The 57671-nt window shown below is 54.9% G+C and carries 45 protein-coding genes and 1 pseudogene (1 of these 46 running past the window's edge); 17 read left to right on the top strand and 29 right to left on the bottom strand.

Annotated elements, in window-relative coordinates; all coding sequences use genetic code 11:
- Window positions 1-102 carry the 5' portion of a bifunctional 23S rRNA (guanine(2069)-N(7))-methyltransferase RlmK/23S rRNA (guanine(2445)-N(2))-methyltransferase RlmL gene (gene rlmKL, locus PGR79_RS20545; RefSeq protein ID WP_047056208.1) on the bottom strand. Its footprint begins 2004 nt before the window's first position, so 102 of the gene's 2106 nt are visible here — the first part of the coding sequence; the start codon lies at window positions 100-102; its stop codon lies off the left edge, out of view.
- Between the two features lie 98 nt (window positions 103-200).
- Between rlmKL and PGR79_RS20540 the strand changes: the two genes are divergently transcribed.
- Window positions 201-1310 carry a YcbX family protein gene (locus PGR79_RS20540; RefSeq protein ID WP_113374277.1) on the top strand — a complete coding sequence of 370 codons (1110 nt, stop codon included), beginning with the start codon at window positions 201-203 and terminating at the stop codon, window positions 1308-1310.
- Here the strand turns inward: PGR79_RS20540 and zapC are convergent.
- Both zapC and pyrD read right to left on the bottom strand, forming a co-directional pair.
- Window positions 1307-1849, bottom strand: a complete 543-nt coding sequence (gene zapC / locus PGR79_RS20535; protein WP_087858134.1) for a cell division protein ZapC — start codon at window positions 1847-1849, stop codon at window positions 1307-1309. The genes PGR79_RS20540 and zapC overlap by 4 nt on opposite strands.
- Before the next feature lie 169 nt (window positions 1850-2018).
- Complete coding sequence (pyrD, locus tag PGR79_RS20530) at window positions 2019-3029, bottom strand: quinone-dependent dihydroorotate dehydrogenase (protein WP_042892893.1); 1011 nt, start codon at window positions 3027-3029, stop codon at window positions 2019-2021.
- 248 nt (window positions 3030-3277) lie between these two features.
- On the opposite strand from pyrD, the gene ssuE reads away from it, so the two are divergent.
- Genes ssuE through ssuB form a run of 5 tightly spaced genes read left to right on the top strand, consistent with a single transcriptional unit; the run spans window position 3278 to window position 7522 of the window.
- Window positions 3278-3853: an NADPH-dependent FMN reductase gene (gene ssuE, locus PGR79_RS20525; RefSeq protein ID WP_087858135.1), complete on the top strand. Its 576-nt coding sequence runs from the start codon at window positions 3278-3280 to the stop codon at window positions 3851-3853.
- On the top strand, window positions 3846-4808 hold the full coding sequence (locus PGR79_RS20520) for a sulfonate ABC transporter substrate-binding protein (RefSeq protein WP_411325380.1): 963 nt from the start codon (window positions 3846-3848) through the stop codon (window positions 4806-4808). Before ssuE ends, PGR79_RS20520 begins: the two co-directional genes overlap by 8 nt.
- A complete protein-coding gene (gene ssuD / locus PGR79_RS20515) occupies window positions 4805-5950 on the top strand; it encodes an FMNH2-dependent alkanesulfonate monooxygenase (RefSeq protein WP_015367446.1) in 1146 nt (381 codons plus the stop codon). The genes PGR79_RS20520 and ssuD overlap by 4 nt, the downstream gene beginning before the upstream one ends.
- A gap of 10 nt (window positions 5951-5960) precedes the next feature.
- Window positions 5961-6752, top strand: a complete 792-nt coding sequence (gene ssuC / locus PGR79_RS20510) for an aliphatic sulfonate ABC transporter permease SsuC (RefSeq protein WP_015367447.1) — start codon at window positions 5961-5963, stop codon at window positions 6750-6752.
- A complete protein-coding gene (gene ssuB, locus PGR79_RS20505) occupies window positions 6749-7522 on the top strand; it encodes an aliphatic sulfonates ABC transporter ATP-binding protein (protein ID WP_113374280.1) in 774 nt (257 codons plus the stop codon). Before ssuC ends, ssuB begins: the two co-directional genes overlap by 4 nt.
- 97 nt (window positions 7523-7619) lie before the next feature.
- Here the strand turns inward: ssuB and pepN are convergent, their stop codons facing one another.
- Window positions 7620-10235, bottom strand: a complete 2616-nt coding sequence (gene pepN, locus PGR79_RS20500) for an aminopeptidase N (RefSeq protein ID WP_087858139.1) — start codon at window positions 10233-10235, stop codon at window positions 7620-7622.
- A gap of 328 nt (window positions 10236-10563) precedes the next feature.
- On the opposite strand from pepN, the gene pncB reads away from it, so the two are divergent.
- On the top strand, window positions 10564-11766 hold the full coding sequence (gene pncB / locus PGR79_RS20495) for a nicotinate phosphoribosyltransferase (RefSeq protein WP_087858165.1): 1203 nt from the start codon (window positions 10564-10566) through the stop codon (window positions 11764-11766).
- 44 nt (window positions 11767-11810) lie between these two features.
- On the opposite strand, the gene PGR79_RS20490 is transcribed toward pncB, so the two are convergent.
- The 4 genes from PGR79_RS20490 to dpaL form a co-directional block, all read right to left on the bottom strand.
- Window positions 11811-12974: a M20 aminoacylase family protein gene (locus PGR79_RS20490; RefSeq protein ID WP_430922420.1), complete on the bottom strand. Its 1164-nt coding sequence runs from the start codon at window positions 12972-12974 to the stop codon at window positions 11811-11813.
- An 18-nt stretch (window positions 12975-12992) separates the two neighbouring features.
- Window positions 12993-14231, bottom strand: coding sequence for a Zn-dependent hydrolase (locus PGR79_RS20485; protein WP_430922418.1), 1239 nt, complete (start codon window positions 14229-14231; stop codon window positions 12993-12995).
- Window positions 14232-14255: 24 nt separating this feature from the next.
- Window positions 14256-15545: an aromatic amino acid transport family protein gene (locus PGR79_RS20480; RefSeq protein WP_049059585.1), complete on the bottom strand. Its 1290-nt coding sequence runs from the start codon at window positions 15543-15545 to the stop codon at window positions 14256-14258.
- Window positions 15546-15667: 122 nt separating this feature from the next.
- Window positions 15668-16882 (bottom strand): diaminopropionate ammonia-lyase, encoded by a 1215-nt coding sequence (gene dpaL / locus PGR79_RS20475; RefSeq protein ID WP_228302372.1) that lies wholly within the window; start codon window positions 16880-16882, stop codon window positions 15668-15670.
- 369 nt (window positions 16883-17251) lie between these two features.
- Between dpaL and PGR79_RS20470 the strand changes: the two genes are divergently transcribed.
- From PGR79_RS20470 to PGR79_RS20455, 4 genes are all read left to right on the top strand, one after another.
- Window positions 17252-17713, top strand: coding sequence for an Lrp/AsnC family transcriptional regulator (locus PGR79_RS20470; protein WP_045395698.1), 462 nt, complete (start codon window positions 17252-17254; stop codon window positions 17711-17713).
- Window positions 17714-17889: 176 nt separating this feature from the next.
- Window positions 17890-19290 carry an asparagine--tRNA ligase gene (asnS, locus tag PGR79_RS20465; RefSeq protein WP_047045619.1) on the top strand — a complete coding sequence of 467 codons (1401 nt, stop codon included), beginning with the start codon at window positions 17890-17892 and terminating at the stop codon, window positions 19288-19290.
- 592 nt (window positions 19291-19882) lie between these two features.
- Window positions 19883-20962, top strand: a complete 1080-nt coding sequence (gene ompK35 / locus PGR79_RS20460) for a porin OmpK35 (RefSeq protein ID WP_063447558.1) — start codon at window positions 19883-19885, stop codon at window positions 20960-20962.
- Between the two features lie 186 nt (window positions 20963-21148).
- Window positions 21149-22339 carry an amino acid aminotransferase gene (locus PGR79_RS20455; RefSeq protein WP_045395708.1) on the top strand — a complete coding sequence of 397 codons (1191 nt, stop codon included), beginning with the start codon at window positions 21149-21151 and terminating at the stop codon, window positions 22337-22339.
- Between the two features lie 67 nt (window positions 22340-22406).
- Here PGR79_RS20455 and PGR79_RS20450 read toward each other — a convergent pair whose 3' ends face one another.
- From PGR79_RS20450 to cmoM, 7 genes and pseudogenes are all read right to left on the bottom strand, one after another.
- On the bottom strand, window positions 22407-23054 hold the full coding sequence (locus tag PGR79_RS20450; protein ID WP_015367455.1) for an MBL fold metallo-hydrolase: 648 nt from the start codon (window positions 23052-23054) through the stop codon (window positions 22407-22409).
- Window positions 23055-23067: 13 nt separating this feature from the next.
- Window positions 23068-23619: a YcbK family protein gene (locus tag PGR79_RS20445; protein ID WP_015367456.1), complete on the bottom strand. Its 552-nt coding sequence runs from the start codon at window positions 23617-23619 to the stop codon at window positions 23068-23070.
- 252 nt (window positions 23620-23871) lie between these two features.
- Window positions 23872-25668 carry a L,D-transpeptidase gene (gene ldtD, locus PGR79_RS20440; protein WP_430922415.1) on the bottom strand — a complete coding sequence of 599 codons (1797 nt, stop codon included), beginning with the start codon at window positions 25666-25668 and terminating at the stop codon, window positions 23872-23874.
- A gap of 184 nt (window positions 25669-25852) precedes the next feature.
- Window positions 25853-30301, bottom strand: coding sequence for a chromosome partition protein MukB (gene mukB, locus PGR79_RS20435; RefSeq protein ID WP_430919438.1), 4449 nt, complete (start codon window positions 30299-30301; stop codon window positions 25853-25855).
- Window positions 30301-31005 (bottom strand): chromosome partition protein MukE, encoded by a 705-nt coding sequence (mukE, locus tag PGR79_RS20430; protein WP_015367459.1) that lies wholly within the window; start codon window positions 31003-31005, stop codon window positions 30301-30303. The genes mukB and mukE overlap by 1 nt, the downstream gene beginning before the upstream one ends.
- The gene (mukF, locus tag PGR79_RS20425) at window positions 30986-32308 is read right to left on the bottom strand and encodes a chromosome partition protein MukF (RefSeq protein WP_087858143.1); all 1323 of its coding nucleotides are present in this window, start codon (window positions 32306-32308) and stop codon (window positions 30986-30988) included. Before mukF ends, mukE begins: the two co-directional genes overlap by 20 nt.
- Window positions 32305-33109, bottom strand: a pseudogene (cmoM, locus tag PGR79_RS20420) (tRNA uridine 5-oxyacetic acid(34) methyltransferase CmoM). The gene mukF and the pseudogene cmoM overlap by 4 nt, the downstream one beginning before the upstream one ends.
- 121 nt (window positions 33110-33230) lie before the next feature.
- Between cmoM and elyC the strand changes: the two are divergent.
- Complete coding sequence (gene elyC, locus PGR79_RS20415; protein WP_113374285.1) at window positions 33231-34010, top strand: envelope biogenesis factor ElyC; 780 nt, start codon at window positions 33231-33233, stop codon at window positions 34008-34010.
- Here the strand turns inward: elyC and PGR79_RS20410 are convergent.
- The 12 genes from PGR79_RS20410 to serC all read right to left on the bottom strand — a co-directional run bounded on the left by PGR79_RS20410 (window position 33987) and on the right by serC (window position 48086).
- Window positions 33987-34880, bottom strand: a complete 894-nt coding sequence (locus PGR79_RS20410; RefSeq protein WP_087858167.1) for a YcbJ family phosphotransferase — start codon at window positions 34878-34880, stop codon at window positions 33987-33989. The genes elyC and PGR79_RS20410 overlap by 24 nt on opposite strands.
- Window positions 34881-35010: 130 nt before the next feature.
- Window positions 35011-35757: a 3-deoxy-manno-octulosonate cytidylyltransferase gene (gene kdsB, locus PGR79_RS20405; RefSeq protein WP_045375627.1), complete on the bottom strand. Its 747-nt coding sequence runs from the start codon at window positions 35755-35757 to the stop codon at window positions 35011-35013.
- Window positions 35754-35936 (bottom strand): protein YcaR, encoded by a 183-nt coding sequence (gene ycaR / locus PGR79_RS20400; protein WP_042892909.1) that lies wholly within the window; start codon window positions 35934-35936, stop codon window positions 35754-35756. The genes kdsB and ycaR overlap by 4 nt, the downstream gene beginning before the upstream one ends.
- A gap of 62 nt (window positions 35937-35998) precedes the next feature.
- Complete coding sequence (locus tag PGR79_RS20395) at window positions 35999-37228, bottom strand: winged helix-turn-helix domain-containing protein (RefSeq protein WP_308959148.1); 1230 nt, start codon at window positions 37226-37228, stop codon at window positions 35999-36001.
- A 54-nt stretch (window positions 37229-37282) separates the two neighbouring features.
- On the bottom strand, window positions 37283-38263 hold the full coding sequence (gene lpxK, locus PGR79_RS20390) for a tetraacyldisaccharide 4'-kinase (RefSeq protein WP_430914975.1): 981 nt from the start codon (window positions 38261-38263) through the stop codon (window positions 37283-37285).
- Window positions 38260-40008, bottom strand: a complete 1749-nt coding sequence (msbA, locus tag PGR79_RS20385; protein WP_032707692.1) for a lipid A ABC transporter ATP-binding protein/permease MsbA — start codon at window positions 40006-40008, stop codon at window positions 38260-38262. The genes lpxK and msbA overlap by 4 nt, the downstream gene beginning before the upstream one ends.
- A gap of 36 nt (window positions 40009-40044) precedes the next feature.
- On the bottom strand, window positions 40045-42309 hold the full coding sequence (locus PGR79_RS20380; RefSeq protein WP_430922413.1) for a ComEC family protein: 2265 nt from the start codon (window positions 42307-42309) through the stop codon (window positions 40045-40047).
- A gap of 205 nt (window positions 42310-42514) precedes the next feature.
- Window positions 42515-42802, bottom strand: a complete 288-nt coding sequence (ihfB, locus tag PGR79_RS20375; RefSeq protein WP_004100704.1) for an integration host factor subunit beta — start codon at window positions 42800-42802, stop codon at window positions 42515-42517.
- A gap of 150 nt (window positions 42803-42952) precedes the next feature.
- The gene (gene rpsA / locus PGR79_RS20370) at window positions 42953-44626 is read right to left on the bottom strand and encodes a 30S ribosomal protein S1 (RefSeq protein ID WP_015367470.1); all 1674 of its coding nucleotides are present in this window, start codon (window positions 44624-44626) and stop codon (window positions 42953-42955) included.
- Between the two features lie 137 nt (window positions 44627-44763).
- The gene (gene cmk / locus PGR79_RS20365; RefSeq protein ID WP_045375636.1) at window positions 44764-45447 is read right to left on the bottom strand and encodes a (d)CMP kinase; all 684 of its coding nucleotides are present in this window, start codon (window positions 45445-45447) and stop codon (window positions 44764-44766) included.
- Window positions 45448-45640: 193 nt separating this feature from the next.
- Window positions 45641-46924 carry a 3-phosphoshikimate 1-carboxyvinyltransferase gene (aroA, locus tag PGR79_RS20360; RefSeq protein ID WP_213317001.1) on the bottom strand — a complete coding sequence of 428 codons (1284 nt, stop codon included), beginning with the start codon at window positions 46922-46924 and terminating at the stop codon, window positions 45641-45643.
- A gap of 73 nt (window positions 46925-46997) precedes the next feature.
- Window positions 46998-48086 (bottom strand): 3-phosphoserine/phosphohydroxythreonine transaminase, encoded by a 1089-nt coding sequence (serC, locus tag PGR79_RS20355; protein ID WP_087858151.1) that lies wholly within the window; start codon window positions 48084-48086, stop codon window positions 46998-47000.
- A gap of 446 nt (window positions 48087-48532) precedes the next feature.
- On the opposite strand from serC, the gene PGR79_RS20350 reads away from it, so the two are divergent.
- From PGR79_RS20350 to pflA, 5 genes are all read left to right on the top strand, one after another.
- Window positions 48533-48760, top strand: a complete 228-nt coding sequence (locus PGR79_RS20350; protein WP_015367475.1) for a hypothetical protein — start codon at window positions 48533-48535, stop codon at window positions 48758-48760.
- A gap of 137 nt (window positions 48761-48897) precedes the next feature.
- Entirely contained in the window at window positions 48898-50658 is a 1761-nt protein-coding gene (gene ycaO, locus PGR79_RS20345) for a 30S ribosomal protein S12 methylthiotransferase accessory factor YcaO (protein WP_087858152.1), read from the top strand.
- A 380-nt stretch (window positions 50659-51038) separates the two neighbouring features.
- Entirely contained in the window at window positions 51039-51896 is an 858-nt protein-coding gene (gene focA / locus PGR79_RS20340) for a formate transporter FocA (RefSeq protein ID WP_015367477.1), read from the top strand.
- Window positions 51897-51947: 51 nt separating this feature from the next.
- Window positions 51948-54230 (top strand): formate C-acetyltransferase, encoded by a 2283-nt coding sequence (gene pflB, locus PGR79_RS20335; RefSeq protein WP_047045583.1) that lies wholly within the window; start codon window positions 51948-51950, stop codon window positions 54228-54230.
- A gap of 191 nt (window positions 54231-54421) precedes the next feature.
- Complete coding sequence (gene pflA / locus PGR79_RS20330; RefSeq protein WP_015367479.1) at window positions 54422-55162, top strand: pyruvate formate lyase 1-activating protein; 741 nt, start codon at window positions 54422-54424, stop codon at window positions 55160-55162.
- Window positions 55163-55319: 157 nt separating this feature from the next.
- Here pflA and PGR79_RS20325 read toward each other — a convergent pair whose 3' ends face one another.
- Window positions 55320-56468 (bottom strand): MFS transporter, encoded by a 1149-nt coding sequence (locus PGR79_RS20325; RefSeq protein WP_045389472.1) that lies wholly within the window; start codon window positions 56466-56468, stop codon window positions 55320-55322.
- Window positions 56469-56741: 273 nt separating this feature from the next.
- On the bottom strand, window positions 56742-57605 hold the full coding sequence (locus PGR79_RS20320) for a dimethyl sulfoxide reductase anchor subunit family protein (protein ID WP_430922411.1): 864 nt from the start codon (window positions 57603-57605) through the stop codon (window positions 56742-56744).
- Between the last annotated feature and the right edge of the window lie 66 nt (window positions 57606-57671).

Here is a 57671-nt window from a genome sequence, read left to right as displayed (position 1 = left end):
CCCGCCCTGGACGACCTGGCACTCCGTGGCGCCAAGTCCTTCCAGTTCAGTTTTTAACAGCTCTTCGAGACCACGAGCCGTGCTGGCAAACAGAGATTTCATATCGTCACTTTTACTTAAAGAAAATTGGTGCGCATTATAGCCAATATGTGCCCTATGTCATAAAGTTAAAGGCTTATTTTTGAACCCAGGGGCAGCGTATGGTAACGCTATCGAAACTTTTTATTCATCCCGTCAAATCCATGCGCGGAATTGGCGTCACCCATGCCTTTGCCGATATTAGCGGCATGGCCTTCGACCGCATCTTTATGCTGACTGAAACCGACGGTACGTTTATTACCGCGCGCCAGTTTCCGCAGATGGTGAAATTCCTGCCTTCGCCGCTTCATGACGGCCTGCACTTGACCGCGCCGGATGGCAGCAGCGCGCTGGTGCGCTTTGATGATTTCGCTCCCCAGGGCGAGCCGACGGAGGTGTGGGGCAACCATTTCACCGCCTTAATCGCGCCAGCCGCCATCAACCAGTGGCTCAGCGGCTTCTTCAACCGCGACGTCCAACTGCGCTGGCTCGGGCCGCAGCTAACCCGGCGAGTAAAACGCCACGACGCGGTACCCCTCTCCTTCGCCGATGGTTACCCCTACCTGCTCGCCAATGAAGCCTCGCTTCGCGACCTGCAGCAACGGTGCCCTGCCAGCGTAAGCATAGAACAGTTTCGCCCTAATCTGGTGGTCACCGGTGCCGCGGCGTGGGATGAAGATAGCTGGAAAGTCATACGTATCGGCGAGGTGGTATTTGATGTTGCCAAACCCTGCAGCCGCTGCATTTTCACCACCGTCAGCCCGGAGCGTGGGCAAAAGCATCCGTCCGGCGAGCCGCTGGAAACGTTAAAGCGTTTTCGTACCGCGCAGGATAACGGCGATGTCGATTTTGGCCAGAACCTGATCGCCCGCAACAGCGGCGTAATCCGCGTGGGTGATGAGGTGGAAGTGCTGACGCGCGGCCCGGCTAAAGCCTATGGCGCTGGCGATAGCGACGACACGCTGGCGGCCGATGCGCAGCCAAAAGCGACGGTTGAGATTGAGTGGCAAGGGCAACAGTTTACCGGCAACAACCAGCAGGTGCTGCTGGAGCAGCTGGAACAACAGGGCATTCGTATCCCTTATTCCTGCCGCGCCGGGATCTGCGGCAGTTGTCGGATCCGCCTGGAAGAGGGTGAAGTGAGTCCGTTAAAGAAAAATGCGGTCGCCGCGGATGGCACCATTTTATGCTGCAGCTGCGTACCGAAAACCGCGCTGCGCCTGGCGCCTTAAACCGCCTGCCCCAGGCTGTAGCTGGCCGTGTTCTGCGCCGGCTGCAGTCTGTCATTCATAATTTTAATCACATCGCCCAACTGCATTACCCGGCCAGCCAGAGTTAGTCCCGGCTGCGCCAGCAGGCAAAGCGTGGCGTTTTCACCCGGTTCAACCACCAGCAAATTGACCTGCTCGCCGGTATCGCTGATCCACACGCTGGCGGCGTCGCCGCTGGCGGGTTGCCAGTTCTGCTGATGCGTGGTGAAATGCCAGCTCTTCGGCATCTGTGGTTTCAGAAAACGGATCGCGGTTAAGGCATTTAATACTAATTCGGCACGCTGCTCTTTGTTTAATTCAATTTCGCGGCATTTTTCTTCAAAAGAAAAATAGAGCGCCGCGTCATCGACGCAAAATCCCGATGGCGCGAAAGCATCAGGCGTTAACATGCGCCGGGCAAAACGTGAGCGAAATAACATACCATTGGCCAAGTCGAGCATCATGCGGTCATGCTCTTCGTCGTAATACCAACGCCAGTTATCGTCAGGTTTAATCCGCATTTCTACCCCCGTCCTCTTCCACTTCCTTCTGCAAAGCAATGGCATCCTGCTACAGAATAATTTCTAAAATTAAGAAAAGACTAAAATGTCTAAATAAGCAACAATGAAGGAATATAAAACAACCAGGGCTGGAAATAAAGCCCTGGGGAAGATTCAGAGGCGGAAAAGATTAGATGTGTGTAACAATTTCTTTAATCAGCGGCGGGCCTTTAAAAATAAACCCGGAATAAATCTGTACCAGCGTGGCGCCAGCAGCCAGCTTTTCACGAGCGGCAATCACCGAGTCAATACCGCCAACTCCGATAATTGGCAAACGACCATTTAATTCCGTGGCCAGCATACGAATAATTTCGGTGCTTTTTAATTGTAATGGACGACCACTCAACCCACCGGTTTCATCACAATGCTTCATCCCCTGGACCAATGAACGATCGAGGGTGGTATTGGTAGCAATGACGCCATCAATATTATGGCGGACTAAGCTGTCGGCTACCTGGATCAATTCTTCGACAGAAAGATCCGGGGCGATCTTCACCGCCACAGGAACATATTTTTGATGTTTCTGTTGAAGTTCGAGCTGCTTATTTTTAATACCGCTGAGTAAATCATCCAGCGCTTCGCCATATTGCAGAGTACGTAACCCCGGGGTATTCGGCGAGGAGATATTAATGGCGATATATCCAGCGTATGGATAGACTTTTTCCATACAAATCAGATAATCATCTTTACCCTGCTCTACCGGAGTATCTTTATTTTTTCCGATATTAATCCCCAGCACGCCGTCAAAATGCGCTTTTTTCACATTCTCGACCAGGTTATCAACGCCGTGGTTATTAAAGCCCATACGGTTGATCAGACCTTCGGCATCGACGAGACGGAAGATCCTCGGCTTGTCATTGCCCGGCTGCGGACGCGGAGTCACGGTACCAATTTCGATTGAGCCGAAGCCCATCGCGCCGAGCGCATCAATACACTCGCCGTTTTTATCAAGCCCGGCCGCCAACCCCAGTGGATTCTTGAAAGTGAGCCCCATGCAGGTAACGGGTTTCGACGGTACTTTTTGTCGAACCAGCATTTCCAGCGGCGTGCCGGTGACGCGGCGTAATTGTTGGAAGGTTACTTCATGAGCGCGCTCAGGATCGAGCTGAAAAAGAGCTTTACGAACGAAGGGATAGTACATGAACTCTCCTGGATTCCCGGTGTGCAAACCGGGGGCGTATTATGTTCGATCCGCGCCCGAAAGGGAATTGACCTGCGACAAAAAATCACGCGACCAACGCAAACGTTTACTTCTCAGCCGCCTGTTATGCGCATTTTGGCAATTTAACGCCGGAAAAATCATTTAGGGAAATAAACGCCCTCTGTCACACTGCCATAAAATGTTATCAATTATAGATAAATGCAAACATTTGGTTATAAGGAGAGTGTATGCGCGTTATTACAATCGCGGGCAGCCCCCGCTACCCTTCTCGCTCAAGCGCATTGCTGGAGTACACCAGAGAGAAACTTACCGCGGCCGACATCGAAGTCTATCACTGGCATTTACAGAATTTCGATCCCGAAGATCTGCTTTACGCCCGCTTCGATAACCCCGCTCTGCATACCTTAAATGAACAACTGGCCGGCGCTGATGGCCTGATTATCGCCACTCCCGTCTATAAAGCCTCTTTTTCCGGCGCGCTGAAGACGCTACTGGATTTGCTCCCCGAACGCGCTCTGGAAGGCAAAATTGTCCTGCCGCTGGCGACAGGCGGCACCATCGCCCATATGCTGGCGGTCGATTACGCGCTTAAACCAGTGCTTAATGCTCTCAAAGCGCAGGAGATCCTCCACGGCGTATTCGCCGATGACAGCCAGGTCACCGATTATCAACACAAGCCGCAGTTCACACCGAATCTGCAAAACCGTCTCGACCAGGCACTGGAGACCTTCTGGCAGGCGCTGAATCGCCGCAACAGCCGCATCCCCGGACTAAAGACGTTACAGGGGGTTGAGCATGCTTAATCCTCTGCGTGCCCTGACCCTCGGCGGGCTACTCATGCTTTCCTTTATTACGCATGCGGCCCCGCAGGCGCCGGAAGCGTTACGCATCGGCTACCAAAAAGGCAGCGTCAGTATGGTGCTGGCGAAGAGCCATCAACTGCTGGAGCAACGCTATCCGCAAACTAAGATTTCGTGGGTCGAGTTTCCCGCCGGGCCGCAAATGCTGGAAGCGCTGAACGTCGGCAGTATTGATATCGGCAGCACCGGCGATATCCCACCGATTTTCGCTCAGGCTGCCGGCGCCGATCTGGTCTATATCGGCGCTGAACCAGCGAAACCGAAAGCGGAAGTGATTCTGGTTGCCGATAACAGCCCAATCAAAAGCGTGGCTGAACTGAAAGGCCGTAAGGTGGCGTTCCAGAAGGGCTCAAGCTCGCACAATCTGCTGCTGCGCGCTCTACAGCAGGCAGGTCTGAAATTCAGCGATATCCAGCCGGTGTATCTCGCTCCCGCCGATGCTCGCGCCGCCTTCCAGCAGGGCAATGTCGACGCCTGGGCCATCTGGGATCCCTATTACTCTGCGGCGCTGCTGCAAGGCGGGGTACGGGTACTGAAAGATGGTAGCGACCTAAAGCAGACCGGTTCGTTCTATCTTGCCGCTCGTCCTTATGCCGAAAAGAACGGCGCCTTTATCGAAGGCGTGCTGGAGACCTTTAGCCAGGCGGATGCCCTGACCATTAGCCATCGCCAGCAAAGTATTGCCCTGCTGGCCAAAACGATGGGTCTACCCGAAGCGGTGATTGCCAGCTATCTCGACCATCGTCCGCCCACTGCGATATCACCGGTAAGCGCTGAAACGGCCGCTCGCCAACAGCAAACCGCCGATCTCTTCTATGAAAACAAGCTGGTACCGAAAAAAATCACTATTCAAAACCGTATCTGGCAGCCTGCCCCCGCACAAGGAGCGAAATCATGAGTCTGAATATGTTCTGGTTCTTACCCACCCACGGTGACGGCCGCTATCTGGGCACCGATGAAGGCGCGCGCCCGGTAGATTACAGTTATCTGCAGCAAATCGCCCAGGCCGCCGACCGGCTCGGCTTCACCGGCGTACTCATTCCTACCGGACGCTCGTGCGAAGATGCCTGGCTGGTTGCCGCTTCAATGATCCCCGTCACCCAACGGCTGAAGTTTCTTGTCGCGCTGCGCCCAAGCGTGGTATCCCCCACCGTCGCCGCGCGCCAGGCTGCCACGCTTGACCGGCTCTCTAATGGTCGGGCCTTGTTCAATCTGGTCACCGGCAGCGATCCAAATGAATTAGCCGGCGATGGCGTATTCCTCGACCACACCGAACGCTACGAAGCCTCCGCCGAGTTCACCCATATCTGGCGCAAACTGATGGAAGGTGAAACCGTGACTTTCCACGGCAAGCACCAGCACGTGCGCGGGGCGAAACTGCTCTTCCCGCCGCAGCAACAGCCGCGACCGCCGCTCTACTTTGGCGGCTCCTCGGACGTTGCACAGGATCTGGCCGCCGAACAGGTCGACCTCTACCTGACCTGGGGCGAACCGCCAGCGCAGGTGGCGGAAAAAATCGCCCAGGTGCGTGAGAAAGCCGCGCGCCTCGGCCGCAGCGTCCGCTTTGGTATTCGTTTGCACGTCATCGTTCGCGAAACCAATGAAGAGGCATGGCAAGCGGCGGAAAGCTTAATCTCCCATCTGGATGACGAAACCATCGCCCGCGCGCAGGCAGCCTTCGCGCAAACCGATTCTGTTGGCCAGCACCGCATGGCGGCGCTGCACAACGGCCGTCGCGACAAGCTGGAAATCAGCCCGAATCTGTGGGCGGGCGTCGGTCTGGCGCGCGGTGGCGCGGGCACCGCGCTGGTGGGCGATGCGGCTACCGTCGCCGAACGTATTAATGAATACGCCGAACTAGGCATCGACAGTTTTATCTTCTCCGGCTACCCGCACCTTGAGGAAGCCTGGCGAGTCGGCGAACTGCTGTTCCCGCTGCTCGATGTCAACGTCCCGACGATCCCTCAGCCGCAAAACTTGCGCCTGCAGGGCGAAGCGGTGGCGAACGAATTTATCCCGCGTAAAGCGGCGCAAAGTTAGGGAGCGAACTATGGCAGCCTCTTCGCAAAAACTTCTATTACGCCTCGCTCCCTGGTTTTTACCGGTGGGCACCGTGCTTATCTGGCAATTGGCGTCATCGGTAGGCTGGCTCTCAACCCGTATACTCCCCTCTCCGGAGGGGGTACTGAAAGCCTTCTGGACGCTCTCCGCCAGCGGCGAGCTGTGGCAACACCTGGCGATCAGTTCCTGGCGCGCTTTACTCGGCTTCGCCATTGGCGGCTCCATCGGCCTGACGCTCGGACTCATCAGCGGCCTCTCGCGCTGGGGCGAACGCCTGCTGGATACCTCCATCCAGATGCTGCGCAATGTGCCGCATCTGGCGCTAATTCCATTGGTGATTTTGTGGTTTGGTATTGACGAAAGCGCCAAAATATTTCTTGTCGCGCTGGGGACGATGTTTCCGATTTATATCAATACCTGGCACGGTATCCGCAATATCGATCGCGGTCTGGTGGAAATGGCGCGTAGCTATGGCTTATCCGGGTTCGCCCTCTTCCGCCACGTAATCCTCCCCGGCGCCCTGCCCTCGATTATGGTCGGCATTCGCTTCGCTCTCGGATTAATGTGGCTGACGCTTATCGTTGCTGAGACCATCTCGGCTAATGCCGGGATTGGTTATCTGGCGATGAACGCCCGCGAATTTCTGCAAACCGATGTGGTGGTGGTCGCCATTATTCTTTACGCCATTCTCGGCAAGCTCGCCGATTTTAGCGCGCAACTGCTGGAACGCGTCTGGCTGCGCTGGAACCCGGCGTACCGTCTTCAGGAGGCTAACGCATGAATACTGCTCGTCTTAATCCCGGGATCCCGCTGTTACTCAATGGGGTCAGCAAACGCTACGGCGACAATGTCATTCTCAATGAGCTGGATTTACATATTCCTACCGGGCAATTTGTCGCAGTGGTCGGCCGCAGCGGCGGCGGTAAAAGCACCCTGCTGCGCCTGCTGGCCGGGCTGGAAAAACCCAATGGCGGCGAACTGCTGGCAGGCGCGACGCCGCTTGCGCAGATCCAGGAGGATACGCGCATGATGTTCCAGGACGCGCGGTTGCTGCCGTGGAAAACGGTTATCGACAACGTTGGACTTGGGCTGAAGGGCCAGTGGCGCGATGCCGCCCGCCAGGCGCTGGCCAGCGTCGGGCTGGAAGAGAGAGCCGATGAGTGGCCGGCGGCCCTCTCCGGCGGGCAAAAACAGCGCGTTGCGCTGGCCCGCGCGCTGATCCATCGCCCGCGTCTGCTGCTGCTGGATGAACCGCTGGGAGCGCTTGACGCCCTCACCCGTCTGGAAATGCAGGAATTGATTGTTTCGCTCTGGCAAGAACACGGCTTTACCGTGTTGCTGGTAACTCATGATGTGAGTGAAGCGGTGGCGATGGCCGACCGGGTGCTGTTAATAGAAGAAAAGAAAATTGGCCTCGATTTGAGCGTGGATATTCCGCGTCCGCGGCGGTTCGGCTCGGCGAAGCTGGCGGAACTGGAAGCACAGGTGCTCGATCGGGTGATGAAGCGCGGCGACAGCGAGCGTGCGCCGCGTTTGTTTAGTCATGGCTAACTAATGTCCCCGGCCCGCGCTTCGCTCGGCCGGGCTACCAAATCGCACAGCGCTGTAGCCCCGGTAAGCGAGAGCGCTACCGGGGATTTTGCGGCCGTTACGCCAGCGCTTTGGTAATCTTCTCGAACAGATCGCCGGAGAGATTCTCCAGCCCTTTCAGCTGTTCCAGCGCCGCACGCATCTTGGCCTGACGTTTCTCATCGTAGCGTTTCAGACGAATCAGCGGCTCAATTAGACGCGACGCCACCTGCGGGTTGCGGCTATTGAGCTCGGTCAGCATTTCCACCAGGAACTGGTAACCGCTGCCGTCTTCGGCATGGAACGCCGCCGGGTTGCTACTCGCGAAGGCGCCGATCAGCGAACGTACCCGGTTTGGGTTGCTCATCGTGAATGAACGGTGCTTGAGCAAGCCGCGTACCGTCTCAACCACATTGGCCGCCGGGCTGGTGGACTGCAGAATAAACCACTTATCCATCACCAGGCCGTCCTGGTGCCACTTATCGTCATACTCCTGCATCAATGCATCACGGCACGGCAACTCAGCCGCCACCGCCGACGACAGCGCAGCCAACGCGTCGGTCATGTTGTCAGCATGATGATACTGGGCTTGCACCAGCTTATCTGCCAATTCAACATCGCCAAAAGCCAGATAGCGCAGGCAGGTATTGCGCAGGGAACGTTTACCGATATCGGCATGGTCTACGCGATAGCTGTCGAGCTTGTTGGCGTTGTAAACCACCAGCAGCTCATCGGCCAGTTCTTTCGCCAGCGTACGGGTCAGCGCTTCGCGCACCGCCGCGATGGCAATCGGATCGATGATGGCGAACAGTTCTGCGATTTCGTTGGCCGACGGCAGCGTTAAAATTTCCGCCGCCAGCGCCGGATCGATTTTCTCATCGAGCAGGATCGCGCGGAAGGCGTCAGCGACGTGGATCGGCAGCGACAGCGGCTGCCCCTGCTGATGACGGTTAACGTTGAGCTTGATGTAGGTCGCCAGCAGACTCTGCGCGGCATCCCAACGCGAGAAGTCGTTACGCGCGTGGCGCATCAGGAACGTCAGCTGCTGGTCGCTCCACTTATATTCAAGCTTGACCGGCGCGGAGAATTCACACAGCAACGCCGGTACCGGCTGGAAGTAAACGTTATCAAAGACGAATGTCTGTTCCGCCTGGGTGACATTCAATACGTGATGTACCGGATGACCGCCCTTCTGCAGCGGGATCGCTTTGCCTTCGTTATCGTACAGCTCGATACTGAACGGGATGTGCAGCGGCTGCTTGTCGGCCTGTTCCGCGGTCGGCGGCGTACGCTGGCTGATAGTCAGGGTGTACTGCTCGGTTTCCGGGTTATAGTCGTCATGCACGGTAACGACCGGCGTGCCGGACTGGCTGTACCAGCGACGGAAATGCGACAGATCCACGTTCGAAGCATCTTCCATCGCCTGCACGAAATCATCGCAGGTGGCGGCGCTGCCGTCGTGGCGTTCAAAGTACAACTGCATCCCTTTCTGGAAATTGGCTTCGCCCAACAGGGTGTGCAGCATACGGATCACTTCGGCGCCCTTTTCGTAGACCGTCAGGGTGTAGAAGTTGTTCATTTCGATAACCATATCCGGACGGATCGGGTGCGCCATCGGGCTGGCGTCTTCGGCAAACTGTAGCCCGCGCATGGTACGCACGTTATTGATACGGTTTACCGCACGCGAGCCGAGATCGGAACTGAACTCCTGATCGCGGAATACGGTCAGCCCTTCTTTCAGGCTGAGCTGGAACCAGTCGCGACAGGTCACGCGGTTGCCGGTCCAGTTATGGAAATATTCGTGACCTATGACGCGCTCGATATCGAGGTAGTCTTTATCGGTCGCGGTATCGGTACGGGCCAGCACGTATTTAGAGTTAAAGACGTTGAGGCCTTTGTTCTCCATCGCGCCCATGTTGAAGAAGTCGACGGCGACGATCATATAGATGTCGAGGTCATATTCGAGACCGAAACGAGTTTCGTCCCACTTCATCGAATTCTTCAGCGAAGTCATCGCCCACGGCGCGCGGTCGAGGTTGCCGCGGTCAACGTACAGTTCAAGGGCGACTTCACGCCCGGAACGGGTGGTGAAGGTGTCACGCAGCACGTCGAAATCGCCGGCTACCAGCGCGAACAGGTAACAGGGTTTCGGGAACGGATCCTGCCATTGGATCCAGTGACGACCATTGTCCAGCTCACCCTGGGCTACGCGGTTACCGTTAGAAAGCAGGTAGGGGTATTTCGCCTTATCGGCGATGATTTTGGTGGTGAAGCGCGCCAGCACATCCGGACGGTCGAGGTACCAGGTAATATGGCGGAAGCCCTCTGCTTCGCACTGGGTACATAGCGCTTCGCCTGACTGATACAGGCCTTCCAGCGCGGTGTTCGCCGCCGGGCTAATTTCATTGACGATAGTCAGGGTGAAACTGTCCGGCAAACCGCCAATCACCAGCTGATTATTTTCTTCTTTATAGTCGTTCCACGGCTGGCCGTTCACCTGTAGTGAAATCAGAGTCAGGTCTTCGCCATCCAGACGCAATGGCACATCAGACGCAGCCGCGTGACGGGAAACCTTACTCTCGGCCGTGACAACGGTTTTCGCGGCATCCAGGTCAAAGGTCAAATCAATATCGCTAATCAGATAATCCGGCGCACGGTAGTCGTGGCGGTATTTGGCTTGGGGCTGTTGTGTCATAAAAAACCTTTAGCGTGTCTGTAAAGTATCGGCTCCAGTCTATTCCTGTTGCGCAGATCGCGCTATGCAGAATCTTCATCTTTTCAACGTTCAACACGAAAATCGCTACATTTTGATAACACATGAGGCACGAAATGCGCTCGACCCGGCGCAAAGCTTGTGGTGTGATCCGTGTTCAATATATTAAACTAGGCCTCGCAAATGACCGTCAGCGTTACCGTCGAGCCATCGCAGCAGGACAGCACCGGGTATTAAAGGTATACTCCGCCTCCTTTTTTCTGCTTTGGTTTGAATGGAACGCCCCAGTGAGAGGATGCTACTGCGCACCATGACACAATTCACTTCTCCTGTACTGCACTCGCTGCTTGATACGGATGCCTATAAGCTGCATATGCAGCAGGCCGTCTTCCACCGCTACTACGATGTGGAGGTAGCGGCAGAGTTCCGCTGCCGCGGAGACGATCTGCTCGGCATCTATGCCGACGCGATTCGCGAGCAGGTCGAAACCATGCGCGACCTGAAGCTGCAGGACGATGAGTATCGCTGGCTGTCCACCCTGCCGTTCTTCTCGCAGGACTATCTCGACTGGCTACGCGACTTCCGTTACGACCCAAGCCAGGTCACCGTTATCAACGATCATGGCAAGCTGAATATTCGCCTCGCCGGGCCGTGGCGCGAAGTGATCATGTGGGAAGTGCCGCTGCTGGCGGTCATCAGCGAACTGGTGCACCACTACCGTTCGCCGGAAATCAGCGTCGGCCTGGCGCTGGAGACGCTCGAACATAAGCTTGCCGACTTCGCCGACATGACCGCCGACATCGATATGTCGGCATTCCGCCTGATGGATTTCGGCACCCGCCGCCGCTTCTCCCGCGAAGTACAGCACGCTATCGTGCAGCGCTTGCAGCAGGAGCCGTGGTTTGTCGGCACCAGCAACTACGATCTGGCCCGCCGACTCAATTTAACCCCGATGGGCACCCAGGCGCACGAATGGTTCCAGGCCCACCAGCAGATCAGTCCAAACCTTGCCAGCAGCCAGCGCGCGGCTCTTGCCGCCTGGCTGGCGGAATATCCGGATCGGCTGGGTATTGCTCTGACCGACTGCATCACCATGGACGCTTTCCTGCGTGATTTCGGTCCTGAATTCGCCACCCGCTATCAGGGACTGCGCCATGACTCCGGGGATCCGCTGGAGTGGGGCGAGAAAGCTATCGCCCATTATCAGAAATTGGGTATCGACCCGATGAGTAAAGTGCTGGTGTTCTCCGATAACCTCGACCTCGGCAAAGCGGTCGATCTGTATCGCCACTTCTCCTCGCGGGTGAATCTCAGTTTCGGTATCGGCACCCGGTTAACCTGCGACATCCCACAGGTGAAACCGCTGAATATCGTCATAAAACTAGTAGAATGTAACGGCAAGCCGGTGGCGAAACTCTCCGATAGCCCGGGTAAAACCATCTGCCACGACAAGGCTTTCGTCCGTGCCCTGCGTGAGGCCTTCGATCTGCCGCCGATTAAAAAGGCGAGTTAAAAAAACGGCCCGGCGGCGTTACGCTGCCGGGCCGACCAACATCTCTACTGCGGCAATCTCGTCCTGATCACCTCGGCAAAATACTCCGCGCCGGTCAGTAAAATTTCATCATTAAAGTCGTAGCAAGCGTTATGCAGCGGCGTATTGCCCTGATTATCAGACGCATCGCCGTTACCTAAAAAGATGAAACAGCCGGGAATCTCCTGCAGGAAGGCGCCGAAGTCCTCCGAAATCATCATCTGCGCGACGTTGCCGTCGACATTTTCCGCCCCCACGACGTTCACCGCCGCATTGACCGCGACATCAACGCATTGCTGCCAGTTCACCGTCGGGGCGAATTCATGGGTATAGCTAAACTCGCACTGCGCGCCGTGCATCGCGCAAATCGCTTCGCTGATGGTCCGCATGCGCGCTTCCAGCAGCGCCTGTACGTCAGCGGAGTAGCTGCGGGTATCCCCTTTAATTTCCACATGCGTGGGGATCGCATTGCGGATACCGTCAGTATGAAGCTCCGTACAGGAGATCACCGCCGGCACGTTCGGGTCGATATTGCGTGAAACGATGGTCTGCAGCGCCAGAATAATTTCTGCCGCAATCACCAGCGGATCCTTCGCCATATGCGGCCGGGCGGCATGCGCCCCCTGCCCCTTAATACGGATAATAAAGTTATCTTCGCTGGCCATAATGCCGCCGACACGGGTGGCGATGGTCCCGGCTTTCATACCCGGCATATTGTGCAGGCCGTAAATCTCCTCGATGCCGAAACGCTCGATAACGCCGTCCGTCATCATCGCATTGGCGCCATAACCGGGTTCTTCCGCAGGTTGAAAAACAAAACAGACGGTTCCGTTAAAGTTTTGCCGCTGCAATAGCAACTGCGCCGCGCCCAGCGCAATGCAGGTATGGCCATCATGCCCGCAGCCGTGCATCCGTTCGGCGGTCGTGGAGCGGTAAGGCCGTTCGCCCTGTTCGTTCAATTGAATAGCATCGATGTCGGCGCGGATGGCGATAACACCGTTATCGTCGCCGCATTTCAACACGCCCACCAGCCCGGTTTTACCTATATTACGGTGAACCTCAATGCCCATCGCTTCGAGTTTCTCGGCGATAAACTGCGAGGTTTTGACTTCTTCAAAGGCGCTTTCCGGATTGGCATGCAGGTGATGGCGCCAGGCAATAAGCTGCTGCTTTAACTGTTGTTGATTCATTCTTCACTCCTGTAAAAATTATGCCGCACGCTGCGCGCGCTGTAATACCACCTGCAGCAGCACATTGGCGCCGGCAATGAGATCTTTGGCTTCGCTATGTTCATTGACGTTGTGGCTAATGCCGTCAACACAGGGGACAAAAATCATCCCTGCGGGGCATACCGAAGCCATAAATTGCGCGTCGTGGCCGGCGCCGCTCGGCAGGCGCCGATAACTGAGGGCTTGACGTTTCGCCTCCGCTTCAACGGCATTGACGATTTCATCGGCAAAAATGACCGGGTTAAAACGCACCAGTGAACGGCTGGCTATCTCCACCCCCTCTTCCTGCGCCGTTGTGACGACAAACTCGGCTAAGCGCCGTTCCGCCTCAATTAAGATAGTGTTATCGGTATTGCGTAAATCCACCGACATCACGACGTGATTTGGAATGACGTTAATCAGGTTGGGTTTAACGCTCATATGCCCGACGGTAGACACCTGATTGCCGCCGAGGCCCATCGCCAGTTCACGGGCGAAAACGGCGATTTTCGCCGCTGCAAGGCCGGCATCGCGGCGCATGGACATAGGTGTCGTACCGGCATGATTCGACACGCCTGTTAGCGTAAATTCTTGCCATGAAATACCCTGCACGCCGGTGACGACGCCGATATCAATCCGTTCCTTATCGAGGATAGGTCCCTGTTCGATATGTAGTTCGACGTAGCTATCTACCGGCAGATTGCCCGGCTGATGTTCGCCTTTATAGCCAATCTCCCGCAGCGCCTCGTCAAGAGTAATGCCGTTGTGGTCTTTTGCCGCCAGGGCCTGCGCCAGTGGATACTCCCCGGCAAACACCACGCTTCCCATCATATCGGGCTGGAAGCGCACCCCCTCCTCATTGGTAAAGAAGGTTACGGCTAACGGACGTCGCGGACGAATCCCGGCATCCTGAAGGGCGGCAATCACCTCGATACCGGCCATCACGCCGTAGTTGCCATCGTACAGGCCGCCAGTACCCACGGTGTCGATATGCGACCCCATCATCACCATCGGTAGCGCCTCTTCTCCGCGATAAACACCGGTAACGTTGCCGATAGCATCGATATAGATAGTCAGCCCCAGCGCTTTCATCCGGGCAACAACAAAGTCCCTACCGGCTTTATCTTCCGCGGTCGCCGCAAGGCGGCAGACGCCGCCGCCTTCCAACGCGCCGCATTCACCAAGCGCGAACAGGGAATCGATCAGCCGCTGGCCGTTTATCTGTAGATCATGACTCATAAAACATCTCGCTATTGTTCGGGGTTACTGGAACATGCCGTAAAAAATGGCGGATACGGTAATTAACCCAATCAGGGTGACGAAAACGTTGCTGGCTTTGCCGCGATACGGCGCCAGCACCGGTAACTTATGAATGGCATACATCGGCAACAGCAGTAGAATCGCCGCCCCGGTCGGGCCGCTGATGCACTCGATAATGCCGAGGATGCTTGGGTTCTTATAGGCGGCGAACCAGCAGGTGAGGACCATAAAAACCAGAATAACGGCGTCAACTGCGCGGATAGTCGGTTTTTTCCCCCGCGCGGCGGCGGCCTCGATAATCAGATCGCGCAGCGATTCATAAGCGCCGATATAGTGGCCAAGAAACGATTTCGTAATCGCGACAAACGCAATGATTGGCGATAGCCAGGCAATAATCGGCGTCTCAAACTGGTTGGCGAGGTACGACAGGATCGACAAATTCTGCGCTTTTGCTTCCGCTAACTGCTGCGGCGACAGGCTCAACACGCAGCTGAGAACGAAAAATAGCACCACCACGGTCATTAACAGGATGCCATAGCGCTGGATCTGCGCGCATTTGCGCTCGGCAAGCGCGAGTCCGTAGCGCTGCTTCTGGCGCACGACCATCGGCGAGACGATCGGATAGTGGTTAAACGACATAACCAGCACCGGAAATGTCATCCACAGCGTTAGTAAAATGCCGCGCCCATCGCCCATTGCGCTGAAGTTCACGGTGTGCAAAATCGCGCCGTTCCAGTGCGGGATCAAAAACAGCGCCATAAAAATAAGTGAAATAATGAAGGGATAAACCAGGGTGCTCATCACGCGCATAATCAAACGCTGCCCGAGGCGGACAATAAACATCAGCCCGAGGATCAGCACGATGGACACCACTGCCCGCGGCGGCTCCGCCAGTCCCAACTGATGGCTGATAAAACTCTGCGCTGTATTCGTAATAGCTACCGCATACATAATCAAAATGGTGTACACGGCGAAGAAATAGATAACGGTAAACACCTTCCCCGCTAGCGCGCCAAAATGCTCGCCAATGACATCGGTGATCGTGCTTTCCGGCGTGTTGGAAGAATAAATAAATCGCGCCAGCCCGCGATGCGCCAGATAAGTAATCGGAAAAGCGAGAGCAAAAACGATAAGCAGCGGCCAGAAACCGCCAATCCCGGCGTTAATCGGCAGAAACAACACCCCGGCGCCAATTGCCGTGCCGAACAGGCCAAGCACCCACACGGTATCTTCGCTATGCCACTTTGCGGCATCGCAACATCCTCTTTCTGTCACAGCATTTTCAGTATTCATCGGTCAGGTTCTCTCTATGCATTACGCGAATCCGCGTATGTTTTCGTTATTAGTCAGAACGCATGTCATACCGAGGGCTCGTAGGGTAGGTAAGATGGCCCTCTTGTTATTGCCGATGGCGATTAGCCATTACGGCCAAACCAGACGATGTCTTCATAGACATCCGGTGACGTGTCTCCTTCAGTGCTGATTAACAGGACCTGCGCATCGGCATTCAGGCGCAGCGCTTCGGCAAGTTCTCGGTATTCCGGCTGGGTCATCAGCGCATAAAGCACTCCCGCGCCGATGGCGCCGGATTCGCCGGAGATAAAGGGTTCATCGGTACCTGGCCGCGGCGCGGCCAGCAGGCGCATGCCGTTAGCGGCAAGACAATCATCGGCAGAGATAAAACAACGGGCATGGTCACGCAGCATCGGCCAGCTGGTGATATTGGGTTCGCCGCAAGCAAGGCCGGCCATTAACGTCGCCATGTCGCCGCCGACGCTGTGCGGTTGCCCGTCATTGATGGTTGCCGAACGGTACAGGCAGTTCGCTTTATGCGGTTCAAGGATCACTATCGTCGGCGCATCCTGCTGCATCTTCTCAACGAAATACCCCATAATGCTGCCGGCAAAAGAGCCGACGCCGGCTTGTAAAAACAGATGCGTAGGCATCCTGGCGCCGCTTTGCGCCAACTGCTGCCAGGTTTCAACGGCGAGCGTCATATAACCTTGCATGATCCAGGTAGGGATCTGTTCATAGCCCTGCCAGGCGGTGTCCTGCAGCAGTACCCACCCCTGCTCTTTGGCGGTTTTATCCGCCAGACGGACGGTATCGTCATAATTGAGTTCGGTTATTGTGCACTCAGCACCATGCTGGCGAATATTCTGCGCGCGTACCGGCGAGGAACCTTTAGGCATATAAACAACCGCCCGTAGCCCAAGCTGCTCCGCCGCCCACGCCACGCCGCGGCCGTGGTTGCCATCGGTGGCGGTGACAAACACAATATCTTTAATACGGGCTTTAATTTCTGGTGAATTAAGATCGCTAAAGCTCAAAGTATTAATATCGCGCCCAAGCTGTTCAGCGAGATATTTTCCCATCGCATAAGAACCGCCTAATCCTTTAAAGGCGTTAAGGCCGAAACGCTGCGCTTCATCCTTTATATGCAACGATCCCAGCCCGAGACGCTGGCTTAAATAATCCAACTTGCGCAGCGGCGTTACCCGATAGGCGGGGAATTTTTGATGGAATGCCAGCACTTCGTCGCCAACGTTTTCATTGAGCAGACTGAGGTCCACCCCCTGTTCATACGGCAGATGCCGGGCGTTGAGTTGATATTTAATCGTGTCCGTCATAAATAAACCTTTTATCCATATCGTCGTACGACGATGAATTAATCAACGACCAGCCCGGCCAAATAAAGGGCGCAGGGATCCGCGCGGCCAATAAAGAGATGGTCGAATAAATCGATGTATACCCGTCATACTCCAAGTTGCATGTGCGTTGGCTTTCTGCAACTCGAATTATTTAGGCTATAGAAATAACGTCAGTGGCTTTCTGTAGCGATTTCACGCTTTACCACTGTCTGAGATGGTACACTGCCGCCGATGGTTAAATGGCGCAAAATTGCCCATAGCTTCGCAATTTTCACTCTGATTCACCTCTATCACGCAACAAAGTTGCATACGTGAGGTCGATCACAGGTATTTAGGGCGACAAAGATAATGAAACTGGATAGTTGGGATAAAAAAATTCTCACCCTGCTACAGCGCAACAATCGCCTGTCGCAGCGGGAAATCGCCGATCGCGTCAGTCTTTCCGCTTCAGCGGTCAACCGGCGAATTGCCGCGCTGGAAGAGGCTGGCATCATTAAAGGCAGCGTGAGCGTGGTTGATGCCAGTAAAGTGGGCCGCCCAACCACCATCATGGTGCAGGTTACGATCGAGAATGAACGCCTTGACCTACTTGAAGAGGATAAACAGCGGTTTGTCAGTTGCCCGCAGGTGCAGCAGGTTTATTACGTCACCGGCGACTTCGATTTTCTACTGGTGATCAACGTCCGCGATATGGCGGAATACGAAGCCTTGACCCGTGAGCTCTTCTTTGCCTCGGGGAATATCAAATCCTTCCGCACCATCGTATCGATGCAAAACGCGAAGCAGGAAATGACGGTCATTATCGAATAATTCGCGTAAAAGAGGTAAACGGAAGGTAAAGAACGGCCCCGCGGCTAATTTATTTCCGAAATCCGCCCTCCCATGTGCGAATTCTGCTTGTCTGATGGAAGATGACAGGTAACATAGATATCCCCCCTCTGAAGGGGGAAACAGAATTTTTTATTGGACTACAAAGAGAGACTATTATGAGCGTTGTGCCTGTAGCCGACGTACTCCAGGGCCGCGTTGCCGTTGACAGCGAAGTCACCGTGCGCGGATGGGTGCGTACCCGCCGAGATTCTAAAGCTGGCTTTTCTTTCCTCGCCGTCTATGACGGTTCCTGCTTTGATCCTGTACAGGCCGTTATTAATAATTCTCTGCCCAATTACAATCAGGAAGTATTACGCCTGACCACCGGCTGCTCGGTTATCGTCACCGGCAAAGTCGTGGCCTCCCAGGGTCAGGGCCAGAGCTTTGAAATCCAGGCCTCCAGCGTGGAAGTCACCGGCTGGGTTGAAGATCCGGACACTTACCCGATGGCGGCGAAACGCCACAGCATCGAGTATCTGCGTGAAGTGGCGCACCTGCGTCCGCGCACCAACCTGATTGGCGCGGTAGCGCGCGTACGTCACACCCTGGCGCAGGCGCTGCACCGTTTCTTCGACGAACAGGGTTTCTTCTGGGTATCCACCCCGCTTATCACCGCTTCCGATACCGAAGGCGCCGGTGAAATGTTCCGCGTATCAACGCTGGATCTGGAAAACCTGCCGCGTAACGACCAGGGTAAAGTCGATTTCGATAAAGACTTCTTCGGTAAAGAGTCGTTCCTGACCGTTTCCGGTCAGTTGAACGGTGAGACCTATGCCTGCGCACTGTCCAAAATTTATACTTTCGGCCCAACCTTCCGCGCCGAGAACTCCAACACCAGCCGCCACCTGGCGGAGTTCTGGATGCTGGAGCCAGAAGTTGCCTTCGCGAGCCTCAACGATGTTGCCGGTCTGGCGGAAGCCATGCTGAAGTACGTCTTCAAGGCGGTACTGGAAGAGCGTGCGGATGACATGAAGTTCTTTGCCGAGCGCGTAGATAAGGACGCCATCGACCGCCTGCAGCGTTTTGTCTCTGCTGATTTCGCCCAGGTTGATTACACCGACGCCGTCACTATCCTGGAAAACTGCGGCAAGCAGTTTGAAAACCCGGTGTACTGGGGCGTGGATCTCTCCTCCGAGCATGAGCGGTATCTGGCCGAAGAGCACTTCAAAGCGCCGGTGGTCGTGAAAAACTATCCGAAAGACATTAAGGCGTTCTACATGCGCCTTAACGAAGACGGTAAAACCGTCGCCGCAATGGACGTTCTGGCGCCGGGCATCGGCGAAATCATCGGCGGCTCCCAGCGTGAAGAGCGTCTGGATGTTCTGGACGCGCGTATGGCCGAAATGGGTCTGAATAAAGAAGACTACTGGTGGTATCGTGATCTGCGCCGTTACGGCACCGTACCGCATTCCGGCTTCGGTCTGGGCTTCGAGCGTCTTATCGCCTACGTAACCGGCGTACAGAACGTTCGCGACGTGATTCCTTTCCCACGTACGCCACGTAACGCCACATTCTAATCGCGTTTCGTAAAAACACTGACAAGGTCGGCGCAAGCCGACCTTTTTTTATGTCAATTTTCGTGAACGAATTTCAACAAACTTAAACATCAACCTTCACATTTCGTAATTATGTTACTCACTATTTCCTTACCCTTAGTACGTAGATTTCGCACCTTATGTTAAGACACAAGTGAATACGCTGATTGAATTGGCTATTTTTTAATCATTCTGCGCACGTTATGCAAAAATAGCGCCTGAGCGAAAATGGGACGTAATTGAGTCAAAAAATAATCAAATCTGGCTTTATCGAAAATATTCATAACTAATTCATATAGATATATATGAGAAGGTGACAATCTTCGCAAAGTGGAACGGAATTTTGATTGAGTTCACAAAGTTCCTAAAAATACATATTTAGTTACATGTTTTTTCTTTTTGTAACCAATTTACGATATTGGTAGCATTTTCCGGCTAGCGAAACGGCACCACCGATGGAAAGATGCCTTCAGACACCAAACTATCTTCAATAGTTCTGTAAATTTTCATTGACGGAATTTATTGCTGGCGGTGGCAAGTGTCATATAAAAAATATTAATGAGGGTAATAAATAATGATGAAGCGCAATATTCTGGCAGTGGTGATCCCTGCCCTGCTGGTAGCCGGTGCGGCCAACGCTGCGGAAATCTATAACAAAAATGGTAACAAACTGGATTTCTACGGAAAAATGGTTGGCGAACATGTCTGGACCACCAATGGTGACACCAGCAGCGACGACACCACCTATGCCCGTATCGGCCTGAAAGGCGAAACCCAGATCAACGACCAGTTGATCGGTTACGGCCAGTGGGAATACAACATGGATGCGTCCAACGTTGAAGGTTCCCAGACCACCAAAACCCGTCTGGCCTTCGCCGGTCTGAAAGCGGGCGAATATGGTTCATTCGATTACGGCCGTAACTACGGCGCCATCTACGACGTCGAATCCGCAACCGATATGCTGGTTGAGTGGGGCGGCGACGGCTGGAACTACACTGATAACTACATGACCGGCCGTACCAACGGCGTGGCCACCTACCGTAACTCAGACTTCTTCGGTCTGGTGGACGGCCTGAGCTTCGCGCTTCAGTATCAGGGCAAAAACGATCACGACCGCGTTATTCGTAAACAGAATGGCGACGGTTTCAGCACCGCGGCAACCTACGCGTTTGATAACGGTATCGCGCTGTCCGCAGGTTATGCTAACTCCAACCGCAGCGCCGACCAGAAGCGTGACGGTAACGGTAACAAAGCTGAAGCATGGGCAACCTCTGCTAAGTACGATGCTAACAACATCTACGCCGCTGTCATGTACTCCCAGACTTACAACATGACGCCGGAAGAAGATAACTACTTCGCGGGCAAAACTCAGAACTTCGAAGCCGTGGTTCAGTATCAGTTCGATTTCGGTCTGCGTCCGTCCCTCGGCTACGTGCAGACAAAAGGTAAAAACCTGCAGGCTCGCGGCGGCTTCGGCGGCGGCGATGCTGACCTGGTTAAATACATTGAACTGGGTACCTGGTACTACTTCAACAAAAACATGAACGTGTACGCGGCGTACAAGTTCAACCAGCTGGACGACAATTCCTATACCCGTGAAGCTGGCGTCGCCACCGACGACCAGGCTGCGGTTGGTATCGTTTACCAGTTCTAATCTGTAGTACACCCCTTCGTGATATGCCTAAAAAGCAGGACTTCGGTCCTGCTTTTCTGCGTTACTAAGACGAAGATCGTAACTTGCAAAAACCTTCTCGCTTTTTGTCGCAAACGGTTGGCAATTTGTAAATCTACCGTTACCCTGATAGCGGATTTCCCTCAGTAATCACAATGGAACCTCGTCATGTTTGAGAACATTACAGCCGCCCCTGCCGACCCTATTCTGGGCCTGGCCGATCTGTTTCGTGCCGATGACCGCCCTGGCAAAATTAACCTCGGAATTGGTGTTTACAAAGATGAGACAGGTAAAACACCTGTTCTGACCAGCGTAAAAAAAGCCGAGCAATATCTGCTGGAAAATGAAACCACCAAAAACTACCTCGGTATTGATGGTATTCCGGAGTTTGGTCGCTGCACTCAGGAGCTGCTGTTCGGTAAAGGAAGCGCAATTATCAGCGATAAGCGCGCCCGTACCGCCCAAACCCCAGGCGGCACCGGCGGCCTGCGCGTAGCGGCTGATTTCCTTGCCAAAAACACCGACGTTAAACGGGTATGGGTAAGCAACCCAAGCTGGCCGAACCATAAAAGCGTTTTCGGCGCAGCCGGGCTGGAAGTGCGTGAATACGCTTACTACGATGCCGCTAACCACCAGCTTGATTTCGACGGTCTGCTGGCCAGCCTGAACGAAGCGCAGGCGGGCGACGTTGTGCTGTTCCACGGCTGCTGCCACAACCCAACCGGTATCGATCCGACGCTGGAGCAGTGGCAGCAGCTGGCGCAAATGTCCGCCGAAAAAGGCTGGCTGCCGCTGTTTGACTTCGCCTACCAGGGCTTCGCCCGCGGTCTGGAAGAAGACGCTGAAGGCCTGCGTGCGTTTGCCGCGCTGCATAAAGAGCTACTGGTCGCCAGCTCTTACTCGAAAAACTTCGGCCTGTATAACGAGCGCGTTGGCGCCTGTACGCTGGTTGCCGCCGATCAGGACACCGTCGATCGCGCGTTCAGCCAGATGAAAGCGGTTATCCGCGCCAACTACTCAAACCCGCCGGCGCACGGCGCCTCGGTGGTGGCGACGATTCTCAGCAACGACGCGCTGCGCGCCATCTGGGAACAAGAACTCACCGATATGCGCCAGCGTATTCAGCGCATGCGCTTACTGTTTGTGAATACTCTGCAGGAAAAAGGCGCCAGCCGCGACTTTACCTTCATCACCAAACAGAATGGGATGTTCTCGTTTAGCGGCCTGACCAAAGAGCAGGTACTGCGTCTGCGTGAAGAGTTCGCTATTTATGCGGTCGCGTCCGGGCGTATCAACGTTGCCGGCATGACGCCTGATAATATGGCGCCGCTGTGCGAAGCCATCGTCGCGGTGCTGTAATTCTCAGCCCTGACGCATAAGAAAAAGGCCGCAAACGCGGCCTTTTTTACTTCCTTGAGGTCAGGCATTACCAGACCGGCATTTCATCCTGCAGGAACGGATTATGCAGGCGCTCATATCCCAGCGTCGATAACGGGCCATGACCGGGGATAAACGTCACGTCGTCGCCCAACGGCAGCAGTTTACGTTTAATCGCATCAATCAGTTGTCCATGGTCGCCGCGCGGGAAGTCGCTGCGCCCTACTCCGCCTTTGAAAATCACATCGCCGGAAATCAGCAGACGAGAGGCATCGTCAAAGAAAACCACGTGCCCCGGCGTATGGCCAGGACAGTGCAATACCTGCAAAGCGATATTGCCGACGGTCACCACATCGCCTTCATTCAGCCAGCGGTCCGGTTGCAACGGCTGACACTCATCCAGCCCGAACATGCGGCTTTGCGCCGGCAATCCTTCCAGCCAGAACTCATCTTCTTTTTCCGGTCCAATAATTGGCACACCGTAATGTTGCGCCAGTTCGGCTGCCGCGCCGACGTGATCCAGGTGACCATGCGTCAACAGGATCTGCATCAGGCTGACGCCTGCCGCCGCCACTTCTTCCTTGATGCGCTCGGCATCGCCGCCAGGATCGACCAGAGCGGCAAGCCGGGTTTGTTCACACCAAATTAAAGAACAGTTTTGGGCGAACGCCGTGACCGGAATAATACGATAGTTCATGATGCTCCTTTCGTTACCAGTGCCGTACCGGACCGGTATCAATATGCACAAAGTTGCTACGTGGGTAGTATCCTACACCACCTGAGCGCATAGATAACGCCGCTTTGCGAATATTGCTTAAGGCAACGCCTTCAATGTGGAAATCCATCGCCTGGCCTTTGGTGTGATAGCTGTGTTTCGCTACACCACGGCTTCGTGCGCGAAGTTCATCGTTGGTATCGACGGAGCGATAACCGGAGATGAGCTGGACAGGCTTGTTGGTGCCGAGTAGTCCCTGCAGGCGGTAAAGCTGATCGAACAATCCTGGGTCAATAGACTTAATTTTGTTCGCGCGGAAATCACGGAAAAAGTGGTTAAGTCTTGCTAATTCATCCTGAATATAGCCTCTACCATCGAAAAACTCCGCCTTGAGTGATTCACCGGTGTGCAGGTTATTCAGCGTCAAAATACGCGGTCGGGGGGTCGAGAGGGTGGCAAATGCCGGCGCAGGGAGAATGGCGGCAGCACCGAGGGCAGCGCCACCCAACGCCAGCAATCTGCGGCGATTAGCGTCAAATTTGTCCATGATAATCAGGTCTACAGGTAAATGAATCGTAATATACTTTTCCGCTAAAACATTTTTGGCTGGGTCGTATTGACCGCCGCAATACATTTTTGCGGATTATATGTATATGCACTTCTGGCGCACGAAAGGCACCTTACCGGGCATTATTGCCAACGTCAAGGCAGCCTCACCCCAGGAAATACGGGCCTTGTAGACGACCATGGCCCGATTTCGTTCAGTGCTAGGACAACATTTTTCGCAGAACTACTTCATTTACCTGATTAATTGTTCCGCTTTTGGCAGAATTTGTGCGCTGGATCGCGCGGTGAGATCGTAATTGTAAATATCTGTTCGATATTGTGTACGTCCATCAGCGCCAACAAAGGCGGTCAAATAATATAAATTAACCGGAATATTTTGCCGAATATTGACGTAGCGCGTATCCCCCTGCTTCAGCGCGTCAGAAATGCGTGAATCATTCCAGCCAGCATCCTGCAATAGCATATTCGCCAGTTCAGATGCTTTATTGACGCGAACGCAGCCCGAGCTCAACGCGCGAACATCTTTCTGGAACAGATTGTGGTTCGGCGTATCGTGGAGATAAATAGCATCCGAGCTTGGCATATTGAACTTATAACGTCCCAGCGAGTTGCGCGCGCCCGGCGCCTGCTGGAAACGGAACGGTAGATTCTTCTCGGTGATGGTAGACCAATCGACGCCATACGGATCGATAGCTTCTTTGCTGTTCCAGCCGCGCATCAACGTATAACCATGCTGTTCCAGATAGCCTGGATTGTTGCGCACCTTCGGCAGAATATCTTTGCGCGCCAGCGTCGGCGGCACGTTCCACGGCGGGTTGACTACCACGTTGTTCAACGCGCTGCTCATCATCGGCGTTTTACGATCCGGACGACCGACAATGACTCTCGATGCCAGCACCTGACTGCCGTCCTGGTAATAGACCAGCGAGAACGCCGGAATATTGACCATGATGCCGGTGGACAATTTACTCGGTAACAAACGCAGACGCTGGATATTCAGCGCCAGTACGCCGGCACGCTGCGCCGAAGAAACGTTCAGCCAGTCGCGGGTGGACTGGCCGATGACGCCATCAGCGCCCAGCCCTTGCCAGGCCTGAAAGCGCTTCACGCCTTCTACCAGTTGGCGATCGTAAACGCCGCGCGCGGCAGGTTTTGCTTTCGATTTCGGTTTCGCCGATGGGCTTACCACATCGCCCGGTAGGGCGATTTTCGCCGAATCATCCAGCATGCCGGTACGCTGCAGAATTTCACGCAGCGCGCCAATATCGTTGCTCCACTCGCCCGGACGCAGCGAGGCATTACTGGTCAGCTGCGGCCACGGACGGTTATCGGCCACCAGCGTCAGCAGCGCCTGATGCATTGCTTCATATTGTGAATGTTGTGGCGCCAGTCCGGCAATAAACTGCGGTAGCGAACCGTTATCCAGCGCCAGCTGCCACTGGTTAATCACCGACAGCGGCGGCGTCGCCATTTTGTACGGCGTTGAGCCATACAGCCAACGGTTCCCCTGCATCGGAATACCGCTAATAAAATGCAGATATCCCATCATGGCGTCGGAGAGTACAACATCGCGAGCCATGCCGCTGATGGACGGGTCCGTGAGTAAGCTTACCCATGTGGTGAACTGCGGCTGGAAGCCGGCGATAGCGACCTCTGCCAGCTGCTGCTGGAAGGCCTGTACCGCATCGCGGTTCTCCCACATGGGTTTCATGTCGCGGGCGGCGTACAGCGCCACCAGCGGGTTGATATAAACCGGATGATAACCCGACGGCAGCATGGCCTCGATTTCAGCGCGGCTTTTCGCCACGGCCTCCGCCGCCAGCGGCTGCTCGCCAGCCATTTGCGCGACCGCAACAGACTGCCCGTCGCTTTGGACTAATGCCGACGAAAGATCGCCCACCGTCGCAGAGCTGTCGGTGGGTATAACTTCAGGCTCTGCGGCCTGGACATTGAACAGTGGAGCAAATGCAAAAGCCAGGCTCAAGCTGAGCACCGACAATTGTCGACCATACCGTTTCTTTAGCAACATCCCTTGCCCCCTGTTAACACATTGCTGCCCGCCTAATGGGGCTTATTCTCAGTATATAAAGGCGAAAACGCTTTTGCCTTACCAAATGTAAAGAAGTTTAAAGGCTATACCCTGTTAGCGTACTGTACAGAAAAACAAAAAGGGCGACAAATTGTCACCCTTTTTCCTATTAATCGACGCCCTTTCAGGAGGCGTCAGCGGTTCCAGGCAGCGCTTCCGGTACCGGCGCGGCAAAACCGCGCAGGCCGACAACGTGTACGTGTTCGTGATTATTGAACACTTTACGCACCAGTTTATAGGTGGTGCCTTTTTCCGGGCTGATATTTTCCGGGGCCGCGATAATCAGCTGCATCTCCAGACGTTCACACAGTTCGAACAGCGTAGCGATAGAGCGGGCATCAAGACGCGCTGCTTCATCGAGGAACAGCAGACGGCAAGGCGAGATATCCTTACCGCGCAGACGACGGGATTCATCTTCCCAGCTCTGCACCACCATCACCAGAATCGACATCCCGGTACCGATCGCTTCACCGGTTGACAGCGCGCCGGACTCCGCGCGCAGCCAGCCGTCGGAACCACGGTTAACTTCCACTTCCATCTCCAGATAGTTGCGGTAGTCGAGCAGCTCCTCGCCGATGGTTTGCGGCGTACGTTGCCCCATATCAATCTGCGGATTCAGGCGCTGATACAGTTTCGCTAGCGCTTCCGAGAAGGTCAGGCGATTACTGTTAAACAGATCCTGATGCTGCTCATGCTGTTCGGAGAGGACATCAAGCAGCGTCGAGTGGGTTTCACGCACGTTGACGTTCAGACGCACGCTGTTGACCTGACCAAACGATACGCTCTGCAGCCCCTGGTTGAGCATGCGAATACGGTTCTGCTCACGCTGAATGGTCTTGCGAATGATATTCGCCACGCTGCGTGAGCTGATCGCCAGCTTCTGCTCGCGGTTGGTCAGCTCTTCGGTCAGACGACTGAGCTCGATTTCCATCTGCTCGATCGCTTCTACCGGATCATCGGTGCGAATAATATCCTGGCGGATACGCTCGCGCAGATGCTGATAAACCGCAACGAAGAACTGAATTTTGCGCTCCGGACGTTTCGGATCTTCCGAAATACGCAGGACGTCGCGCAGGTGCTCGTTATCAGCGACCGCCAGACGCAGAGCGCCCAGCGCCTTATCCGACATCGAACGCAGTTCGTCGGCGGAGAGATAGGCCAGCTCGCGGCGGTGCAGACGACGTTCCACGCCGTTGTCTTTCACCAGACGCATCACCGCGCACCAGCCCGCTTTAGCGCTCACCACCTGCTCGCGCATTTCGCAGTAATCGCGCTCCAGCTTGCGCAGTTTGCGGGTCAGGTTGTCCATCTCCGCTTCGCAGAAGGTCAACGCTTTCTCCAGCTGATTACGGCGGGAGCGGTTGTTGCTCAGCTGCATATGCAGTTCATCACGACGCGCACGCGCACGCTCTTCCGCGCCGGCATCGGCGCGCACGCCGATATCCTGCAGCTCTTTATACAGATCGTTGAGCAGCTCTTTCTTGGTGTCATACGAGCTTTTCAGCGACGCCAGCACCTGGTTGTACTGGTTCAACTGCGCAACGTGGCTACGCATTGCTTCGCGAGCGCGGCTACGCTCGGATTCTGCTTGTTGCAGGCGCTGGCGCAGCTTCTCGTTGAGATCGCTATTGCCGCTGAGCATCTCCGCCGAGTCAGAATAGCTGAAGTGGGCGCGGCGCTGCACGACTTCCGCCAGCGCGAAAGCCTGCTGGCGCGCATCGCGCTGGATTTGCTGCGAATAGGCGTAATCTTCTTTCAGCTGCTCGAACTGCTCCGGGTCGCTCTGCAGTACCGAGACGATCGGTTCCAGTTTCGCCAGCTGATTGCCATACTGCTGGATAAAGCGCGCCGCTTCCTGCGCTTCGTCCAGACGCTCCTGGATTTCATCAACGCGATCGGCCAGCGTCTCATCGGCCAGCAGATTCAGGCGCGGCAGCAGGCGGTTAAGCGCCGACACACCCTCTTTCGCCTGCTCGTACTGGACGCGGTTCTGTTGGTTATCGCTTTCATGCGCATTCAGCGCGCGCTCGAGTTCGCCGCGGCGGCTGTTGAGTTTGCGGATCTCTTCTTCCGGGTCGTCATCAAAGGCAACCGCCAGATGGCTACCGATGAAGCGGCTGAAGGCCTGATGCAGGCGCTGCGTTTTCTGCACGTCAAACGACAGCGTAGCAAAACGCTCGGAGAGGCTTTCGCGCTCGGCGTGCAGCGTTTCGATGCGGTTTTCACGGGCGGCGCGGCCAAACAGCGGCAGCGTCGGGAAGCGCGAATAGCGCCACTGGCGGTCGGCAATTTTCACTACCACCGCTTTTTCCAGCTCATCGACGCTGAAAACGCTGTCATCGAAGGACTGCGGATCGCCTTCGATCAGATACAGGTCTTCCGGGCAATCTTCCAGCCCTTCGAGCTGCTCCGCCACCTGTGACAGATCCGGAACCACGATCGCATGGCGCGATGGGCCATAAAGCGCGGAGAAGTACGGGGCATCTTCGAGGCTAACGTCGTCGTAGATTTCCGACAACAGCACGCCGCCAAAGCGCTCTGCCAGCGCGTTCAGACGCGGGTCTTCAGAACCGCCCGGCTGGCTGAGACGCTCGATTTCTTCGTCGATGGCGCGCTTGCGGGCGCCGACTTCATCACGCTCAACAATTGCTTCGCGCTCGCGCTCCAGCAGTTGCTGCAGGTACTCGGTGACATCCTGGCTTGATTCAAACTGCTCGCCGCTCTGCTCGCACAGCTGGTTGAGGCTGTTTTGCGCCGCCAGCCAAATCGGCGCCCGGCGCATCAGCGTCTGGGTACGCGACTGCAGCTGTTCCAGCTCCTGACGCAGAGCCATGCGCTGTTCCTGAGCGTTAGAAACGCTATCGGCTAACGAAGCGATACGCGCTTCCAGCTCCTGATGCAGCGTTTCCAAATCGTCGATATCGTAGCGTTTGCCCTGGCGCTTACAAAACTCGGCCAGCTGGCGCTCGGCGTCTTGTTGTTCACGCAGACGCTGTTCCAGCTCGTTGAGACGGCTACGCAGCCCATGAGCCTGCTCCGCCAGGTGGCGCTGGTTGACGCCGTCGCGTAATAATTCACGCGCCACATCCCAGGCTTCATTACGCGCCAGCGGACCGTTGATCGCCGCAACCAGCTGATACGCTTGTTCAAACTGGCTGTGCGCGGTTTGCGCCACGCTCATTTTCTGTTCCAGCGACAGCATTTTTTCCGTCGCTTCCAGCTCTTTCGCCTGGAAAGTTTCCAGCCATTCGTCGGCGCTATCGGCGGTTAAATCCGGCAGGTGACACAGCGCACGCGCGCGTTCCAGCGCCTGTAGCGCCTGATTGTACTGAATGGCGCGAGTCTGCTGCACGTCGAGCGCCTGCTGGTAATCGGCGAGCTGGCTTTTCAGCTCATCCACTTCCAGTTCGGCGGCCTCGGCGCGGGCTTCGTTTTCTTCCTGCTGGTCGGCGGCTTCCGCCACCACTTCATTTTGCTCTTCCAGACGAATCTGCAGTTCGTCGAGATCCGCCTCGTAGCGCTCGATTTTTTCCTGCTGACGCAGCGCGGTTTGTACCAGGTTCAGGTGATCGCTGGCGGCCTGATAATCAGCTTCCAGATCGCCTTCTGCGCCGTTGTGTTCCTGCAGCTCGCGCGCCATATCGACATGTTTGTACTGCTCTGCCGCCAGCTGCGAACGCGAGGTAAAGAGCTCGCGACGGTACTCCAGCGCTTTATCCAGATGGATTCGCCGCTCGTTGGCGTGGCGCATGTAGTCCGCCGCCACGTAGTTGGTGGCTTCGCTGATAAGGTGCTTAAACAGATCGCGATCGGACTGAGTAACGCGAATCGCTTCCAGGGTCATACGGTTTTCACGCAGAGCCGCTTCCATATCCTGGAACGCCTTACGTACGCCGCTGTTTTCCGGCAGCAGGTAATCGCGCAGGGAGCGGGTAATGGTGCTGGAGATCCCGCCGTACAGCGAGGCCTCAATCAGGCGGTAGTATTTGCTACGATCGGATGCAGAGCGCAGACGACGCGCCACTACGCCCAAATCAAACATCAGCGAGTGATATTCGGTAATCGAGTTAAACTGTTTGAACTGCACCCCTTCCATGGCGTCGAGCTTGTCTTTCAGCTCGTTGAGGCTCACGACGCGCGCCTGGCGCTCGTTGAGCGTTTCGGTCAACAGTTGGGTCGGCTGGATCGAAGTTGGCAATCCCTGGATGGCAAATGGCTTAATATCGACTTTACGATCGCGCCCGGCAACCTGCTGCAGACGTACCCCGACGACCACGCGCTGGTGGCGTGAGTTGATCACATCGAGCACCGAGTAACAGACCCCAGCGCGCAGTTTACCGTGCAGGCCCTTATCGCGCGAACCGCTGGTGGCGCCCGCTTCGGTGGTGTTACGGAAGTGCAGCAGGGTTAAATCCGGGATCAGCGCCGTGACGAAAGCCGCCATGGTCGTGGATTTACCGGCACCGTTGCCCCCGGAAAGGGTGGTTACCAGCTCATCAAGATCGAAGGTCCGGGCAAAAAAACCGTTCCAGTTAACCAGCGTCAGCGAGCGAAACTTACCGCGTTCAATCATTATTCTTCCTCCCCGCTATCCGGCTGATTCTCTTCATTCTCATCATTGAGCTGCAGGTGATTCTCCAGCGCCATCGCTTCGCCGTCGCGGATCATGCGCAGCTGCGCTTCGCGCGGATCGTCGCCAACGCGCACGTCAGCGCCAAAGCGGAACACCGATTCGGTGATGCGGAATTTACTGCTGTCGTGGCCCATAAACCACACCATGCCGAGGCGGCGCAGGCGGTTGAGGGACGCGCGCATTTTTTCCTGCAGCTTCTGGCGGTCGAGGTCGGAACCGGTGGAACGGTTGTTCACCAGCTTCAGTAATTTACTTTCGTCCGCCAGCGTCAGCAGCTCATCGTAGAGCTCCTGCTGGGTGAAGATGCCTTCATTAGCCAGACGTTCGGGGCTGAGATAGAGGTAGCAAAGAATTTTGCCGACCATCATATCCAGCTCTGACAATACCGAGCGCGGGATCAAGGTCGTGGAGCGCGGGCGCAGGTAGAAGAACCCCTCCGGCGCGCGGATCAGCTCAACGTTGTAGCGAGCGTAAAACTCTTCCAGGTAATCCTGAAAATCCATCAAAAATGCGTGATTATCCAGCTCATCGAGGCCAATGTGACGGCCTGCGCGCAGGGCGCTATCCAGCGCCGGAAATAACGGATTGGCCAACGCCTGCGCCAGCTTAGCTGGCATCACTTGTTCAATATTTGTCAATGACATGCGCCTGTACCTTGGCTCCGTAATCATTAATCGGCTGCCATTTTGCCGGCAGTCCGGTGAAATCTGCCTGGGCGACGCCCAGCTGTACCGCCTGGTCAACGACGATTCGCGCGACGTCAAAGTGACGCGCGCGCGGATACTGCGCCAGGAACTCTCGCGCCACCAGGCCGAGATCCAGCGGCATACCCTTCTCTTTGTAAACCACCAGCTGCGCTTCAATCAGCGCGGCCAGCTGCTCGCGAATTTCGTTGAACTCTTCGAATTCGAGGTCTGCCGGCAGCTCGCCGGTGACTTCTTCATCGCGCAGCGCCATCTCTTCATCGCGCATATCCAGCAAACGGTCGGCGCTAGCGTAGGTCAGTGCCCACGGAGCATCGAAGTAGGTCTGCACCGACTGACGCAAACGCTGGGCGAAAACGCGGTTTTTATCCATATCGATGGCGGTACGGATAAATTTATGTACGTGACGATCGTAACCGATCCACAGGTCGATAGCCTGTTGGCCCCAGCTGACGATACGGTCGAGCTTGCTTTGCAGGTCGAACACCAGACGGTCGACAAAATGCAGATCGTCGCGCGCGATGGTGGCGTCCTGGATACGCAGCAGGTTGGCCTGCAGCTTGTCGCCCGCCGCATCCAGAGTATCCTGCAATTCGCGCAGGGTGCCGGAGGTTTCGGACAACAGCAGTTCACAGCTGGAAATCGCCGCGCGCCAGTCTTTGTTCAGCAACTGGGCGATATCATCTTTCACCTGCTGCTGCTGCTCATCCATGATGCGTTGAGTCAGATCGATACTATCGAAGATTTCCGCCACCGAATATTTCAGCGGCGCAAAAACGTTGCGATGCCAGTGGAATTCATCGCCGCCCTCATCCGCGGAATCTGCCGCCCGCTTCAGTTCGCCGGCCACAATCGACAGCTGCATCGACAAACGCAGGGTAGAAAATTCGCGCTGGCGAATGTAGTAGTCGGTAATGCCGATACCTAAAGGCGTCAGGCGGTAGATCGCATTCCCTTCCGTTATTTCGCTGGTAAAGCGGTTCAGCAGACGCTGGCGCACCATATCGTTGATGGCGTTATTGGCGCGCTGGCTGATGGTTTCGCTGGTCTGCTCAAACGCATCACTAACGTGGCGGAACGCGTCCACCAGTTCTCCCTCGGTCATTTCCCCTTCCAGCCGCTCGCCGTTCAGCGTGGCGACAGCCAGCAGAAAAGAGAGTCTGTCGACCGGCAGCGAGATGGAAAAATCATTTTTCCTGGCCCAGGCAACCAGTTCGGGGACTGTCTGGGAAAATTCACTCATAGTTTATCCTTGCATCTGCGGCTGTGCGCCTGGATCTTTCTTAAGCGCGGTGACATGAATATAGCGGCCCAGGCTGATATACGGCTCCTGGCGACAGTAGCGCGTTTCCAGCTCCAGCAGCGCCGCAAAGCTGTCATGCTGTTTACGTTTCTCACGCAGATAATCATGAAACACCCGCACGCCGGTTTTACCGGTTATCTGCCAACCGAGATCTTCCAGCCAACCGTAAACCTGCTGCGGATCGCGCGGATAATCCGGCGATAGCGTGCGTTTTTTCTTTTTCGGCATGCCAATTTGCACGTAGTCGAAGTTTCCGGCGACCATATTGTGCATCAGCAGGCCGTTAGCATTGTAGAACATTAACGACAGCGCGCCGCCCGGGCGCAATACCGACCACAGCGTGCGCAACATTTCCTGCGGTTCCGCGACCCACTCAAGCACCGCATGAAACAGTATCAGATCGACGGGGCTTTCCAAATGCTGAGCAATATCCTGCGCCGCGCATTGTACAAAATGCATGTTGTCGATCACACCTTTATCGCGGGCCGCCTGCTGAGCGCGAGCCACCATTTCGGCGGAAAGATCGCATAGCGTGACGTGGTGGCCTAATTCCGCGACGCGGATCGCCGTTTGCCCTTCGCCGCCGCCGGCATCAAGCACCCGCAACGGCCCTGGCCCCATCTGCGTTAGCAGCGGTTCCAGATCCTGCCAAAGGATCGCCTGGCGCAGTTGGCCCTTGGTGGTGCCATAAATATTGCGCGAAAACTTTTCAGCGATGTCATCAAAATTGCGATCCTGCACGGACGACTCCACAAGCCAACACAAAACCGCTATTTTGTCATACCCACGGCGATAATGAAGCGATCTGTTATAAGATCCACGCAGAACTTTGCTTATATGGTTAAAAAAGGAACCATTTGGGATGCTTTTCACACTGAAAAAGGTATTGGGCGGCATGATGCTGCCGCTTCCTCTGCTGTTATTGCTGATGGCGTTCGGCATCATCCTGCTATGGCGCAGCCGTTTTCAGAAAACCGGCAAAGCGCTGGTTACTCTGAGTTGGCTGTTGCTGGCGCTATTAAGCCTGCAGCCGGTGGCTGACGGGTTGTTAAAACCGATCGAGAAAAGCTACCCGACCTGGCGCGGCGGCAAATCCGTTGAGTATATTGTGGTGCTGGGCGGCGGTTATACCTGGAATCCACAGTGGGCGCCAAGTTCGAACCTGATCAACAACAGTCTGCCGCGGCTGGCTGAGGGGATACGCCTGTGGCGGGAAAACCCAGGCGCGAAAATGATCTTTACCGGCGCGGCGGCTAAAACCAACCCGGTTAGTACCGCCGAGGCGGGGGCGCGCGTCGCCGAAAGCCTCGGCGTACCGCGTAGCGCGATTATCGTCCTTGACCGACCAAAAGATACCGAACAGGAAGCGGCTGAAGTCAAAAAAGCCATCGGCGCGGCGCCATTCCTGCTGGTGACGTCCGCCTCGCACCTGCCGCGAGCGATGATATTTTTCCGCCATGCCGGACTGAATCCGTTACCGGCGCCTGCCAACCAGCTGGCGGTGGAATCAGCGCTTAACCCCTGGGAGCGCGCCCTGCCGTCACCGTATTGGCTGATGCACAGCGAACGCGCGATTTACGAGACCCTGGGACGAAGCTGGCAGTGGCTGAAGGGAGCGTCAGGCGATCCAGGGCAGGATTGATTTCGCGGCAAGCGAGAAACGGGCGCGATCGAAGCGCCCGGTATTCACCAGACTTTCGACTTCATCCCATAGCTGATACAGCCAACGCCGCCAGACGAAAGACTCCGCGACCGGCGCCCGCTGCAGGTAGCGCCAGAGTAACTGCTCCCCTAACCCGCCGTCGGCGAGGCGGAACAGTTCGTACTCGCGCGGCGCCCACAGCATCATCCCCGGACCGACCATCGCCAGCAGCTGATCGCTGCGCGCGTCTTTGAGCATACTACGTAGCGTAAAGCAGCCATGAACCAGCACGCAGTTATCGCTAAAATCACTAAACAGCTGCGGCAGGCTCTCACGACTGCGGAATAAAATGCGCTTATCCTGCATCGTCAGCCCGGTGTCGTGATAGAGGTTGAGCGTGCTCCACAGCATTTCTACCCGCTGGCGATACCAGTGAGGCCAGAGGTTTTCCTGAGTGCTATCGACCATCCCCACACAGCCGCCGCTATCGTGGCGATGCCACGCCAGTAACCCTTCGACAATCTGATCCTGCAGTTGCTCCCACCGCTCGGGCGTACGCGCCGGCGCTTCCACTGAAACGCCGCGTAACCGTTCAATCAGCAATACGTCAGGTCCAGGATGTTCTTCATGCGTCATGACGCCGTATACCACCGGCATACGAACGGTGCCGCTACGGGCAAGCAGCGAAATTTTCCACGCCAGCTGGCGCGCTACGCCGGGCGTAGTAAAGCTTTTCGCCAACAGCGGCATTGGGTTTCCCTGCGCATCATACAGCGACCATAGCGCTGACGAGGGTTTCTCGCTAACGCACTCCACGCGGCTTAGCTTCTCGCCAAGCAGGTGGCTCAGTTCGGCTCGCAACTGTTCCATCATAGATACCCTCATGAAAACTACTGTTTTCATAATGAGCGTATGGGGACGACTTGTCAGCGGATAAGATCAAAAATGGGCTAATTAGCGGCAGAAATATGTCCCCTCCAGGCGAAGGGGACGGTAAGGATTAACGCAATTCGGCGCGGACGCGCTCCAGATCTTCCGGCGTATCAACGCCGGTGCCAGGAACCACTTCCGCCACCGCGACGTGGATTTTTTCGCCATACCACAGTACGCGCAGCTGTTCGAGCATCTCAATTTGCTCAAGCGGGCTTGGCGCCCAGCTAACGTAACGACGGATAAAACCAGCGCGATAACCGTAAATACCAATATGGCGCAGCAGGGAATCGCCAATTTCTTCGCGCGATTTTGCAAAACGATCGCGATCCCACGGAATAGTCGCGCGAGAAAAATAGAGCGCGTAGCCGTCGGCATCCATGACCACTTTGACCGCATTCGGGTTAAATGCTTCTTCGGCATCGTGGATAGGTACCGCCAACGTTGCCATCCCGCTGGTGCTGGCCGCGAGGTTTTCCGCCACCTGTCGCACGATCGCCGACGGGATCATCGGTTCATCACCCTGAATATTGACGATGATGGTGTCATCGCTGAAAGCGCATTTTTCAACGACTTCCGCCAGACGTTCGGTGCCGGATTGATGGTCCGCGCGGGTCATGCAAACCTCGCCGCCCGCGGCTTCAACCGCACGCGCGACATCTTCATGATCGGTGGCGACGATAATGCGATCCGCGCCAGATTCGCGGGCGCGCTCCAGCACGTGGACTATCATCGGTTTACCGTTGATATCCTGCAGAGGTTTTCCCGGCAGGCGCGTGGAGGCAAAACGAGCAGGAATAATGACGACGAAACTCATGGCTGGCTCTCTTCTACCGCGAGTGAGCGCGCTTCGTTTTCAAGTAGTACCGGGATGCCTTCGCGCAGCGGGAAGGCCAGGCTGTCGGCTTTGCAGATAAGCTCTTGCTTATCCTGGCTGTAGTACAGCTTACCGTTGCAAACCGGGCAGGCGATAATTTCAAGTAAACGGTGATCCATGATTCCTCCTGATGGACCGAATAGATTTGGCAGCAGCATATCACAGGATGGTCGCCCGCGTATCACGCGGCATCAACGCCCCAACCTTGCCGCTGGTTAGCAAATAGCGTCGCGGGTAACTGGCGCAGCACAACCTCTTCTGCACCTTGCCAGCGCGCAAAATCATTAATTGCCCGCTGGAGCCCGCTTTCCAGCCCGGCAGTCACTTTCACGCCCTCTTCCAGCCACAGCGAAAAGATCTCCAGCATGCCTCCCTTACGGTGCAACTTGCTGTCCATCCTGCCAACCAGTTTGCCCTGATGCAGCAACGGTAGCACAAAGTAGCCATATTGCCGTTTCGGCGCCGGGGTATAGCATTCCAGCCGATAGCTGAAGTTGAATAACTGCTCGGCGCGTTTACGGTCCCACACCACCGGGTCAAACGGCGAGAGCACGGCGCTGTGGCTGGCGGTTAACTTCCCGCCGGGTGCCGATTCCAGCACAGCTTGCAGATCGCGATGCAGCCACATTTCACCCAGTTCCTCAACTATGACCGGCGTCACCAGCCCCTCATCCTGCCAGCCCTTCAGCAGCGCCGGTAATGCAGGCTGGCGTAGGCGATAATAATCGGCCAGCCACTGTGGGCGAAAAATGCCGAGGCTGCGCGCGCTGTTGCGCAGCATAATGGACTCGGCCTCCAGGCGGGAGAGCGCGTCGCGCTCATCATCCCAGTGCGGCATTGCCCGATGTGTTAAATCATAGACGCGATGAAAGTTACGCCGCTCAACGACCATCAGTTTGCCGGCGGTGAACAACCCTTCAAGATGACGTTTATGCGGTTTCCATTCCCACCAGCCGCTGGCGCCTTTACGCGGATGGGAAAAATCCGCCGAGCGAACCGGGCCATTTTGCGCGATATGCGCCAGCAACTCTTCTATGCTGGCGGCATGTTCGTGCATCCACTCTTTATGGTATTTCCAGCCCATCTTGTCGGGATTCAACATCCGATGGCGTACGAGGGCGAAATCGCTGCGCGGCAAAAAACAGGCCTCATGAGCCCAGTATTCCATCAGTTCGCCGCTACGCAGAGAATCATCCAGCCAGTGCTGCGGATAGCTGCCAAGACGGCTAAACAGCACCAGATAAGGGCTACGGGCGACCACGTTGATCGTATCGATTTGCAGCAGCGACATCTGCTGGATGGTAGAAAGGATGTCAGTCTGGCGTGCGCGACGCCGGGGCTTTTTTAGTAACCCTTGCGCCGCGAGATGAAGATGGCGAGCTTCTTTTAGCGACAGTTGCAATACCGACATGCAGGTTCTCCGTAGGGGATTCAAGCACAGCGGCGAGCAAAACCAGTACGCAGGTTAACGTTGCGCCAGCGTCACTAAGTCCGCGAGCAACCGCTGTGCGCGATCATCGGTCATTATGGCGTCAACCGGCAGATACCACCAGTTAGCGGCGGCGAATTCACGACATTTCACCGCGTCTTTCTCGGTCATCAACAGCGTCTGTCCCGAGGTTGCCAGTGCGGCGACTGCGCTTTGACTCAGCGCCTGATGATCCGCCAGCGCTACGGTTTTCACCGGCCGTACGCCGCAGCTTTCAAGCGTCGCGAAAAAGCGCGGCGGATGGCCAATACCGGCCATCGCCACTACGTTGTCGAGGGTCGCAACATCGCGACGCTCGCCGGTAAGCAGGTTCACCGCCATGCCGGGACGCAACTGCATCGGGATTTCCCCCGGGCGCGAGACGCCGCCGTTGACGATAACGGCATCGACGCTTTTCAGGCGGGATGCGCGCTCGCGCATCGGCCCGGCCGGCAACCACCAACCGTTGCCAAAACGGCGTACACCGTCTATCACGACGATTTCTTTATCCCGCGCCAGCTTGTAGTGCTGTAGACCATCATCGGTGACGATAATTTGCAAATCGTGAGCGGCTAATAAGGCTTTTACCGCCTCGCTACGCAGTGGAGCAACCGCCACCGGCGCGCCGGTGCGTTGATGAATTAACACCGGCTCATCCCCCGCCTGCGCGGTACTGGTTACATTATCCAGCAACAGCGGGTAGCGGTCGGCTTTGCCGCCATAGCCGCGAGACACCACGCCGACGCGAATGCCTCGCTGCTGCAGTTGCTCCACCAGCCATACCACCACCGGCGTTTTACCGTTGCCGCCGGCGGTCAGATTACCGACCACGACGACCGGCACCGGCGCGCGCCAGGCTTTTTTCCACCCTAGCCTATAGCTAAGACGAATGAAAGCGCTCACCAGGCCATACAGCCAGGAGAACGGCAGCAATAGCCGCCATAGCGGCGATTCGCCGGACCAGATGCGCGCTATCATTGACCGAATTGCATCTTGTGTAGCTGCGCGTAAACGCCTTTATGTTCCAGCAGATCAAGATGGCTGCCGCGTTCAACGATGCGACCATCTTCTACCACCACAATTTCGTCAGCCTGTTCGATAGTCGACAGACGGTGGGCGATAACCAGCGAGGTACGGTTTTTCTGCAGTTCATCCAGCGCCGCCTGAATCGCACGTTCCGACTCGGTATCCAGCGCCGAGGTGGCTTCATCGAGGATCAGGATAGGGCTGTTGCGCAGCAGCGCGCGCGCAATAGCGATACGCTGACGTTGACCGCCGGAGAGCATCACGCCATTCTCGCCGATAATCGTGTCCAGTCCATTATCCATCTTGTTGATAAAGTCCATCGCATAGGCCATACGCGCCGCTTCTTCAATTTGCTCGCGGGTGTACTCTTCGGTACGCGCATAGGCGATGTTATTGGCGACGGTGTCATTGAACAGGTGCACGTTCTGCGAAACCAGCGCCACCTGATCGCGCAGGGAGCTCAGTTTGTACTCGCGCAAATCGTGGCCATCCAGCAGAATCTGCCCCTCGTCGACGTCGTAGAACCGGGTAATCAGGCTGGCAATGGTGGATTTACCTGAGCCTGAACGCCCTACCAGCGCAACGGTTTTCCCTTCCGGGATGCTCAAATTAATGTTACGCAGCGCGGCAACTTCGCGGCCTGGATAGCTAAAGGTGACGTTGTGGAACTCCAGGTTACCTTTGGCGCGCTCAATCACGCGAGTGCCTTCGTCTTTCTCCTGTTCGGAATCCAGAATGGAGAAAAGCGTCTGACATGCGGCCATACCGCGCTGGAACTGCGCGTTGACGTTAGTCAGGGATTTCAGCGGGCGCATCAGCGCGATCATCGACGAAAAGACCACGGTGATGGTACCGGCAGTCAGGGTTTCCATGACGCTTGGGAAACTTGCCGCGTAGAGCACAAAGGCCAGCGCCAGAGAGGCAATCAGCTGAATGACCGGGTCGGAAATGGAGGACGCGGAGACCATTTTCATCCCCTGCAGACGCATCTTATTACTGACCTTGTCAAAACGCTTGGTTTCAACGGCCTGGCCGCCGAACATCAGCACTTCTTTATGCCCTTTGAGCATCTGTTCCGCGCTGGTGGTCACCTGGCCCATGGTGTTCTGCATATTCTTACTGATATTACGAAAACGCTTCGAAACCACCCGAATCGCGACTGAGACGATAGGCGCCAGCACGATAAGAATGAGCGACAGTTGCCAGCTGTAATAGAACATCATGGCGAACAGGCCAATAATTGAGGCCCCTTCACGCACTACGGTTATCAACGCGCTGGAGGAAGATGAAGCAACCTGTTCGGAGTCGTAGGTGATACGCGACAGCAACGTCCCGGTGGACTGTTTGTCGAAGAAGGCGACGGGCATGCCCATCATATGACCGAACAGGCGGCGACGCATCGTCATTACCACTTTGCCGGAAACCCAGGAGATACAGTAGCTCGATATATAGCTACTGATGCCGCGAAGCACCATCAAACCGATCACCACCAGCGGCATCCATAACAGCACTGAGCGATCCGTTTTACCAAAACCATCATCCAATAACGGTTTAAGAAGCGATAACATGAAGGTATCACTTGCCGCGTTAAGCACCAACGCCACGGCCGCTACGATTAGCCCGGCTTTAAACGGCGCTATCATCGGCCAAAGTCGGCGGAAGGTCTGCCACGTGGAGAGATCTTTATCGTTCTGCATTCAATAAACCAGCTTATGTTGAAATAGCCGCATATTCTACCCGTTCTGCGCGTCCCCGCCAAACCACTGATGATACCAACGAGGTAAAAGTTGATCTCGTAAGCTATGGATTTGCCAACCATCTGGAGAAAAAACAATCGTTATTTGCCCCGAGTGCGGTGTATCAAACCACTGATACCCTTGCTCACGATAACGCTGCTCGACTTTACTGGAAGGCATCTTCCATGCATTGTAACGCGCTGCCGAGGCGATAGCCGCCTCTCCTCCTACCCTCTGCAGCAACGTCAGACCAGATGAGGTATTGCTGCCGTGGTGCGGGACCTGAATAAGTGTAGACACAAGATGCTGCCAGTAATGGCTTATCATCCGCTGTTCGGCCGGGATTTCGATATCGCCGGTAAGTAAAACGCTACGCTTGCCGTCATCGACCCTAACTACACAGGAACCATTGTTCCCTTTATGTTCACCCGCAGGCAATGGCCAAAGCGCCTGAAATCGGAGCCCTCGCCAGCGCCAGGTTTCCCCTCTGCGACAGGGTAGATGCCCGCGCGCGTTAAGCGGACTACGAATCACGAGATTTGGCCACGCCTGAATAATCGCATTCAGGCCACCGCGATGATCAAGATGCTCGTGGCTCAATATTACGCCTTCCGGGCGGAGGCCGCGCCAGCGTAACCAGGGTACGATAAGCCGCTGGCCGCTATCTCCTCCCGGCCAGGCAGGACCGGTATCGTAGAGCATTGCCGCCCCCTGACGCTCGATGACCACCGCCAGCCCTTGGCCGACATCCAACATCGTCACCCGCCACTCGTCCGGTGAAGCGGCGCGCCAGAAGGGCCAACTAAGGAGCGCCACGCCGCTAATACAGAGTAACGGCATCTGACACCAGGCCTGAAAACGCCATACCAGGAGCGCCAGCCACGGCAGTAAACTGACCCCCAGCCAGCGTTCGTCGAGCGATACCCATCCCGCAGGCAAATGGCGTAAGAACCAGAATAATATTGCCAGCAACCGATCGGCAAGTTGCCATAACGCCATTTCAAGCAACGCCGGACCGCTAAGATGCAGCAGCATGGCCGCTAAAATCAGCGGGACTATTAGAAATGTCACCAGCGGAACGGCAACCAGGTTAGCTATCAATGAAGTCAGGCTAATACCATGAAAAAGGGCTATCTGCAGCGGCGCAAGCAGTAACATCAGGCCGCATTGTAGGTGGCTTAGCGCCAGCAGCTGCCGCCACGGTGAACGACAGCGGTGCCGGCGAAGCGGCGCGAGCAGATACCAGAAAATCAACGCAGCAACCGCAAACACTGATAACCACAGGCTTTCTGAAATCATCGCCAGTGGATCGGCCAGCAGTATTGCCGCAATACAACAGCAAAATATTTGCCAGGGCGACCAGCGCCTGGCCTGTAGCCGCAACAGACATCCTGCGGTTAAGGCCGCACAGGTACGAAGCGCCGGGGGTTGCATGCCGGTAAGCCAGGCGTAAAATAGCGCGCAACTTAACCCGACAAGCAGCGGTATCCGCCAACCTATCCAGCGGCACGGAAGAAAGAACTGTATTCCGCGAACCAGCAACCAGCCAAGTGACGCCCCCAGCGCAATATGCAGGCCGGAGATAGCCATTAAATGGGACGTTCCCGTCTCCTGCATTAACTTTTTTATCTCATCCGCAACCGCGAGGCGCTCCCCCATTCCCAGCCCGAGCATCACCGTTCTCCATGGATACTCAGCGAGTGCGCGGTTCAACGAGGCCAGATAGCGGGCCCGGGAGCTACAACGTGAATCAAGCGATGAGGCATTTAGAAAACGTCCGCTAAGCGGACGATGCTGCGCAAGGGCGTAACGCTGGCTATCAAAGCCGCCCTCATTTAGCTGCCCATGTACCGGACGGGCGCGGATGGTCATCAGCCAGCGCTGCCCAACGCAGCCTGCTTCAGGCAGTTCGCCGCCGTAGAGGGTAATCCCAACCGCGGGATATAAACGCCGCCCCTCAAGACGGATTATCTTACCTTGCCAGCTCGTCAGGCCATCACCGCCTACCAGCTCAATAACGGCCTGCCGGCTGCGACCGGGAATATGCTCAGTGGGCCACAGCGCTTGCCGGGCATGTAATATTCCCCACGCGAACAACAGCAACGTCAATGCGGCATACTTTGTGTAAGGTTTGCGCAGCGTGGCAATAATTAGCGCAGCGCCAATAAGACACCAAACGCTTAACATATTCGGTAGGGCCGGTAGCCAAAGCAGCGGCGAGATTCCGATTATGGCGCAGCTTGCCAGATGTGGTAATCGCATAACTCCTCCCTGTTATCGGGGAGTGTCAGACAATTCGCCGCCGTGGTCATGTTGAAAAGAATGGCGTTGCGTCGCGCTGTCCGGGAAATATTGTCTCTTGCTATCAGGTAACAAAAGTTTTGCGAGCGGACACGGAAAACGGGCATAAAAAAAGCACCCTCAGGTGCTTTTTTATTAAGTAAGTCTTTGCCTGATGCGGTAAAACTTACTCTTCGTAAATATTGGCGCGGTCGCGTAGTTCTTTCCCAGGCTTAAAGTGCGGAACGTACTTACCTTCCAGTTCCACTTTATCGCCAGTCTTCGGGTTACGCCCGGTGCGAGGTGCTCGATAGTGCAGAGAGAAGCTGCCGAAACCGCGGATTTCAATGCGCTCACCTTGAGCAAGCGTTGAGGCCATATGTTCCAGCATTTCTTTAACAGCATCTTCCACCGCTTTCGCCGGGATATGAGATTGCTGGCTGGCAAGTCTTTCTATCAATTCTGACTTGGTCATTTTTCCTCCGGTTTCCTTCAAGGCAAAGTTAGCTTACAGCTTAAACAAGGGCGGCCGTAGCCGCCCTTTGTGCTTGATTACAGGACGAATCCTGCAATCTGTCAAGTAAACTCGTCATTATTCAGACCGTTGTGGCCTGAATAACTAAGATTACTCGCCTTTAGCTGCTTTGAAAGCTTCAGCCATTGCGTTGTTAGAGAAGTTTGCATCTTCCTGTTTGTTAACAGTTGCGATTGCATCTTTCTCGTCAGCTTCGTCTTTCGCACGAACAGACAGGCTGATTGCGCGGTTTTTACGATCAACGCCGGTGAATTTAGCTTCAACTTCGTCGCCAACGCTCAGAACCAGAGTTGCATCTTCAACGCGGTCACGGGATGCTTCAGAAGCACGCAGGTAACCTTCAACGCCGTCAGCCAGTTCTACGGTTGCGCCTTTAGCGTCAACTGCAGTTACTTTACCGGTTACGATAGCGCCTTTCTTGTTCAGAGCAACGTAGTTGTTGAACGGATCTTCCGCCAGCTGTTTAACGCCCAGGGAGATACGCTCACGTTCTGCGTCAACCTGCAGTACAACTGCAGCGATTTCGTCGCCTTTTTTGTATTCACGAACTGCTTCTTCGCCTGCAACGTTCCAGGAGATGTCAGACAGGTGAACCAGGCCGTCGATGCCGCCGTCCAGGCCGATGAAGATACCGAAGTCAGTGATAGACTTGATTTTACCTTCAACACGGTCGCCCTTGTTGTGGGTTTCCGCGAACTGCTGCCATGGGTTAGATTTGCACTGCTTCAGACCCAGGGAGATACGACGACGTTCTTCGTCGATATCCAGAACCATAACTTCCACTACATCGCCAACGTTAACAACTTTGGACGGGTGGATGTTTTTGTTGGTCCAATCCATTTCGGAAACGTGAACCAGGCCTTCAACGCCTTCTTCGATTTCAACGAAGCAGCCGTAGTCGGTCAGGTTGGTCACGCGACCGGTCAGTTTTGTACCTTCCGGATAACGCTTAGCGATAGCTACCCACGGATCTTCGCCCAGCTGTTTCAGGCCCAGAGATACACGGGTACGCTCGCGGTCGAACTTCAGCACTTTAACAGTGATTTCGTCGCCAACGTTTACGATTTCGCTCGGATGCTTAACGCGTTTCCAGGCCATATCGGTGATGTGCAGCAGGCCGTCAACGCCGCCCAGATCAACGAATGCACCGTAGTCAGTGAGGTTCTTAACGATACCTTTGACTTCCATGCCTTCCTGCAGGTTTTCCAGCAGCTGATCGCGCTCTGCGCTGTTTTCGGATTCGATAACGGCACGACGAGAAACAACGACGTTGTTACGTTTCTGGTCCAGCTTGATGACTTTGAATTCAAGCTCTTTGCCTTCCAGGTGCAGCGTGTCGCGCACCGGACGAACGTCTACCAGGGAGCCCGGCAGGAACGCACGAATACCATTCAGCTCAACAGTGAAGCCACCTTTAACTTTGCCGTTGATAACACCGACTACAGTTTCAGCGTCTTCGTAAGCTTTTTCCAGCGTGATCCAAGCTTCGTGACGTTTAGCTTTCTCACGGGACAGCAGGGTTTCACCGAAGCCGTCTTCTACTGCATCCAGAGCAACGTCAACTTCGTCACCAACCTGGATTTCCAGCTCGCCCTGGGCGTTTTTGAACTGCTCAGCCGGGATGGCGGACTCAGATTTCAGACCAGCGTCAACCAGTACGATATCTTTGTCGATAGCAACAACAACACCACGAACGATGGAACCCGGGCGGGTTTCGATTTCTTTTAAGGATTCTTCAAATAGTTGAGCAAAAGATTCAGTCATGTTTAATCTTCAGGTTTCATATTTAACGTCCACCTGGCTCCGTGCCGGATGGGGTTGTTTAACATACCCGCTAACACTCCGTTGCTGCGGGGGTACTGCTATAATTCGGAGGCTCGCAACGCTTTACCGGTTAACGGCTAAGCGACAGCCAGTTTTTCGCGCGCATATTGTAGCGCTTTTTCAATTACTTGCTCAATGCTTAGTTCGGTGGAATCAAGAACTAAAGCATCAGCGGCCGGGATAAGCGGCGCCACGGCGCGATTACGGTCGCGATCGTCACGCTCTTTTATCTCGGACAAAAGACGTTCAAAGTTAACACTAAAACCCTTTTCCTGCAACTGTAGCAGGCGGCGCTGCGCACGTTCTTCCGCCGACGCATCGAGGAAAATTTTAACCGGCGCATCGGGGAAAACGACGGTGCCCATATCGCGGCCGTCGGCAATCAGGCCAGGCAGTTCGCGAAAGGCGCGTTGACGGCGCAGCAGCGCTTCGCGCACCCGCGGGAAGGCAGCGACTTTTGAGGCGGTATTGGCCACTTCCTGGGTACGGATCTCCGCACTGACATCCTCACCTTCCAGCACCACTTCCAGATTGCCGTCAGTAGAAATAAAACGTACATCGAGATGGGCTGCCAGCGGAACCAACGCCTCTTCTGACTCGACGTCAACGTGATGATGTAAGGCCGCCAGCGCCAAAACGCGATAGATGGCGCCGGAATCAAGCAGATGCCAGCCAAGCGCTTCCGCCATTGCCTTGCACAACGTGCCCTTACCCGCACCGCCAGGTCCATCAATGGTGATTACCGGAACATTTGCCGTCATCTTTTTCTCCTTTAGCAAGGCGCATGAATATAAACGCCGCGCATTATACGCATCAATGCGCCAGAAAGTGAGCCTTGCGTGCAAATTACGGAATAGTTGAAATTAAATGTAGAAGAATTGCGCAATTATAGCGGGCTGGCAGAATACCAGCCCGCAAGATGACAAAGCTTTACCTTATCGGACGAGACAGAATTTACGCCAGGGTACTAATTCGCGCCAGCTGCTCGAAATAGTCCGGGAACGTTTTCGCCGTGCATTTTGGGTCAAGGATAGTGACCGGCGTCGCCGACAATGCCACCAGCGAGAAACACATCGCCATGCGGTGATCGTTGTAGGTGCCGATTTCAGCGAATTTCAGCGTCGCAGGCGGCGTAATGCGAATATAGTCTTCGCCCTCTTCCACTTCGGCGCCGACTTTACGCAGTTCAGTTGCCATCGCGAACAGGCGGTCGGTCTCTTTCACCCGCCAGTTATAAATATTGCGCAGCACCGTGGTGCCTTTCGCAAACAACGCCGCGGTAGCAATGGTCATGGCCGCATCCGGAATATGGTTCATATCCATATCAACGGCATTCAACTCACCGCGGGTACAGGCGATAAAATCGTCGCCCCAGACAACCGTCGCGCCCATTTTTTCCAGCACGTCGGCAAAGCGAATGTCGCCTTGTACGCTATTGCGACCAATACCGGTCACTTTTACCGTCCCGCCCTTGATAGCGCCGGCAGCGAGGAAATAAGAGGCTGAAGAGGCATCGCCCTCCACCAGGTAATCGCCCGGCGACTGATACTGTTGCCCGCCGCGCACGACAAAGCGCTGATAGTTGTGGTTTTCAACGTCAACGCCGAAGGTTTTCATCAGGTGCAGCGTGATATCGATATAAGGTTTAGATACCAGCTCGCCTTTAATCGCAATCGTCGTGTCCTGCGGCGCCAGCGGCGCAGTCATCAGTAAAGCGGTAAGGAACTGGCTGGAGACGCTGCCATCGACTTCTACCTGGCCGCCGTTGAAACCACCGCGCAGGCGCAGGGGCGGATAGTTTTCCTGCTCCAGATACTCAATCTGCGCGCCCCCTTGGCGTAACGCATCGACCAGGTGGCCTATCGGCCGCTCTTTCATCCGCGGTTCGCCGGTCAGCACAATATCGTTGTGGCCGAGACACAACGCCGCCGCCAGCGGGCGCATCGCCGTACCGGCATTCCCGAGGAACAATTCCAGCGCGCCGCTGGCCTGTAACGGGCCGCCGTTGCCGGTGACTTCACAACGAGTGCGGTCGGCGGACAGGGTGTAGTGAACTCCCAGGGCGTTAAGCGCATTAAGCATATGGCGAACATCATCGCTGTCCAGCAAATTGGTCAGCACGGTGGTGCCGTGGGCTAATGCCGCCAGCAGCAAAGCGCGGTTAGAAACACTTTTTGACCCGGGCAGGTTTACGGTGCCATCAACGCGCGCAATGGGTTGTAACGTCAGGGATTCCATGGAACTCAACTCTCAAAAAACAGAATAAAAACCCCGCAGACCAGCCGCGGGGATGAAAATAAGCGCTCAGCAATTAGCCGCGGCGACGTTCGAAGTCCTGCATGAAGTCGGTGAGCGCCTTGACGCCGGCCAGCGGCATCGCATTGTAAATAGAAGCACGCATACCGCCTACCACGCGATGGCCCTTCAGCGCATGCAAACCGGCCGCAAAAGACTCTTCGAGGAACAGTTTATCCAGCGCGCTATCCGCCAGCTGGAACGGCACGTTCATCCGCGAGCGGTTGGCAGCGGCTACATCGTTACGATAAAAATCGCTGTTATCAATCACGCCATACAGCAGATCCGCTTTTTGACGGTTGATTTTATCCATCGCGGCCACGCCGCCCTGCTCTTTCAGCCATTTGAATACCAGCCCCGCCAGATACCAGGCGAAGGTCGGCGGCGTGTTGAACATTGAATCATTGGCGTTCAGCACGGTGTAATCAAGAATCGATGGGCAGGCGATGCTGGCTTTACCCAGCAGGTCTTCACGCACGATAACCAGCGTCAACCCTGCCGGGCCGATATTCTTCTGTGCGCCAGCGTAAATCACGCCATAGCGGCTGACGTCGATTTCATGGGACAGAATACTGGAGGAGTAATCCGCGGTGACGACGACATCTTCGTTAAAATTCGGCGTTTCGTGGATAGCGATACCATCGATGGTTTCATTTGGGCAGAAGTGCAGATAGGCTGCGCCCGGCGTTAACTGCCATTCGCTCATCGGCTTAACGGCCCGCAGGCCGTCAACGGTGGTTTTCGCATCGATAACGTTAGGCGTGCAGTATTTTTGCGCTTCTTTCACCGCACTTGCCGCCCAGTAACCGGCGTCCACATAATCTGCTGTCGTTTTATCACCCAACAGATTTAACGGGATCCCGGCAAACTGACCGCGACCGCCACCATGACAGAACAACACTTTATAGTTGGAAGGGATATTGAGCAGATCGCGGAAATCCTGTTCTGCCGTTTCAGCCACCTGGATAAACTCCTTACCACGGTGGCTGATTTCCATTACCGACGTCCCCAGACCGTGCCAGTCGCACAGCTCCTGTTGCGCCAGTTTGAGAACTTCTGCCGGCAGCATTGCCGGGCCCGAACTAAAGTTATAGACCTGAGCCATTTCCCCTCACCACGTTGCTATATTGTCTGCACGCGAACCGTCGCGGGCATAAGTTATTCCTGTGGCTATCGGTTTTATCATTCAGTGACACACACCGCAACGAGTAAAACTAAGCGGCCCATAAACGAGGCCATCGTCACACAAAAGAATCAACCAGCTTGACGTCATTAAACCGACATAATTGCTGCAAGAGAATCGCTTTTAGCCTGCGTTCCGTCACCCATTCCGGATTTGGATCCACGGCATAAATAGTTATCCACTACATTCACAGGTAACGATCTCGCCATAGCGGAATCCGTCAACTCATTTAATACTTGAATATTATCTTAATTCTTCATGAATTATGTTTCCGCGAGAGCATGGTCATTTACCGCCGCATTCCCCGATCATTAAAATTTTTAAACCAGCCGATGAAGACTGGTATTAATCACTTTAAAGGAATATTTATGCGTGAATTAACCTATAACGAAATGTCTGATGTGAGCGGCGGCTTTGGCCTGTTATCCATTCCGGCGGCAATTGGTTTGCTGGTCAGCATCCCGACAATTGTCATCGGCGCGATTACCGGGCCCTTTACGCTGGGCGCAGGCTTCGCAGTGATGGCGGCAGGCATCGTCGGTACCAGTCTTGCCGGCGCCGCGATGATCGTTAGCATTTGTACGCCTATCCTGTAACTTGCTATGGCATGTGGAGTTTCTCCGCATGCCATTTACCGCTCTTCTCTTTTTATCCATTGCCGCGGCTAACGACATAGCCACTTACCGGTAAAACCCGTATCATTGCCCATCCTGCCAACAATAAACGAATTGCTATGACCCAGACATTTATCCCCGGCAAAGATGCCGCCCTGGAAGATTCCATCGCTCGCTTCCAGCAGAAACTGCTCGACCTCGGATTTGATATCGAAGAGGCCTCGTGGCTGAACCCGGTACCACACGTGTGGTCCGTTCACATTCGCGATAAAGAGTGCGCGCTGTGCTTTACCAATGGTAAAGGCGCAACTAAAAAGGCGGCGCTGGCTTCCGCGCTGGGCGAATATTTCGAACGTCTGTCTACCAACTACTTCTTCGCGGATTTCTGGTTAGGCGATACCATCGCCAATGGTCCATTCGTTCATTATCCGAACGAAAAGTGGTTTCCACTGACCGAGGACGATGAAGTACCAGAAGGCCTGCTGGATGCCCGCCTGCGCGCCTTTTACGATCCGGACGATCAGTTGACCGCCAGCATGCTCGTGGATCTGCAATCCGGTAACGACGAGCGCGGCGTTTGCGGCCTGCCGTTTACCCGTCAATCAGACGGCGAAACCGTCTATATTCCGATGAACATCGTCGGCAACTTGTACGTCTCCAACGGCATGTCAGCCGGTAATACCGCAAATGAAGCGCGCGTGCAGGGCTTGTCTGAAGTCTTTGAGCGTCATATTAAAAACCGCATCATCGCAGAAAGCATCAGCCTGCCGGAGATCCCAGCTGAAGTAATGGCGCGCTATCCGGGCGTCGTTGAATCTATCGCCAAACTCGAAGCCGAAGGTTTTCCGATCTTCGCCTACGATGGCTCCCTTGGTGGTAAATACCCGGTTATCTGCGTGGTTCTGTTTAACCCGGCTAACGGTACCTGCTTCGCCTCTTTCGGCGCCCATCCGGATTTCGGCGTGGCGCTGGAGCGTACCGTTACCGAACTACTACAGGGCCGCAGCCTGAAAGACCTCGACGTCTTTACCCCGCCGACCTTTGATGACGAAGAAGTTGCCGAGCATGCCAACCTGGAAACTCACTTCATTGATTCCAGCGGCCTGATCTCCTGGGATATGTTTAAACAGGATGCCGACTATCCGTTCGTGGACTGGAATTTCTCCGGCACAACTGAAGAAGAGTTCGCCACCCTGATGGCTATCTTCAAAGCTGAAGATAAAGAAGTCTATATCGCCGACTACGAACATCTAAGCGTCTACGCCTGCCGGATCATCGTTCCGGGGATGTCAGATATTTATCCAGCGGAAGACCTGTGGCTCGCCAATAACAGCATGGGCGCGCACCTGCGTAGCACCATTCTCTCCCTACCGGGTAGCGAGTGGGAAAAAGAAGATTATCTGGCGCTCATTGAACAGATGGACGATGAAGGCCTTGATGATTTCACTCGCGTCCGCGAGCTGTTAGGCCTGGCAACCGGCAAAGACAACGGCTGGTATACCCTGCGCATCGGCGAACTGAAAGCAATGCTGGCGTTGGCCGGCGGCGATCTGGATCAGGCGCTGATTTGGACGGAGTGGACCATGGAATTCAATGCCTCCATCTTCAGCCCTGAGCGCGCCAACTATTATCGCTGCCTGCAAACGCTGCTGCTGCTTAGTCAGGAAGAAGAACGCCAGCCGCTGCAGTATCTGAATGCCTTCATCCGTATGTATGGCGCAGATGCGGTGGAAGCCGCGAGCGCCGCTCTGAGCGGCGAAGCGCCGTTCTATGGCCTTCAGGCGGTCGATAACGATCTGCGCGCTTTCCCGGCGCATCAGTCTTTACTGAAAGCCTACGAAAAGCTACAGCGTGCCAAAGCGGCCTTCTGGGCCAAATAATCCTTTAGGGGTAAAAAAATAATGTACGGAGCCGCCAGCGGCTCCGTTTTCTTATGATTTGTGGCAAAACCACGCCATTTTGTAGGATCAAAGTTAAATATACGTGAAATCAAACTTTGGTGATATTTAGATTGTTAATTTTAATAAAAATACTCCATTTTAATTAACCGTAATCAATGGTCACCCATGGAAATTTTCAACATTATTTGCAAATATTAAAATTTAGTTTTTCCTTTAAAATCAAAAAGATAAGTCAATAACAAGCTAATTCCACACGCAAAATGGGCCTATGACTCCGGTAGGATATGATCTACATCAAATTCCCTTCTATAATGCTTTGTTAGTATCACACCGCCAACTTATATAAAGAGAGAGTTAGTGTGAAAGCTGACAACCCTTTTGATCTTTTACTCCCTGCCGCGATGGCGAAAGTCGCCGAAGAAGCAGGTGTCTATAAAGCGACGAAACATCCGCTGAAGACGTTTTATCTGGCGATTACCGCAGGTGTCTTCATCTCCATCGCTTTTGTGTTTTATATCACGGCGACCACCGGTACTGCCGCAATGCCTTTCGGGATTGCCAAACTTATCGGCGGGGTATGCTTCTCACTAGGTCTGATTCTTTGCGTCATCTGCGGTGCTGACCTTTTCACCTCGACCGTACTGATCGTCGTGGCGAAAGCCAGCGGACGTATTACCTGGGGTCAGCTGGCAAAAAACTGGCTTAACGTCTATGTTGGAAACCTGATCGGCGCGCTGCTGTTTGTACTGCTAATGTGGTTATCCGGCGAATATATGACTGCCAACGGCGGCTGGGGCTTAAATGTTCTGCAAACTGCAGACCACAAAATGCACCACACGTTTATTGAAGCCGTCTGCCTGGGTATCCTGGCTAACCTGATGGTATGTCTGGCCGTCTGGATGAGCTACTCCGGCCGCAGCCTGATGGACAAAGCGATGATCATGGTGTTGCCGGTTGCGATGTTTGTCGCCAGCGGCTTTGAACACAGCATCGCGAATATGTTTATGATCCCGATGGGTATCGTAATTCGCAACTTTGCGAGCCCGGAATTCTGGACCGCTATCGGTTCAACTCCGGAGAGTTTTTCTCACTTAACCGTTATGAACTTTATCACTGATAACCTGATTCCAGTCACTATCGGAAACATCATCGGCGGTGGTTTGTTGGTTGGGTTGACGTACTGGGTCATTTACCTGCGTGGCGACGATCATCACTAATGGTTGTCTCAGGCAGTAAATAAAAAATCCACTTAAGAAGGTAGGTGTTACATGTCCGAGCTTAATGAAAAGTTAGCCACAGCCTGGGAAGGTTTTGCGAAAGGTGACTGGCAGAACGAAGTCAACGTACGTGACTTTATCCAGAAAAACTACACCCCATATGAAGGTGACGAATCCTTCCTGGCTGGCGCAACTGATGCGACCACCAAGCTGTGGGACAGCGTAATGGAAGGCGTTAAACAGGAAAACCGCACTCACGCGCCTGTTGATTTCGACACTTCCCTCGCATCCACCATCACTTCTCACGACGCGGGCTACATCGAGAAAGCGCTCGAGAAAATCGTTGGTCTGCAAACTGAAGCTCCGCTGAAACGTGCGATTATCCCGTTCGGCGGTATCAAAATGGTTGAAGGTTCCTGCAAAGCGTACAATCGCGAACTGGACCCGATGCTGAAAAAAATCTTCACCGAGTACCGTAAGACTCACAACCAGGGCGTATTTGATGTTTACACCAAAGACATCCTGAACTGCCGTAAATCCGGCGTCCTGACCGGTCTGCCAGATGCTTACGGCCGTGGCCGTATCATCGGTGACTACCGTCGCGTTGCGCTGTACGGTATCGACTTCCTGATGAAAGACAAATACGCTCAGTTCCAGTCTCTGCAAGAGAAACTGGAAAGCGGCGAAGATCTGGAAGCAACCATCCGTCTGCGTGAAGAAATTGCTGAACAGCATCGCGCTCTGGGTCAGATCAAAGAAATGGCAGCGAAATACGGCTGCGATATCTCTGGTCCGGCGACTACCGCTCAGGAAGCTATCCAGTGGACCTACTTCGGTTACCTGGCCGCCGTTAAATCTCAGAACGGCGCGGCAATGTCCTTCGGTCGTACTTCCAGCTTCCTGGATATCTACATCGAACGTGACCTGCAGGCGGGTAAAATCACCGAGCAAGACGCTCAGGAAATGGTTGACCACCTGGTCATGAAACTGCGTATGGTTCGCTTCCTGCGTACCCCGGAATATGATGAGCTGTTCTCCGGCGACCCGATTTGGGCAACTGAATCTATCGGTGGTATGGGCGTTGACGGCCGTACTCTGGTAACCAAAAACAGCTTCCGCTTCCTGAACACCCTGTACACCATGGGGCCGTCTCCGGAGCCGAACATCACCATCCTGTGGTCTGAAAAACTGCCGCTGAGCTTCAAGAAATTCGCCGCTAAAGTATCCATCGATACCTCTTCTCTGCAGTACGAGAACGATGACCTGATGCGTCCGGACTTCAACAACGACGACTACGCTATCGCATGCTGCGTAAGCCCGATGGTTGTTGGTAAGCAAATGCAGTTCTTCGGCGCTCGCGCTAACCTCGCGAAAACCATGCTGTATGCCATCAACGGCGGCGTTGATGAAAAACTGAAAATGCAGGTTGGTCCGAAATCTGAGCCGATCAAAGGCGACGTGCTGAACTATGACGAAGTCATGGAGCGCATGGACCACTTCATGGACTGGCTGGCTAAACAGTACGTCACCGCGCTGAACATCATCCACTACATGCACGACAAGTACAGCTACGAAGCCTCTCTGATGGCGCTGCACGACCGTGACGTTATCCGCACCATGGCGTGTGGTATCGCAGGTCTGTCCGTTGCTGCTGACTCCCTGTCTGCTATCAAATATGCGAAAGTTAAACCGATTCGTGACGAAGACGGTCTGGCTATCGACTTCGAAATCGAAGGCGAATACCCGCAGTTTGGTAACAACGATGCTCGCGTCGATGACATGGCCGTTGACCTGGTTGAACGTTTCATGAAGAAAATTCAGAAACTGCATACCTACCGCAACGCTATCCCGACTCAGTCTGTTCTGACCATCACCTCTAACGTCGTGTATGGTAAGAAAACCGGTAACACCCCAGACGGTCGTCGCGCTGGCGCGCCGTTCGGACCTGGTGCTAACCCGATGCACGGCCGTGACCAGAAAGGTGCTGTTGCCTCTCTGACTTCCGTTGCTAAACTGCCGTTTGCTTACGCTAAAGATGGTATCTCTTACACCTTCTCTATCGTACCGAACGCGCTGGGTAAAGATGACGAAGTTCGTAAGACTAACCTGGCCGGTCTGATGGATGGTTATTTCCACCACGAAGCGTCCATCGAAGGTGGTCAACATCTGAACGTGAACGTCATGAACCGCGAAATGCTGCTCGACGCGATGGAAAACCCGGAAAAATATCCGCAGCTGACCATCCGTGTATCTGGCTACGCGGTACGTTTTAACTCCCTGACTAAAGAACAGCAGCAGGACGTTATTACCCGTACCTTCACTCAGACCATGTAATTCCCTGTCTGACTGAAAAAGCGTACAATAAAGGCCCCACATCAGTGGGGCCTTTTTAACAAGTGATTCCCTGCCCCAGCCTGCTTTGCCAGTTATCTATACTTTGGGTACCTGTCAAAACAGACTTAACACAGCCGGTTTGAGCTGTGCATCACAGGCCCTGGAGGGCCGAACCCGGAGATATCACCGCAATGTCAACTATTGGTCGTATTCACTCCTTTGAATCCTGTGGCACCGTCGATGGCCCAGGCATCCGCTTTATTACCTTCTTCCAGGGCTGCCTGATGCGCTGCCTTTACTGCCATAACCGCGACACCTGGGATACCCATGGCGGTAAAGAAATCACCGTTGAAGAATTGATGAAAGAAGTGGTGACCTATCGCCACTTTATGAATGCCTCCGGCGGCGGCGTCACCGCATCCGGCGGCGAAGCGATCCTGCAGGCGGAATTTGTCCGCGACTGGTTCCGCGCCTGTAAAAAAGAAGGCATTCATACTTGCCTCGATACCAACGGATTCGTGCGCCGCTACGATCCGGTGATTGACGAGCTATTGGAGGTCACCGATCTGGTGATGCTTGACCTCAAACAGATGAACGATGAAATCCACCAGAACCTGGTCGGCGTTTCTAACCATCGTACGCTGGAATTCGCGCAGTATCTGTCAAAGAAAGGAATTAACGTATGGATCCGCTACGTTGTCGTTCCCGGCTGGTCCGATGATGACGATTCCGCGCATCGCCTGGGTGAATTTACCCGCGATATGGGCAACGTCGAGAAAATCGAACTCCTGCCCTACCATGAGCTGGGTAAACACAAATGGGTAGCAATGGGCGAAGAGTACAAGCTTGACGGCGTACACCCGCCGAAGAAAGAGACCATGGAGCGGGTGAAGGGTATCCTTGAGCAGTATGGTCATAAGGTGATGTACTAAACCGGCAGCGGGCCGGAGGTACTCTCACCACGGCCCGCAACTATAATAGTATCAATCCCGCCGATAACGCCTCATCATGAGCGCAATACCGTCTGCCCGCAGAAATATTCATTAATCAAAACGGACTACGCGCGGCCTTCGCCGCGCGCCAGATTGGTTACGCATGTGCCACCGGCGTCGGGTGATGTCCGGCTTTGCGCAGCAGCGTCAGCAGGTAGATAAACGATACGCTGGCGATCATGATAAACAGTAGGTTATCAGAAAAGTTCTGCATCAGCATTGCCGTCAGGGTCGGTCCCAGCAGGCTGCCAATGGTATAACTCATCAGCAGCGCCTGGTTCATCGCCACCAATTGATGGTGTTCAACCTTCTCGCAGGCCCAGGCCATCGCCACCGGATACAAAGTAAAACCGGATGCGCCGAGCACAAAAAGCGCTGGCGCCATTGCCGCCTGGCTGAGCATCGCCAGACAGCCCAGAATCACTACAAAGACCTGAACGCGCAACACCAGAAGACGGCCATAGCGGTCAGCCAAACGCCCTACCGGCCACTGCCCAAGGATCCCGGCGCTGACCATCACCGCCATCCAGAAACCAATACCGGAATCGCTGACGCCCTGGTGGTTCAGCCACAGCGGCATCAGGCCGTATAGTGAACCGAGTACAATACCGGATATAATGCAGCCATTCACACCGTGGCGAGCCTGACGCAGCTTCAGCATCGGCCAGATACGTACCGTTTCATGCGGCTCGTCGGCCTGGCTCATGATACGCGTAAACAGCAGCGGCAGGATCGCCGCCAGCGCCAGGCCGGTAACCCACGGCAACACGCTCATTAAATCGGTCGGTAATTTACTTACCATCAGTTGACCCAACACGGTACCGACGTAATAGACCATCATGTACGCCGCCAGCAGCCTACCACGGCTGCGGGAAGTACCGCTGCACACCAGCGCGCTTTCCACCACCACCCAGATCATCGCGCAGCCCACGCCGGCGATAAAACGCCAGCTCAGCCATGTCCAGAAACCGAGTGTAATACCCAGGCCAACGCAGCCGACGGCAAAAATCAATGACGCCAGGTAATAGCTACGATTAAACCCCAGACGTTTAATGACCCAACCGGCAAATAAGGTTCCCACCAGGTTACCGGTGAAATAAGAGGAGCCGACCATCCCAACCTGCCAGGTTGGCATATTTTCATGGGCGAGCCAGAGCGGGACAAGCGTATTTAAAACCGCGATTGCCAGCGTCAACAGAAGCAGGCCACAGAGCAACATTTGCACTGGGCGAGTGTAGATGGTCATGGGTGTTAACCGTGAGGAAGTTCAGATTTCGTGCGCATCATGCCACTGCTGTAAACATTGTCAATCCGCCAGAATTCAGGCCTGACGCGGTTTTCAGAGCAACGATAGAAGTTTTTTATCCAGCGCAGCGGCAATGGAATTATTCATTATATTATTCCATTGTTTTTATTAATTTATTGGAAAACCCAGAAGGAAATATCAGTAGAAAAATTTCATCAATCAACCGCATTTTTTCATCACGCCGGAATAGGCTTCCGGCGTGATTTCACGTTATTAACTGGCGATAGCCATACCGACGGTCATATGTAGACCATAGAATACGCCGCGGCCAATCATCTCGCCGACCAGCACCAGCACAAATGCCAGCCCCAGCAGCGGCAATGCGGGTTGATAACCTTTAAGCTGCGGTACAATCCAGCAGACCAACGCCAGCACTAACGCGACCGTCCGCCATGCCATTAAGGAACCGTAATTCGGCACCAGCGCCGAAGCCTGCTGAATCGAACTATGGATCGTCGCCAACTCGCTGCCCTGAATCAACGCGACGGTCACGCTAATCACCAACGCCACCAGCATAATCACCGGCAATAAACGCATTGCCCAACCGTCCACACCCGCGACACGCAGCAGCAGGTAGCCCAACAGCGGCCCGCCGATAAACACGGTCAGGAAGAAGTTGAGCGGCGTCCAGATGGTATACCAGGTGGGTACGGTATCGATGGTGTTATATACGCGGATCATCATCCAGACAAAGATGACGCCGAGGATCATGGTGACGACCAGCCACAGATTGCGCAGCACAGACGGCAGTTTGTTTACCACCGCCAGCAGCCAGCCAATCCCGCCGACGGCAAAGAAAAGCGCGCCGCTGGCGATTTCATTGCTTAACGATGATGCGCCAACGCGGTTCAGCGAATTAAACGCGCGCATTGGAGAACCAAGGTGCATGGTGGAGGCAATAAAACCGATCCCCATTAGCACCCACAGCCCGAACATGCTCATTACCACCCGCTGCTGCCGCTCGCGCGAAAGTTCGCCCTTCATCAACGCCAGCGCGAGAACGATAAAGCCCCCGGCGACGCACTGCCCGAAGACCGTGAAAATCATCAGCGGCCATTCATGCCATCCATTTCCCATTTTAGACCTCCTTCGGATTGGCCAGATAGCCAGTGGTATCGCCGCACGGACGGCTGTTGGCGTTTG

Origin of the sequence: Klebsiella sp. 141161, assembly GCF_050600815.1 — a bacterium.
In the GTDB taxonomy this organism is placed as follows: domain Bacteria; phylum Pseudomonadota; class Gammaproteobacteria; order Enterobacterales; family Enterobacteriaceae; genus Klebsiella; species Klebsiella aerogenes.
Note: the sequence above shows the minus strand (reverse complement) of the source record. Positions and strands in the feature narration are given on the sequence as shown.

Bases quoted from the DNA above. Each gene is read 5' to 3' on its own strand.
- PGR79_RS20395 (WP_308959148.1), bottom strand. From the start codon at position 37,228: ATGTCGGTATTGCAACTGTCGCTAAAAGAAGCTCGCCATCTTCATCTC.
- PGR79_RS20350 (WP_015367475.1), top strand. From the start codon at position 48,533: ATGCGTGAATTAACCTATAACGAAATGTCTGATGTGAGCGGCGGCTTT.
- pyrD (WP_042892893.1), bottom strand. From the start codon at position 3,029: ATGTACTATCCCTTCGTTCGTAAAGCTCTTTTTCAGCTCGATCCTGAG.
- elyC (WP_113374285.1), top strand. From the start codon at position 33,231: ATGCTTTTCACACTGAAAAAGGTATTGGGCGGCATGATGCTGCCGCTT.
- pncB (WP_087858165.1), top strand. From the start codon at position 10,564: ATGACACAATTCACTTCTCCTGTACTGCACTCGCTGCTTGATACGGAT.
- pepN (WP_087858139.1), bottom strand. From the start codon at position 10,235: ATGACACAACAGCCCCAAGCCAAATACCGCCACGACTACCGTGCGCCG.
- PGR79_RS20540 (WP_113374277.1), top strand. From the start codon at position 201: ATGGTAACGCTATCGAAACTTTTTATTCATCCCGTCAAATCCATGCGC.
- PGR79_RS20490 (WP_430922420.1), bottom strand. From the start codon at position 12,974: ATGAATCAACAACAGTTAAAGCAGCAGCTTATTGCCTGGCGCCATCAC.
- lpxK (WP_430914975.1), bottom strand. From the start codon at position 38,263: ATGATAGCGCGCATCTGGTCCGGCGAATCGCCGCTATGGCGGCTATTG.
- mukE (WP_015367459.1), bottom strand. From the start codon at position 31,005: ATGTCATTGACAAATATTGAACAAGTGATGCCAGCTAAGCTGGCGCAG.
- PGR79_RS20410 (WP_087858167.1), bottom strand. From the start codon at position 34,880: ATGGAACAGTTGCGAGCCGAACTGAGCCACCTGCTTGGCGAGAAGCTA.
- mukF (WP_087858143.1), bottom strand. From the start codon at position 32,308: ATGAGTGAATTTTCCCAGACAGTCCCCGAACTGGTTGCCTGGGCCAGG.
- kdsB (WP_045375627.1), bottom strand. From the start codon at position 35,757: ATGAGTTTCGTCGTCATTATTCCTGCTCGTTTTGCCTCCACGCGCCTG.
- PGR79_RS20325 (WP_045389472.1), bottom strand. From the start codon at position 56,468: ATGACCATCTACACTCGCCCAGTGCAAATGTTGCTCTGTGGCCTGCTT.
- PGR79_RS20320 (WP_430922411.1), bottom strand. From the start codon at position 57,605: ATGGGAAATGGATGGCATGAATGGCCGCTGATGATTTTCACGGTCTTC.
- PGR79_RS20470 (WP_045395698.1), top strand. From the start codon at position 17,252: ATGAAACTGGATAGTTGGGATAAAAAAATTCTCACCCTGCTACAGCGC.
- PGR79_RS20445 (WP_015367456.1), bottom strand. From the start codon at position 23,619: ATGGACAAATTTGACGCTAATCGCCGCAGATTGCTGGCGTTGGGTGGC.
- PGR79_RS20455 (WP_045395708.1), top strand. From the start codon at position 21,149: ATGTTTGAGAACATTACAGCCGCCCCTGCCGACCCTATTCTGGGCCTG.
- ycaR (WP_042892909.1), bottom strand. From the start codon at position 35,936: ATGGATCACCGTTTACTTGAAATTATCGCCTGCCCGGTTTGCAACGGT.
- cmk (WP_045375636.1), bottom strand. From the start codon at position 45,447: ATGACGGCAAATGTTCCGGTAATCACCATTGATGGACCTGGCGGTGCG.
- aroA (WP_213317001.1), bottom strand. From the start codon at position 46,924: ATGGAATCCCTGACGTTACAACCCATTGCGCGCGTTGATGGCACCGTA.
- pflB (WP_047045583.1), top strand. From the start codon at position 51,948: ATGTCCGAGCTTAATGAAAAGTTAGCCACAGCCTGGGAAGGTTTTGCG.
- mukB (WP_430919438.1), bottom strand. From the start codon at position 30,301: ATGATTGAACGCGGTAAGTTTCGCTCGCTGACGCTGGTTAACTGGAAC.
- serC (WP_087858151.1), bottom strand. From the start codon at position 48,086: ATGGCTCAGGTCTATAACTTTAGTTCGGGCCCGGCAATGCTGCCGGCA.
- ssuE (WP_087858135.1), top strand. From the start codon at position 3,278: ATGCGCGTTATTACAATCGCGGGCAGCCCCCGCTACCCTTCTCGCTCA.
- PGR79_RS20480 (WP_049059585.1), bottom strand. From the start codon at position 15,545: ATGAATACTGAAAATGCTGTGACAGAAAGAGGATGTTGCGATGCCGCA.
- rpsA (WP_015367470.1), bottom strand. From the start codon at position 44,626: ATGACTGAATCTTTTGCTCAACTATTTGAAGAATCCTTAAAAGAAATC.
- ssuB (WP_113374280.1), top strand. From the start codon at position 6,749: ATGAATACTGCTCGTCTTAATCCCGGGATCCCGCTGTTACTCAATGGG.
- PGR79_RS20520 (WP_411325380.1), top strand. From the start codon at position 3,846: ATGCTTAATCCTCTGCGTGCCCTGACCCTCGGCGGGCTACTCATGCTT.
- ihfB (WP_004100704.1), bottom strand. From the start codon at position 42,802: ATGACCAAGTCAGAATTGATAGAAAGACTTGCCAGCCAGCAATCTCAT.
- ldtD (WP_430922415.1), bottom strand. From the start codon at position 25,668: ATGTTGCTAAAGAAACGGTATGGTCGACAATTGTCGGTGCTCAGCTTG.
- dpaL (WP_228302372.1), bottom strand. From the start codon at position 16,882: ATGACGGACACGATTAAATATCAACTCAACGCCCGGCATCTGCCGTAT.
- pflA (WP_015367479.1), top strand. From the start codon at position 54,422: ATGTCAACTATTGGTCGTATTCACTCCTTTGAATCCTGTGGCACCGTC.
- asnS (WP_047045619.1), top strand. From the start codon at position 17,890: ATGAGCGTTGTGCCTGTAGCCGACGTACTCCAGGGCCGCGTTGCCGTT.
- zapC (WP_087858134.1), bottom strand. From the start codon at position 1,849: ATGCGGATTAAACCTGACGATAACTGGCGTTGGTATTACGACGAAGAG.
- ompK35 (WP_063447558.1), top strand. From the start codon at position 19,883: ATGATGAAGCGCAATATTCTGGCAGTGGTGATCCCTGCCCTGCTGGTA.
- PGR79_RS20485 (WP_430922418.1), bottom strand. From the start codon at position 14,231: ATGAGTCATGATCTACAGATAAACGGCCAGCGGCTGATCGATTCCCTG.
- msbA (WP_032707692.1), bottom strand. From the start codon at position 40,008: ATGCAGAACGATAAAGATCTCTCCACGTGGCAGACCTTCCGCCGACTT.
- PGR79_RS20450 (WP_015367455.1), bottom strand. From the start codon at position 23,054: ATGAACTATCGTATTATTCCGGTCACGGCGTTCGCCCAAAACTGTTCT.
- ycaO (WP_087858152.1), top strand. From the start codon at position 48,898: ATGACCCAGACATTTATCCCCGGCAAAGATGCCGCCCTGGAAGATTCC.
- ssuC (WP_015367447.1), top strand. From the start codon at position 5,961: ATGGCAGCCTCTTCGCAAAAACTTCTATTACGCCTCGCTCCCTGGTTT.
- PGR79_RS20380 (WP_430922413.1), bottom strand. From the start codon at position 42,309: ATGCGATTACCACATCTGGCAAGCTGCGCCATAATCGGAATCTCGCCG.
- ssuD (WP_015367446.1), top strand. From the start codon at position 4,805: ATGAGTCTGAATATGTTCTGGTTCTTACCCACCCACGGTGACGGCCGC.